This is a genomic window from Hydrogenophaga sp., assembly GCF_036675665.1.
Taxonomy (GTDB): Bacteria; Pseudomonadota; Gammaproteobacteria; order Burkholderiales; family Burkholderiaceae_C; genus Hydrogenophaga.
Window position 1 is genome coordinate 1 of record NZ_JAKFEO010000058.1, and the last position, 41,245, is coordinate 41,245.

Sequence of the window (41,245 nt, forward strand, 5' to 3'; positions counted from 1 at the left end):
GGCCTTGGCCATGGCCAGGATCTCGTGGCAGGGCACCATCACGCCCATGTTCACCACCTCGTAGTTGTTGCACTGGAGCACGACGGTGACGATGTTCTTGCCGATGTCGTGCACGTCGCCCTTCACCGTGGCGATCACGATCTTGCCTTTGGGCTTCACGTCTTCGCCGGCCGCCACCTGGGCCAGCTTCTCGGCCTCGATGTAGGGCAGCAGGTGCGCCACGGCCTGCTTCATCACGCGCGCGCTCTTCACCACCTGCGGCAAAAACATCTTGCCCTGGCCAAACAGGTCGCCGACCACGTTCATGCCGTCCATCAGCGGGCCTTCGATCACGTTGAGCGGACGGCCACCACCGGCCTCGATCTCGCGCCACATTTCTTCGGTGTCTTCGGTGATGAAGTCGTTCATGCCGCGCACCAGCGCATGGCTCAGGCGCTCGCGGATCGGCAGCGCGCGCCACTCGTTCTTCTTGCTGTCGTCCTTGGCCGCGCCCTTGGCGTTTTCCGCCACGTCCACCAGGCGCTCGCCGGCGTCAGCCCTGCGGTTGAGCACCACGTCTTCCACGCGTTCGCGCAGCTCGGGTTCGAGCTCGTCGTACACGCCCACCATGCCGGCGTTGACGATGCCCATGTCCATGCCGGCCTTGATCGCGTGGTACAGGAACACGGTGTGGATGGCCTCGCGCACCGGGTCGTTGCCACGGAAGCTGAACGACACGTTGGACACACCGCCGCTGACCTTGGCGCCGGGCAGGTGCTGCTTGATCCAGCGCGTGGCGTTGATGAAGTCGACCGCGTAGTTGTTGTGTTCCTCGATGCCGGTGGCGATGGCGAAGATGTTGGGGTCGAAGATGATGTCTTCGGGCGGGAAGCCGACCTCGTCCACCAGGATGCGGTAGGCGCGCTCGCAGATCTCGACCTTGCGTTCGTAGGTGTCGGCCTGGCCTTTTTCGTCAAACGCCATCACCACCGCAGCCGCGCCGTAGCGCTTGACCAGCCGGGCCTGGCGCTTGAACTCGTCCACGCCCTCTTTCATGCTGATGGAGTTGACGACGCCCTTGCCCTGCACGCAGCGCAGGCCGGCCTCGATCACCTCCCACTTGGAGCTGTCCACCATCACCGGCACGCGCGCGATGTCGGGTTCGCCGGCGATCAGGTTGAGGAACTTCACCATGGCGGCCTTGCTGTCGAGCATGGCCTCGTCCATGTTCACGTCGATGATCTGCGCGCCGTTTTCCACCTGCTGGCGCGCCACGGCCAGCGCCTGCTCGTACTCGCCGTTCAGGATCATGCGGGCGAAGGCCTTGGAGCCGGTGACGTTGGTGCGTTCGCCGACGTTCACGAAGAGGCTGTCAGGCCCGATGCGCAGCGGCTCCAGGCCGGAGAGCACCATGGGCGGAACGGAAACGGAAGGGGAGAGAGATTCGGACATGCGGCTCACCAAGGCAGTTTTGCAGACAACAGACTGGTGAGCGCCGTTTTGGGCCTGTTCATGCCCACTCAAGCCTGACGCACGGTGGGGGCTGAGATCAGCCCGCCGGCGCTGCAACGCTCCTTGAGAAGCCGCGATTTTAGCCCTTCGCTCAGTCTCGCGCTCACCCGGGGAGCGCGAGCAACTGCGCCAGGGCCCGTGGCAGCTCGGCCTGCGTGTTGCAAGGCCGCACACTTCCACGGCCCAGCACCGATGCCATCGCGCCGACCTCGCCGGGCTCGAACACCAGGGCGCGCACCGCCACGCCCAGGGCCGCCGCCTCGCGCGCGGCGCGCTGCAGGTCGGCCGGCAGGTAGGCCGGGTCGTGCACATCCACGTCGTGCGGCTCGCCGTCGGTCAGCAGCAGCACCACGCGCCGCCAACCCGGATGGCGCCGCGCGTCCTGCATGCTGAGGTGCAGCGCGTGGCGCAGGGCCGTGCCCAGGCGCGTGGAGCCCGCGCCACGCAGGCGTGCAAGGGTGGGCAAGGCCTCGTCCCAGTGCTGCAGGCAGGGCATCTCGATGCGGTGGCGGCCCTGGCTGGAGAAGGCCCACAGGCCACAGCGGTGGCCCAGCTTCTGCAGCGCGAGCGAAGCGGTGGCGGCGGTGCGCTGGATGCGCGCGAGCACCTCGCCTTCGCGCTCGCCCGCCCGCGCGGTGGACGCCGAAGCGTCCAGCAGAAGCAGCACGGCCAGCGGCGGCATCGGACGATGGTTGCGGCGGTGGATGCGCGGGTCGGGCGTTCGCTGGCGGCGCAGGTCGAGCGCACTGTCGACCAGCGCGGCCGGGTGCAACTCGTCGCCCTCGATCGCGCGAGCGCTGCCGCGTCGCAAGGCACCGCCAATACCCGCCAGACGCCGCGCGAGGCGACGCTGGCCTGACGCCAGCGCACCGGGCGCCCAGGCGGGCGGCCCCGAGGGCGGTGCGCCGGCATACACGCTGCACCAGCGCGGCCGGTAGCGGCCGATGCGGTGGTCCCACTCGGCATGCACCGCGTCGGGCCCGGTGTGCGCGGCTTGTGATGACGCACCGGGTTCCTCATCGGTCGGTGGCAAGGCGTCAGCCTGCAGCGGCACGTCGGACGGCGGCAGCGAATCGTCGGGCACCCACAGGTGGGTGTTGTCGTCGCGGTAGCGCGCGTGCACGGCGTAGGTGCGCGCGTTGAAGGGCAGGCGCATCTGGCCGATGTCGTGGCCCAGCACCGATGCCGCACGGCGCACCTGATCGGGTGTCTTCAGCGCCAGCGAGCGCCCGTCGGGCTCGAAGAACAGGCGGCGCACGCGCGCCACCCAGGCGTGCGGGTCGTCGCGCGTGGGGTCGAGCAGCTGGGCGGAGAGCCGCGCGAGCAGGTCGTCAAAGCCCGCACCGCGCAGCGCTGCCGCATCGGCATGGAATGGCCACCACACGGCCCGCAGGCCGGGCAATTCCTGCAACGCCAGCCATTCCACGCGGGCGTCTTCCAGCACGCCGAGCAGTGCCTGTTGCACCGGCTTGAGCCCGGCGCGGGTTTGCGGCTCGCCGCCAAAGCGCAGGTGCGCTGCCGCGTGGGCCGCCATGGCCAGAGGCAGGTCGCCTTGTGGCCCGACGCCGGCCGGCAGGTGCAGCACGGGATCAATCACGGCATCCAGCGTGAGCACGGTGCGGGCACCGGTGCGCGGCTCGCCGGCCTGCACGGTGGTCTGCACCCCCCGGCCCCACAAGGCCCGCGCCACGCGACGAACCTGGCTGGCGGTGTCCACGGCGTCAGAAGCTCGCGCGCACCAGCGAGCGCAGCGCGGCGCCCACGTCGGGGTCGTCGCTGAGCGGCTCGGCGATGGCCTGCAAGGCGGCATCAAATGGCGAGAGCCCGGCGCGCGCCAGCAGCGCGGCGTGCACCAGCATGCGGGTGGAGGCGCCCTCACTCAGGCCCTCGTCGCGCAGGCGCCGGGTGCGGATGGCGAGTTGCACCAGCTGCCCGGCCAGTTCGGGTGTGGCCAGGCCTTCGCGCACCACGATGTCGGCCTCCACGGGTGGATCGGGGTAGTCGAAACCCAGCGCCACGAAACGCTGGCGCGTGGAAGGCTTCATCTCCCGGTGCAGCCCCTGGTAGCCGGGGTTGTAGCTCACGATGAGCTGGAAGTTGCGGTGGGCGTGCAGCAGCTCGCCGTGGCGCTCCAGCGAGAGCACGCGCCGCGTGTCGGCCAGGGGGTGCAGCAACACGGTCGTGTCCGCGCGCGCCTCCATGAATTCGTCCAGGTAACACAGGCCGCCGTGGCGCACCGCCAGGGCCAGCGGGCCGTCCATCCAGTGCGTGCCCTGAGCATCGAGCAACCAGCGCCCGGCCAGGTCGCCCGCGCTCAGGTCTTCGTGGCAGGCCACCGTGATCAGGGGCAGCTTCAGGCGCCAGGCCATGTGCTCCACGAAGCGTGTCTTGCCGCAGCCGGTGGGCCCTTTGAGCAACACCGGCAGGCGCGCGGTGCGCGCGGCGTCGAAGGCCGCGATCTCGTGGCCCACCGGTTGGTAGAAGGGCTCCTCCGTGAGGCGCCAGTCGGCCAACGGGTCCACGTTCAGCGGTGGCCCGCGGTGGACGGATTCGGTATGCCTTCGATCGGGCATTCCTCGGTGCCCACCATGGGTCGCGTGATCGCCTCCACCGCCTTCTGCGTGCCCTCGGGGTCGTTGACCCAGCGTGCGTAGAAGTCGTAGGGGCAGGCGGCGGCGCCCTTGTCGCCCTCGCGCGAATTGATCATGCCGGTGTAGCCGCGGTGCAGCAGCTTGAACAAATGGTTCTCGCTCTGCGCGTTCTTGCGGAAGTCGCGGATCAGGCTGGTGGAGAGCGCGGCGTATTGAATGCCGTAGTCTTCCTCGCCGCATTCGCCCAGCGTGCGGCCGTCGAAACCGATGAGGGCGCTGTGGCCGAAGTAGCTGTACACGCCGTCAAAGCCCGAGGCATTGGCCACCGCCACATAGGTGTTGTTGGCCCAGGCCATGGCTTTCGCCATGAGCACCTGCTGGTCCTTCGCGGGGTACATGTAGCCCTGGCAGCGCACGATGAGTTCGGCGCCCTTCATGGCGCAGTCGCGCCAGATCTCGGGGTAGTTGCCGTCGTCGCAGATGATCAGGCTGATCTTCAGGCCCTTGGGGCCTTCGCTCACGTAGGTGCAGTTGCCCGGGTACCAGCCTTCGATGGGCACCCACGGCATGATCTTGCGGTACTTCTGCACGATCTCGCCCTGGTCGTTCATCAGGATCAGCGTGTTGTACGGCGCCTTGTACGGGTGCTCCTCGTGCTGCTCGCCGGTGAGCGAGAACACGCCCCACACCTTGGCCTTGCGGCAGGCCTCGGCAAAGATCTCGGTCTCGGCGCCGGGCACCGTGGCCGCCGTGTCGTACATCTCCTTCGCGTCGTACATGATGCCGTGCGTGCTGTACTCGGGAAAGATCACCAGGTCCATGCCCGGCAGGCCCGACTTCATGCCCACGATCATGTCGGCGATCTTGCGCGCGTTGTCCAGCACCTCGGCCTTGGTGTGCAGCCGCGGCATCTTGTAATTGACGACAGCGACACCGACGGTGTCCTTGCTGCTTGAAATATCGCCGTGCATCATGGCAGTACAACCTCGCTGTGGGAAATGGATGGGATGGCGGCCATTGTGGAAGTGGCCCCGGACATGGCGTATACGTCAATTGACGTAGCCGGTGGCGGCGTCAGAATGCGCTCCACAAGAGGAGACATCCATCATGCGAACCGCGAACTCGATGCTGGCGAGCGCGCTCCTGCTGGCGGCCGTGGCAGCCGAGACGCACGCTTCCCTGGACGGTCACCCGTCGGTGACCCAGTACCTGACGAACGACGCGCCTTTTGTCGTCTTCGGTGTGACGCCCACCAGCCTGCTCACCACCTCGGTCAGCATCACGCTCACCTTCATCGCCACCGACCCGTTGGACCAGGTCAGCGTGTTTCCGTTTGTGCGGAATGCCTCCGGTGGCCCGGCGCACTTGCGAGCCCACGTGAGCTGTGGTCCCAGGGATGCGGGGTCGTGGAACTGCCTCATCCCCGTGACCGCCCTGTTGCAAGACCTGCATGAAAGCGATGGTGAGCTCGGCTTGCGCATCGAGGCCCACGGCGATCTGCGCCAGCGAGGCCACCACAGCACCGTGATCGTCACCTTGCCGGTGCGGCGCGTGCCCGTTGCAGCCCGCCGGTGAGCGCTGGCCGCGGGCGCTCAGTGGCTGATCATCCAGGGGCGTTTTGATGGAAACGCCTTCGCGCCGTTGGGCGCCGTCACCGTCGCCTTGCTGCGCCCGGTGCCGCAGCAGCCGCAACCCGGCGGGTGTTTCAGGCGCGCGTAGTCGCCCGAGCGCTTGGGCTCGTGGCGCGCGCGTTCGTTGACGCCCATGGCGCTGCGCGTGCCGCTGTCCATGAGCGCCAGGCGCGGCGCGGTGACGAACACGCGCGCTGATGCAGCACCGCAGTCCGGGCAGGCGGCCGGCTCGTTGCGTTCGCTCAAGGAACGGAACGCATCGAAGCCACCGCAGGACGGGCAGTCGTAGTCGTAGGTGGGCATCGCAAACTCACAGGTCCGGCGACAGCGGCATCACCACCGAACCGTCCAGGTGCTTGATCGGGCCGCTCGCATTGGGGTTGATGTCGAAGTCGAAGATCTGCGTCGGCAGCCAGAGCGTGGCGCAGGCGTTGGGCACATCCACCACGCCGCTGATGTGACCCTGCACCGGAGCCGTGCCGAGGATGGAATAGGCCTGCGCGCCCGAGTAGCCGAACTTCTTCAGGTACTCGATGGCGTTCAGGCAGGCCTGGCGGTAGGCCACGTTCACGTCCAGGTAGTACTGCTTGCCGCTCTCGTCGACGCTGATGCCTTCGAAGATCACGTAGTCGTTGTAGGTGGGCGTGATCGGGCTGGGCTTGAAGATCGGGTTCTTGATGCCGTACTTGGCCATGCCGCCCTTGATCAGCGTGACCTTCATGTGCACCCAGCCGGCCATCTCGATGGCGCCGCAGAAGGTGATCTCGCCATCGCCCTGGCTGAAGTGCAGGTCGCCCACCGAGAGGCCAGCGCCTTCCACGTACACCGGGAAGAACACCTTGGCGCCGCGCGACAGATCCTTGATGTCGCAGTTGCCGCCGTGTTCGCGCGGTGGCACGGTGCGCGCGCCCTCGGCCGCGGCCTTGTCGCGCGCGGCGCCGGTCATCTTGCCCATGTGGGCGGTGCCCGCGAACGGCGGGTTGGCCAGGCCGCTGGTGGCCGGGTCGGAATCGATCAGCGCCTGCTCGCGCGTGTTCCACATCTCGAGCATCTTGGGGTCGGGCAGGCAGCCGATCAGGCCGGGGTGGATCAGACCGGCGTACTTCACGCCGGGCACGTGGCGCGAGCTGGTGAACATGCCGTGGAAGTCCCAGATGGACTTCTGCGCCTGCGGGAAATGTTCGGTGAGGAAACCGCCACCGTTCTTCTTGCTGAAGAAGCCGTTGAAGCCCCACAGGCTGTCGTCCTTGGCGCCGATGTCGAGCAGGTCCACCACCAGCAGGTCACCGGGCTCGGCACCCTTCACGCCCACCGGGCCGCTCAGGTAGTGCACCGTGCTCAGGTCGATGTCGCGCACGTCGTCGGCGCTGTCGTTGTTCTTGATGAAGCCACCGGTCCAGTCGAAGGTCTCCAGGATGAACTCGTCACCCGGCTTGACCCAGCAGGCCATGGGGATGTCGGGGTGCCAGCGGTTGTGGATGTTCTCGTTTTCCAGCGGCGACTTGGTGAGATCGACCTTGATCAGCGTTTCGGCCATGTTGCTTGCTCCTTGTTGGTGGACAGATGAAATGGGTCAGACGGAGAGGTAGGACTTGATGTGCTGCAGGTCGGTGTCGCCGCGCTCGGTCTCGTGCACCAGGCGGCCGCCTTCGATGACGAACAGGCGGTCGGCGACGTCCATGGCGAACGAGAGCACCTGCTCGGAGACCACGATGGTGATCTTGCGCATCTTGCGGATCTCGTTGAGCGCCTTGGCGATGTCCTTGATGATGGAAGGCTGGATGCCTTCGGTGGGCTCGTCGAGCAGCAGCACCTTGGGGTCGGTGACGAGCGCGCGCGCAATGGCGAGCTGCTGTTGCTGGCCGCCCGAGAGGTTGCCGCCCTTGCGCCGGCGCATGTCCCACAGCACCGGGAACAGCGCGTAGATCTCGGCGGGAATGGCCTTGTCTTTCGCGTTCTCCAGCCCGGTCTGGATGTTCTCTTCCACCGTGAGCGTGGGGAAAATCATGCGGCCCTGCGGCACGTAGGCGATGCCCTTGGCCACGCGCTGGAAGCTCTCCATCTGCGAGACCTCCTGGCCGGCAATGGAGATGTGCCCGGTCTTCACCGGCAGGATGCCGATCAGGCTCTTGAACAGCGTGGTCTTGCCCATGCCGTTGCGGCCCATGATGGCCACGCACTCGTTCTCGCGCGTCTCGAACGAGATGCCGTGCAGCGCCTGGCTCTGGCCATAGGCGACGACGAGGTCCTTGACTTTCAGCATGGTGGTTCCTTCAGTGGCCGAGGTACACGTCGATGACTTTTGGGTCCGCTTGGACTTGATCCATGGGCCCTTCGGCCAGGATCTTTCCCTGGTGCATCACGGTGACCTTGTGCGCGATCTTCTTGACGAAGTCCATGTCGTGTTCGATCACGATCACGGCGCGGTTCTGGCAGATGCGCTGCAGCAGTTCGGCGGTCAGGTCGCGTTCGCGCGCGCTCATGCCGGCGATGGGTTCGTCCAGCATCAGCAGTTCGGGCTCCTGCATCAGCAACATGCCGATCTCCAGCCACTGCTTCTGGCCGTGCGAGAGCAGGCCGGCTTCGGTTTCGAGCTTGTCGCCCAGGCCGATGTCTTCGGCCACCGCCTTCACACGCGCCTGGATCTCGTCGGTGGCGGTGAAGGCCAGTGCACCCCAGACCGAACGGCCCGAGGGGAACGACACCTCCAGGTTCTGGAACACCGAGAGGTTCTCGTAGATCGAGGGCGTCTGGAACTTGCGGCCTATCCCCAGGCGCACGCGCTTGTGCTCCGGCACCTGGATGATTTCTTCGTTCTTGAACTTGATGCTGCCGGCGCTGGCCTTGGTCTTGCCGCAGATCAGATCCAGCAGCGTGGTCTTGCCCGCGCCGTTGGGGCCGATGATCACGCGCAGCTCGTTCCTGTCGATGTAGAGCGTGAGGGCGTCGATGGCCTTGAAGCCGTCGAAGGAGACGGTGAGGTCTTCCACGGAGAGGGCGAAGTCGGTGTTGCTCATCTTGTTCTCCGTTGGCTCAGACGCCCTGGCCGCGGGTGCCCTCGGGCAACTTCACGTCGCTCGTGGCAGGCGTGGCGGCTCTCGCCATCGGTGCGTGCGGTGGTGGCGAGGGTGGCTGGGGTCGCGCGGCCGAGGCTGCGCGCAGGGCCGACTGGCGGCCCTTCCACCACGGCACGATGCGTTCCTCCCACACACCGGCCAGGCCCATGGGGAAGGCCATGACCACGCCGATGAAGAGACCCGCCATCAGGAACAGCCAGAGGTCGGGGAAGCTCTCGGAGAAGAAGGTCTTGCCGGCGTTGACGAGCAGCGTGCCGTAGACCGCGCCCACCAGGCTCATGCGCCCACCCACGGCGGCGTAGATCACCATCTCGATCGAGGGCACGATGCCCACGAAGCTCGGCGACATGAAGCCCACCTGCAGCGTGAACAGCGCGCCACCGATGCCCGAGAGCGCGGCCGCCAGGCAGAACACGAAGATGCGGAAGTCGGCCACGTCGTAGCCCGAGAAGCGCACGCGGTCTTCCTTGTCGCGCATGGCCAGCAGCAGCGTGCCGAGCTTGCTGGTCTGGATCCAGCGGCACACCACCATGGAGAGCACCAGCATGCCCACGCACACGTAGTACAGGATGTACTTGGCGCTGTCGGTGCGCGTGTCCCAGCCCAGCACGGTCTTCAGGTCGGTCATGCCGTTCACACCACCGGTGAAGCCCTGCTGGCCGATGATGAGCACGGTGAGGATCAGCGCCACCGCCTGCGTGATGATGGCGAAGTACACACCGCCCACACGGCGCTTGAACATGGCGAAGCTCACGATCCAGGCCAGCAGCGTGGGCACCACGATGATGGCGGCCAGCGCAAACGGCAGGCTCTTGAACGGCACCCAGAACGCCGGCAACTCGGTGATCTGGTTCCAGTCCATGAAGTCGGGGATGCCGGGGGTGGACTGGATTTTGGTGGTCTCGGGGTCGGAGGCTTCCAGCTTCAAGAACATGGCCATGGCGTAACCACCGAGGCCGAAGAACACACCCTGCCCCAGGCTCAGCACGCCACCGTAGCCCCACAGCATCACGAGGCCGATGGCGACAAACGCGTAGGTGAGGTACTTGCCCACCAGGTTGAGGCGGAAGATGTCGAGCGAGAGCGGCAGCACCACGGCCAGCAACACCGTCAGCAGCACCAGGCTGGCGAGCTGGTAGCGGGCAATCCAGGCTTTCAAGGCGTTCATGAACGTACTCCGGGAGTCAAAAAATTCAACGACGCACTTTGGATGCGAACAAGCCCTGTGGGCGCACCATCAGGATCACCACGATCAGCGAGAGCGTGAGCATCTTGGCCATGGAGCCGGCCATGAAGAACTCGGTGATGGACTGCGTCTGCGCGATGCCGAAGGCCGAGACCACGGTGCCCAGCAGGCTGGCCGCGCCGCCGAAGGTGACGACCAGGAAGGCGTCGACGATGTAGAGCGAGCCCGAGGTGGGGCCGGTGGAGCCGATGGTGGTGAAGGCCGCGCCGGCGATGCCCGCGATGCCGCAGCCGATGGCGAAGGTCAGGCGGTCGGTCTTCCTGGTGTCGATGCCGGTGGCGTTGGCCATCACGCGGTTGCTCACCGTGGCCCGCACGCGCAGGCCCCAGCGGCTCTTGTGCAGCGCGATCAGCACGCCGCAGGTGACGACCGCCGTGAGCGCCAGCACGAACATGCCGTTGATGGGAATGTCCAGGCCCTCGGCCGGTGCCCAGGAGCCCAGCAGCCAGTCGGGCAGCGTGGGGCTCACTTCTTTCGGGCCGATGAAGGTGCGGAAGCACTGCTGCATCGCCAGGCTGATGCCCCAGGTGGCGAGCAGGGTGTCGAGCGGGCGCTTGTAGAGGTGGCGGATCAGCGCCCATTCAACGAACCAGCCGGCCGCGAAGGCAAACAGGAAGGCGGCCACGATGGCGAAGGGAAAGTACGCGGCCACGGCACCGGGACTGATGGAGTTCGCGAGCGTGGAGCCGAGGTAGATGGTGTAGGCGCCGATGGTCATGAACTCACCGTGCGCCATGTTGATCACGCCCATCTGCCCGAAGATGATGGCCAGGCCCAGCCCCATGAGCAGCAGCACGGCGAACAGGCTCAGGCCGGCGAAGCCCTGCATCAGGCCGATGTTGAGCAGGTCGTTGAAACTCATCGCGTTCTCCAGTGAAGGTTCGTCCAGAACGCCACGGATCCGGCTCTGCCGGTCCGTAGGCGTTGCCCCCTTGAGGGGGTCACGGCGCGAATGCGCCGTGGCGGGGATGGGTCACTGATAACCCTTGGGGAACGGATCGGGCTTGATCAGGTCCGGTGACTCCGACACCACCTTGAACGTTGCGTCCGGCATGCCCATGGCGATGCGCGACTTGCTCCACAGGTGGTGGTTGGCGTCCAGCTTCACGTAGCCCTCGGGTGCGGTCTTGAGCTCGATGCCGGTGCGCGAAGCGGCCACCACCTTGTCCACGTCGAAGCTCTTGGCCTTCTCGACCGCGGCCTTCCACAACCAGGGGCCGAGGTAACCGGCCTGGGTCACGTCGCCGATCACGGCGTCCTTGCCGTACTTGGCCTTGAACGCGGCGACGAACTTCTTGTTGTTCTCGTTGTCGAGCGACTGGAAGTACTTCATCGACGAGTAGAAGCCCTGGAAGTTTTCACCGCCCACGCCGGTCATCTCGTCCTCGGTCACCGACAGCGTGACCAGCAGCTGCTTGTCGCCGGTGATGCCGGCGGCCTTGAGCGCCTTGTAGAAGGCCACGTTGGAGCCACCGACCACGGCGGCGAAGATGCAGTCGGGCTTCTGCAGCTTGATCTTGTTCATCAGCGAGCCGAAGTTGGTGCTGCCCAGCGGGTAGTACTCCTCGCCGACGACCTTGCCCTTCTGGAAGTTCTCGATGTGCTTGCGCGCGATCTTCATCGAGGTGCGCGGCCAGATGTAGTCGGAGCCGATCAGGAAGAAGCTCTTGGCCTTCTTCTCTTTCTGCGCCCAGTCCAGGCTGTACAGAATCTGCTGCGTGGCTTCCTGGCCGGTGTAGATCACGTTCTTGGACTGCTCCAGGCCTTCGTAGAAGGTGGGGTAGTACAGCAGGCCGTTTTCCTTCTCGAACACCGGCAGCACGGCCTTGCGCGAGGCCGAGGTCCAGCAGCCGAACACGGCGGCGCAGCGGTCGTTGATCAGCAGCTTCTTCGATTTTTCCGCGAAGGTCGGCCAGTCGGAGGCACCGTCTTCCTTGATCACCTTGATCTTGCGGCCCAGGATGCCGCCCATCGCGTTGATCTCGTCGATGGCGAGCTGCTCGGCCTGGATCGAGCCGGTTTCCGAAATCGCCATGGTGCCGGTGGACGAGTGCAGCTGACCCACGGTGACTTCGGTGTCGGTGATGGCCAGCTTGGTCGTGTTGACCGAGGCGGTGGGCTGGCCGAAGCTCCAGGTGGGCAGGCCCACCAGGCCGGCGGCACCCAGCATCTGCAGCACGCGGCGGCGGCTGGCTTCCGGGGTTTCAAGAGAGACGGCGTTCGGATCGGAGAGGTGCTTCATGGGTGGACTCCTGGGACGGTTGGGACAGTGAAACCGGCGGTGTGCCGACTGGGGTGAAGACTAGGGACAGCACCGTAGGGCGCCCATACGTCAAATAACGTAGAGCGTCTGTCTGGTGGCCGGGGACGGTTCTTGCTAGCGTCCATGGCATGTCCTCACCCGAGCCCGCCACGCCCGTCGCCACGCAAAAAATCTTCCGGTTCCGCCGGGAATACAACTCGTGGGTGGCCGACGAGACCATGGAGGACTACGCCCTGCGCTACACGCCGCGCAGCTTTCGCAAGTGGAGCGAGTGGCGCGTGGCCAACACCGCGTTCGGCTCGCTGTCCTTCCTGGCGCTGGAGGCCATCGGTGGCGCGATCGCGGTGAACTACGGCTTCGGCAACGCCATGTGGGCGATCCTGGTGGTGGGGTTGATCATTTTTTTCACCGGCCTGCCCATCGCCTACTACGCCGCGCGCTACGGGCTGGACATGGACCTGCTGACCCGGGGTGCGGGCTTCGGCTACCTGGGCTCGACCATCACCTCGCTGATCTACGCGGTGTTCACCTTCATCTTCTTCGCCATCGAGGCGGTGATCATGGCGCTGGCCCTGCAGATGGCGACCGACTGGCCGCTGGCCTGGTGTTACCTGATCTCGGCGGTGGTGATCATCCCGCTGGTCATCCGCGGCATCACCCTCATTTCGAAGCTGCAGGCCTGGACGCAGCCGCTGTGGCTGTTCCTGCTGCTGCTGCCCTTCGTGTGGATCGCGGTCTCCCAGCCCCAGCTCTACCGCGACTTCTCCAGCCTCACCGGCATCCGCTCGGGCAGCAACAATTTCCAGCCGCTGATGTTCGGCGCGGCGGCGGCGGTGATCTTCTCGCTGGTGGTGCAGATCGGCGAGCAGGTGGACTTCTTGCGCTTCATGCCCGAGCGCAAGCGCGAGAACCGCTGGCGCTGGTGGACCGCGGTGCTGATCACCGGGCCGGGCTGGATCGGCATGGGCATGCTCAAGATGGCCGGCGGCGCTTTTCTCGCGTTCGCGGCGATGCAGTTCGAGGTCGCGCCCGAGCGCACCACCGAGCCCACGCAGATGTTCCTGGCCGGCTTCACCGCGGCGGTGGGCCACCCCGGCCTGGCGGTGGTGATGACGGTGGTGTTCGTGATCATTTCGCAGATCAAGATCAACGTGACCAACGCCTACGCGGGGTCACTGGCCTGGTCCAACTTCTTCGCACGCGTGACGCACAGCCACCCGGGCCGCGTGGTCTGGCTGGTGTTCAACGTGGCGATTGCCACCCTGCTCATGCTGCTGGGCGTGTTCGCCGGCATCGAGAAGGTGCTGGGCGTCTACAGCAACGTGGCCATTGCCTGGGTCGGCGCGCTGGTGGCCGATCTCATCATCAACAAGCCGCTGGGCCTGAGCCCGAAAGGCATCGAGTTCCGCCGCGCCTACCTGTACGACTTCAACCCGGTGGGCATGGGCTCGATGATCGTCGCGGCGCTGGTGGCCAGCCTGGCCTACGCCGGCGTCATGGGCGAGGTGGCGGCGGCGTTTTCGCCCTTCATCGCGCTCGGCCTGGCGCTGGTGCTCTCGCCCCTGATCGCCTGGGCCACCCAGGGCCGCTACTACCTGGCGCGCACGCCCTCCACCGAATGGAAGCCCGGCGAAGCGGTGCGCTGCGCGGTGTGCGAGAACCAGTTCGAGAGCGAGGACATGGCGAGCTGCCCGGCCTACCGCGCACCCATCTGCTCGCTGTGCTGCTCGCTCGAATCGCGCTGCCACGACCGCTGCAAGACCAACTCGCGCGCCATCGACCAGGTGCGCGCGGCGCTCGCCGCGGTGCTGCCGCAGGGCGTGATGGTGCGGGTCAACTTCCGCGCCGGGCAGTTCCTCGGGGTGTGGCTGTCCATCAGCGCGGTCATGGCCTTCCTGATCGGCATGGTCTACGTGCAGGAAAGCCTGCACGCCCCGACCGAGGTGCTGCAGCTGCCCTTCCTCAAGATCTACGCCTTCCTGGTGCTGTTCGCCGCGGTGTGCTCGTGGTGGGTGGTGCTCACCACCGACAGCCGGCGCATGGCGCAGGACGAGTCCGAGCGGCAGACGCAGCTGCTGATGCTGGAGATCGACGCCCACCAGCGCACCGACGCCGAGCTGCAGTCCGCGCGCGACCGTGCCGAGGCCGCGAGCCAGGCCAAGACGCGCTACGTGGCCGGCATGACGCACGAGCTGCGCACGCCGCTCACCAGCATCCTGGGTTACGCGCAGATCCTGCTGAAGAACAGCGACATCTCGGTCTGGGTGCGCGAGACCATCGCCACCATGCAGCGCAGCGGCCAGCACATGCACGCGCTGATCGATGGCTCGCTCGACCTCGCGCGCATCGAGGCCGGGCGCCTGAAGCTCGACCCGGTGCCGCTGCCGCTGGGCCAGCTGCTCGAAGACGTGGAACGCATGATCCGCCCGCAGGCCGAGTCCAAGGGCCTGCGCTTCGTGGTGCAGCAAGAGGGCGAGTTGCCGGCCTGGGTGCGCGCCGACGCCAAACGCCTGCGGCAGATCCTGATCAACCTGCTGAGCAACGCGGTGCGCTTCACCGACCAGGGCGACGTGACGCTCAAGCTCGACTTCCGCCAGCAGGTCGCGCGCATCGACGTGATCGACACCGGCATCGGCATCGCCGCGCAAGACCAGACGCGCATCTTCCTGCCGTTCGAGCGCGGCAGCGCCGGGCGGCGCGCGCTGGACACCGGCACCGGCCTGGGCCTGACCATCACCCACCTGCTCACCGACATGATGGGCGGCGAACTGCTGCTCAAGAGCCGGCCCGGCCAGGGCAGCACCTTTTCGTTGCGGTTGTACCTGCCGCCCATTCCGTCAGACCCACTGCACCCGCTGCCGATCCCGTCCACGCTGCGCGCGGTCACCGGTTACCTGGGGCCACGCCGCACGCTGCTCGTGGTGGACGACCAGCCACTGCACCGCCAGCTGCTCGCCAGCCTTCTGGTGCCGCTGGGCTTCGTGGTGCGCGAGGCGGCCAGCGGCCTGGAGTGCCTGGAGATCATCGAACAGCACGCGCCCGACCTGCTGCTGCTGGACCTCACCATGGACGGGCTCGATGGCTGGCAGACCGCCGAGGCCGTGCGCAAGCTGCTGCCTGCCGCGCGCCTCCCCATCGTGTTCGTCTCGGCCAACCTGTTCGACAACCGGCCCGAAGAACTGACCGCGCTGGACTGCCAGGGCTTCGTGGCCAAACCCATGATGGAGTCGGAACTGCTGGACGCGCTCAAGAGCGCGCTCGCGCTGGAGTGGGTGACCGAGCAGGCGCCGGCCACCACGCCGGTGAGCTTCGTGCGCCACCGCATCACCGGCCTGCCGCTGCCCGACGACCTGCGCGAAGAACTGCAGCGCCTGGCGCGCCAGGGCCAGGCCGCCGCGCTGCGCCAGCGCCTGTGGCAGGCCCAAACCGCCGAACCCGCGCACGCCGCCACACTGGCGCTGCTGCAGTCCTGCGCGGACCGGTTCGACTTTCAAACCCTGATCGAGTACCTCAGGGACACCGCGGAGCTCACGGAAGAAGAAGATGACATCAACACCTGACCCAGTGGCCACGCCACCTCTGGTCACACAGCCCGTGATCCTGGTGGTGGACGACGCCGTGGACACCCTGCGCATGCTGGGCGACGCGCTGGTGGCCGAGGGCTATGTGGTGCTCGCCGCGCGCGACGCCGAAGAGGCCCTCGAACGCTTTGAAGTGGCCGTGCCCGACGGCGTGCTGCTCGACGCGGTGATGCCCGGCATGGACGGCTTCACCTTCTGCGAACACATCAAGGCCACGCCGGCCTGGTCGCACGTGCCCATCGTCTTCATGACCGGCCTCTCGGAGAGCGAGCAGATCCTGCGCGGCTTTGCCTGCGGCGGCGTGGACTACGTGGTCAAACCGCTGCGCATTCCCGAGGTGATGGCGCGGCTGGCCACGCATGTGCGCAACGCGCGCGTGACGCGTCTGGCGCAGGAAGCCGTGGACGTGGCCGGCATGGGCACCGTGGTGCTGGACACGCAGGGCCGCATGGCCTGGCGCTCACCGCAGGCCACCGCCTGGCTCGCGCTCGCTTTCGGCACGGACGCCACGGCGGGCAAGCGCGCCAGCGAATGGCTGGGCGCGGCACTCAGCGACAGCGAGACCACGCGCGACCTCGGGCGCCAGGGCCGCCTGCTGGCGCGCAACATGGGCCAGGGCAACCTGGGCGAGTCGATGCTGCTGCTCACGCTCACGCCCGACAGCGCTGCCGCGCAGCGCCTGCGCGACATCGCGCTCACGCCGCGCGAGACCGAGGTGCTGTCGTGGCTGGCCAAGGGCAAGACCAACCGCGACATCGCCGACATCCTGGGCATGAGCCACCGCACGGTGAACAAACACCTGGAGCATGTGTTCGAGAAACTGGGCGTGGAGACGCGGTCGGCGGCGGCGGCGATCGCCGGGCGCCTGCTGCCTCAGGACTGACAAAGCACCGCTCCGGCGCGATGTTTGCTTGGCTCTTGTCCATGGCCCCGCACCGCACCGACCCCGACCTCGACCACACCGGCACCGACTGGCACGCCCAGGAGCTGCTGCTCATGCGCGAGGTGATGAAGCTGGTGGGCCGCAGCCTGGCGCCGGCCTTCGTGTTGCGCGAGATGCTGCACCTGATGAGCGAGCTGCTCGGCCTGAACCGGGGGCGCATGGTGCTGGCCGACGACGTGCCGCACGAGGCTGAGCGCACGGCCTCCATCCGCCACGCCTACGGCCTCACCGCCGGCCAGGTGGCCAGCGGCGTGTACCGCTGGGGCGAGGGCATCACCGGGCGGGTGCTGCAGACCGGCCTGCCGGCGATCGTGCAAGACGTGGACGCCGAGCCACTCTTCCTCTTTCGCTGCGTGCCACGCAGCCAGCTGCCGCCGCAGACCGTGGCCTTCATCGCGCTGCCCATCGAGGTGAACGGCGCCACCATCGGCGTGCTGGCCTGCCACCGCATCCGCAGCCGCCAGCGCCACCTGAACGACGACCTGGCCGTGCTGCGCATCCTCGCCACCCTGGCTGGCCAGTTGCTGCAGCTGGAGCAGCTGGTGGCCGAGGAAACCCGCCAGCTCGAAGAGCGCAACGCCGCCCTGGCGCGCGCGCTCGACACCAGCACCGCGCGCTACGGGCTCATTGGCCGCTCGCCCGCGCTGCTGCAGGCCCTGGGCGAGCTGGAACGCGTGTCGCAGTCGCAGGCCACGGTGCTGCTGCTGGGCGAGTCGGGCACAGGCAAGGAGCTGTTTGCCCGCGCCGTGCACCTGGCCAGCGGCCGGCATGACCAGCCTTTCATCAAAGTGAACTGCTCGGCGATCCCCGACACCTTGTTCGAGTCCGAGCTGTTCGGCTACGAGCGCGGCGCCTTCACCGGGGCCAACACCGCGCGCGCGGGCTGGTTCGAGCAGGCCAACGGCGGCACCATCTTTCTGGACGAGATCGGCGAGCTGCCGCTGGCCATGCAAAGCAAGCTGCTGCGCACGCTGCAAGAGGGCACGCTGGTGCGCCTGGGCGGCACGCGCGAGCTGAAGGTGAACATTCGCCTGGTGGCCGCGACCAACCGGGACCTGGCGCGCGAGGTGCAGGCCGGGCGGTTCCGGCAAGACCTGTATTACCGGCTCAACGTGATCCCGATCCGCCTGCCCAGCCTGCGCGAGCGGCGCGAAGACATCCGCGCGCTCGCGCTGCATTTCGTGAACCGCGCCAACCAGGCGCACGAGCGCAACGTGCACCTGGCGCCCGAGGCCATGGCGCGGCTGGAAACGCACGACTGGCCCGGCAACATCCGCGAACTGGGCAACCTGATCGAGCGGCTGGTGCTGCTCACCGACCACACCCGCGTGACCGCCGTGGCGCTGGAGCGCTTCATGCCCGAATCACTGACACCGCTGCCCACCGCCGAACCCCCACCCGGCCGGCCCCTGCCCGCCGGCACCGTGCGCGAATACCTGAGCGCCCGTTCACACAGCCCGCAGGCCCTGCAAGACGCCCTGCTGCGCCACCAAGGCAACCAGACCCAGGCCGCCCAAAGCCTGGGGCTCACGCTGCGGCAGTTCAGCTACCGGCTGCGCAAGGCGGGGCTGCGATGAAGGGTGGGGTTGAAGCGTTCAACTGAAAGCCGGCGTAACGGATGTGTGACAGCATCGACGCCATTGACCAAGACTTGCGAGAAGCCACCATGAAAACCATCGACGAAATGCTGAACCTGGCATTGCTGACCACCGACGAGCACCAGCAGATCAGCAGCTGGATTGCGCAGGCCGACACGCCCGACGAGATCTTGAAGATGCCGCCGTTGCTGTGGCGGGCGGTGGAGCGGGCGAGTGCGGTGATGGGGATTGATGAGGACTTGTTGCGGCCGCCTGCGCTGGATGCTGACGACGTGGCTTTCCGATAGGCCGAGAGCCTAACAAGTGGCGTGCTGACCAAATGGCCAAGGCGGATGGGGCGAGCATGTCGTGCATCGGCCATAAGCCGGCCGCTGAGGCGGGCGATCAGGCGCACGTTCTAGGCAAGAAGGTGGAGGGCAAAGCGGCCGCGCCAAGAAGTGCCTTCCAGGCCACCACTCTGCACAGGTCATAGATAGCGAGTAGCGCAAAACATTGGACCTTGAAGTCCAACGCCCGACACTCGGAAGCTTCATGCCTAGAAAGTTAGATGGCGGCCGCTACGGGTGGCTTCAAGACAAAGGTGGATACGGCCAGCGTGGAGAGTAGGTCGTACACATACACTGTGTCCACGCCATGAGCCGCTGCAGCGTCAGGAAGATAAATCTTCTTCTTGGTGTCTGGATTGCTTTTTTCTTGGGTCGCAATGCCATAACCGTGCTCTTTTGCTACGGCAATGAGGAATGCGTCCGCCGTGGTCGCCTTGGCAAACTGCGCTTGGGCAGCTGCGTTGTACTTTGACGAGTGAGCCCACTGCATGATGTTGCTGTAGTGCTTCATCACTGCGACATTCTGCGCGTCGTCAAGAAAGAACGTCGGAGGGAGTGCCTTGGCCCAGCCATATGCCGGGTCGTCTTTGGGACCGGCAGCCAGTTCGCTCAACACTTTGCGACAGCTGTATACGTGTCCTCTCGCATGAGCCGACTGCATCCAATCCCAGAACCCTCCGCAAAAATCGAAGCGGTAGTACATGTTCTTGGCTTGGATGAAAACGTTAGCGTCAATAAGGTACTTTTTTTCTGTCATCAGCCACGCCTCGCGAGTTCAACCACAGACCTCGGAGATGCGTTGAGCAGTCCGCCTGCGTCACGAAGCATCAAGTCACCAGCCATCGCTCGAGCGACGACGGCTTTTGTTAACCGTTTGCTGTTCCGGATCAGAATATTTGCGAAACCATCACCACCGCTCGTCGTCCGGTTTGCAGCCTTGCGGCTAGCTTCTGCTGCCGCACCGTACTGTGCTGCCGTTATCAATCCGAACTCCAAAGCCCGCCGCGCGATCACAAGCTGACTGACCCGGAAACGACGACTAAGGACAATAAAATGTGATGCATCGAGCGCCGACCAAGCAGCCAGGAACTCAGCATGAGGTGTGAGAACCTCTGCAGCGATGCGATTGCATAAAGTCTCAACGCTTGCATCTGATACTGTCATTGTCGAGGCCGATACATTGGACACGCCGCTATGGCCAAGCCAGATGTGAGCAGCCTCATGTATCAGTGTGAAAACCCACGCGGTCGGCCAATCGGCCCCATTGACGAAGATGGCCGGAGCAAGACTATCGACGATGGCGAAACCTCGAAATTCCGAAGCCGAGAGTGGTCTGCGTGTGTTCGACTTAACGACACCGTTTTTGAATACAAGGACTCCTGATGCTTCGAGTCGCCCGACAAGTAAGCTGTAGAAAGCTTCTGGTGTGGCCGAATTTCGACGGTCGTTCCGCGTCAACGAAAGAGTCTCCGTGATCTCCTTCGCGACAATAGGCACGAGCTCAGGGTCCGAACGATCTGCGTAACGACCTACAAAGGCTGGTCCTTCGGATTCGCCATCCTGCAGGTAGTCCGCGAACCACTCCTGTTTTCGAAGAACATCACTAAGGGTTTCATAAAAGTCCTCAGACAACGGCTCGGCATCTTTGAGTTGTCGCAAGTCTGGCAGCTGCGGCCTATCTATCGTTGGCGGCGCCTCCAAGAACAAGAAGCCAAAAGGAATCCGAGATATCGATGCAATCTTTTCGATCTGAGTGGGTGTTACTTTGCCCTGAAGTACCGCTTCAGTTTTAGAGGGCGGCGCGACCTTCCCAGCAAGCTCAGTAAGAGAAAGACCTACCTTGTTTGCCGCCCATTCAAGGACGTCTGGGGACAAGGTTAGGGTGGCCATCTTCCCAATGTAACAGCCCCTCTTACATTGCGGTTCGGGGGAAGCACTAGTGCCCCCGCATGAGGGTCGAACGGACCGTAAGCCTAGGCTCCCTTGTGGGACAGATGGACTCACGGATGCTCCGAATCTTTGCTTACCGTGGAGGCTCTAGCCCTGGTCGCCGCGGTGTCTCGGGACGCAACTAAGACGCGCCCTGCTGACTCTTCGCTGTTTGACTGCACCAATCGCCAGCGGATCGGTGACGACGGTTTGCCATCGCTGCTGTGCAGATGTTCGGCCAGGAGTCACCACATCGCCTCGCAGCCGAAAGCCTGGGATGGACCTCTCGCGCTCTAAATTCCGACCACTCAATCGAAAAGAACTCGCACACCAACACTGTGTCGACATTGTGTCGACACAGTGGCGCATCCAGCCGTCGCCGGCAGCCTGCGCATTTCCGCGACCAACCCCAATAAACCCAACAAATTCAACGCCCTCCACGCGTTGACCCGCATGCCCGCCCACTTGGCACGTTGGTTGCGCTAGAGACCTCAGGCAATCCCGCCTGCCGCCACTTCCGCGAGGTCTCCATGAGCATTGACGCCACCCTGATCGCCCCCGCCCAGCTTGCTGCGCTGCAGTCGTCCGAACCCGTCGTGGTCATCGACACGCGCGACGCGGACACCTTTTCCGCTGGTCACATTCCCGGTGCCGTGAACCTGCGTGAAGTGTTCACGTATCTGGCCACCTCCACGCCCGAAGGCCTGCAGGCGCTGAAAGCAACCTTCGCTGATGCCCTCGGTGCGGCCGGTCTCTCGGGCAAGGAAACGGCGGTGTTCTACGAAGACGCGATGAACAGCGGCTACGGCCAGTCGTGCCGTGGCTACTACCTGCTCACCTGGCTGGGCTACCCCAAGATCAAGGTGCTCAACGGTGGCTTCAGCGCCTGGAAAGCGGCCGGCATGCCGGTCTCCACCACGGCGGCCACGCCCACGCCCGCCACCTTCCCGAGCGACCTGCCCACGGCCGACGTGATGCTCACGCAGGACGATGTGAAGGCCGCGCTGGGCACCGACACGGTGTTGCTCGACGTGCGCGACATCGACGAGTGGATCGGTGAATCGTCATCGCCCTACGGCAAAGACTTCGCGCCCCGCAAGGGCCGCCTGCCCGGCGCCAAGTGGCTGGAGTGGTACCGCTTCATGAAGCCTTCGGCGCAAGGCCCGGTGTTCAAGTCGCCCGACGAGGTGAAGGCCGAGTGCGCCACCGCCGGCATCACCACCGACGACACCATCTACCTCTACTGCTTCAAGGGCGCGCGCGCGTCCAACACCTTCCTGGCGCTCAAGCAGGCCGGCTTCAGCGACGTGCGCATGTACTTCGGCTCGTGGAACGAGTGGTCGCGCGACGAGAGCCTGCCGATCGAGACCGGTCTGCCGCTGGTGAAGTCCAGCAAAAAACCCGTGCTGGCCATGGCGGCCTGAGCCTTCCTCCTTCTTCCTTTTTCCCCGACCCTGAAACCCTGGAGACACCATGTCCGCTACCGACACGCTTGAGCCTGTGAACACCGTCAAGGCCTACCTGCGCCCCATCGACAGCGAGGGCCTCGCGGCCTTTGCCGCCAAGGGCAAAGCCAACCCCGCCAGCCGCGGCACCAACAAGGTCCACACCGTGATGGAGGGGCAGTACCGCTCGCTCTCCACCGTGGGCAACCACACGCCGGTGGTGGTGGACGAGCCGCTGCACCTGTTTGGCGAAGACACGGCACCGGCACCCGGCGAGATCGTGCTCTCGGGCCTGGGCGGGTGTCTGGCGGTGGGCATCACGGCGGTGGCCACCTGGAAGGGCGTGAAGCTGAGCAAGCTGGAGGTGTTCCTTGAAGGCGACATCGGCAACCCCGCCGCGTGGGGCGCCGGTGGCGCGCTGGAGAAGCTGCCGGCCGAGATGGGTTTTCAGGCGATCCGCGTGAAGGTGGTGGTGGAGGGCGACGCGCCGCGCGAGGTGCTCGACGAGATCGTGCAGCACGCCAATTTCTATTCGCCGGTGGCCAACAGCATGCGCAACCCGATTCCAATGACCATCGGACTGGCAGACGCATGAACCCCCACGACCTGCCCCCCGAGCTGACCCACGAAACATCGGCCTCCGCGCTGCTGGCCGCGGTGCGCGAGGTGGCGCAGGGCCCGTTGGCGGCGGTGGTCGAGTCCATCGACCGCAGCGGCTACTACCCGCGCGCCGAGCTGCAGCAGCTCGCCGCGCTGGGTGCCATGAGCGCGCACCTCGATGGCGAGGCCGGCCCGGGCGATTTCGGTCTGGCGATCCGCGCCATGGCCGAGGCCTCGCGCGTGTGCGGCGCCACCGGCTTCATGATGTGGTGCCAGGCGGTGTGTGGTCTGTACATGCAGCAGTCGGGCAACCCCGCGCTGAATGGCGAGGCGCTGATGGCGCACGTGCGCGGCGACTCGCTGGGCGGCACGGCCTTGTCCAACCCCATGAAGAGCTACGCGCAGATCGAGAGCCTGCTGCTCAAGGCCACGCCGGTGGAGGGCGGCTACATCGTCAACGGCTCGCTGCCCTGGGTGAGCAACCTCGGGCCGGGCCACAGCTGCGGCGCGATTGCCGCGGTGGTGCATGGCGACGAGCCCATCGGCCGCGAGGTGATGTTTCTGCTGCGCTGCGGCGCGCCCGGCGTGGAGCTGCGCGAATGCCCGAGCTTCTCGGCCATGGAAGGCACGGGCACCTACGCGCTGCGCCTCAAAGACCATTTCATTGGCGCTGACGACGTGATCGCCGACGCCGCCAAACCGTTCATTGCCCGCATCCGTGCGGCCTTCGTCATGCTCCAGTGCGGCATGGCGGTGGGCGTGACGCAGGGCGCCATCGACTCCATCTGGGAAGTGGAGGCGCAGCTGGGCCATGTGAACCAGTTTCTGGAAGACCGGCCCGACGCGCTGCAGGCCGAGCTGGACGCGCTCACCGAGCGCGTGATGAAGCTGGCCGAAACGCCCTACGACCCATCGGTGGAATTTTTCATCGACGTGCTGGACGCGCGCGCGCACGGCGCCGAGTTGAGTCTGCGCGCGGCGCAGTCGGCCCTGCTGCACCAGGGCGCGCGCGGTTACCTCATGAGCTCGGCCGTGCAGCGTCGTGTGCGCGAGTCGCACTTCGTGGCCATCGTCACGCCCGCCATCAAACACCTGCGCAAGGAAATCGCGCGCCTGTCTGCCGAGGTGATGCCGGCATGAACGCCTCTTTGAACACGATCGCCGCGGCGGTGCAGGCCCTCGCACCCTGGCAGCAGTACATCTGCGACGCCTGCGGCTACATCTACAACGAAGCCGACGGCGACCCCGACGGTGGCCTGCCGCCCGGCACGCGCTACGCCGACATCCCCGACGACTGGGCCTGCCCGCTGTGCGGCGTGACCAAGGCCGACTTCACGCCCTGGACACCGCCCAGCCTGGACGCGCTGCGCGCCAACATCCAGGGCAGCGCCCCGGTGGCCACGCGCGGTGCGGCGGGTGTGGTCATCGTTGGCGCCGGGCGCGCCGGCTGGCAGATGGCCGAAGCCCTGCGCACGCTCGATGCCGACCTGCCCATCACCATGGTCACGGCCTGCGCCGGTGACGTGTACGACAAGCCCATGCTGTCGATCGCCATGGCGCGCAGCACGGCGCCGGACCAGCTGGTGAAGGAAAGCGGCGCGGCAGCCGCTGCGCGCCTGAACGTGCGCCTGCTCGGCCACACCCACGCCGTGCGCATCTGCGCCGACACGCAGCAGCTGCGCACCACGCGCGGCGTGCTGCGCTTTGATCGGCTCGTGCTGGCCCACGGCGCGCAGGCCTACCTGCCGGCCGCGCTGCCGGCGGCGCTGTGCTGGCGCATCAACCACCTGGCGGCCTATCAAAAGCTGCGCGCGGCTTTGGGACAGGTTGACGAGACAGGACCAAAAGACGTGACCATCGTCGGTGCCGGCCTGATCGGCAGCGAACTCGCCAACGACCTCGCCCTCGGCGGCCACCGCATCACCCTGCTCGACGTGCAGGCCGAACCGCTGGCGCGCTGGAGCGCCGAGGGCGCGGGCGGCCAACTGCTCGACGCCTGGAAAGACCTGGCCATCCGCTTCGTGGGCGGTGTGCAGGTGGCGCAGCTGGAGCAGTTGGCCGGCCGCTACCGCATCACCACCACCTGCGGCCAGCGCTTCGCCGCCGACCAGGTGATCGCCGCCGCCGGCCTGGCCACACCGCCGCGCCTGGCGCAGAGCGCCCAACTGACATGGGACAACGGCATCGCGGTGGACCCGGTGAACCTGAAGACCAGCAACGAACACATCCACGCCATGGGCGACTGCATCGCCATCAACGGCCAACCGAGCAGATTCATCGAACCCATCGCGCGGCAGGCCCGCGCGATCGCGGCCGACATTTGCGGTGCGGCCCCTGCGCCCTACGAGCCGCGCGCGGCGGTGGTGCGGGTCAAGACGACGTCACGGCCGTTGACGCTGCACTGAGCCTCGCGCTCAGCCCTTGCGCTCGGCGTGCACCTGCGCCAACGCCAGGATGACCTCGCGCACCAGCTTGCGCTGCGGCGCCGGCAGGCCCAGGAAGGCGTCGAAGACCTCGCGTTCCTGGTAGCTCACGCCTTCGTCCCACCGTTTGCGGCTCTCCTGCACCCGGTGGCGCACGGACTGGCCAAAGCGCAGCACCTCGGGCTCCACCCGCAGGATCTCGGCCAGCACCAGCAGCTTGTCCTGCGCCGGGATCGCCTCGCCACGCAACCAGCGTGACACCGCCTGGAACGACACCGACCGTCCCCAGTAATGGGCGTTGAACAGGTTCAGCAGCACGCCGGGACGGGGCTCCAGTCCGGCGGCGGCCATGGCATCGCGCAGCCGCTGGGCGAATTCGAGCTTGTGTTCCATGCACCGAACGCTAGTTTTCGGCCGCGTTCCGAATCAACATCGTGTTGTATGCTGAATTCACTTGTTGATTCAATGGCTCACCCAAAACCACAACTTCAAGGAGGACAACATGAACCCAGCTGTGTCGCAGCGCCTCACGCCCACCACCGCTGCGCTGTTGCAGTGGTGGTTTGACCCACCGAGCACGCAGGCCCGGGGCGGGCTTGGTTTTCACGAGGAGCAGCGCCGCGCCATTCTGGCCACGATCACGGCGCACGAGGCGCTGGAGGGCGACGCGCCACCGCACGAGCGGCCGGTGCACCGCGTGGCGCTGACCATCGGCATCGACCAGACGCGGGTCATGCTCGCCCTGCTGATCTGGCAACTGCTCAACCGCACCGATGCACTCGCGGCCGGCCATGACGACCCCCGTTTCACCAACCGCTTTCTTGCCGTGGCCCACCACGCCCGCGCCCGCGACCACCTGCTCGGCACCTTCTGTGGCCTGCCGGTGCCGGGTGGCCTTGGCGCGCGCGACTTCGGCACATCCGGCCTGGTGCGGCTGGCCGAACTGCTCATCCCCGCCAGCCGCCGCGACGAGGTCTATGGCTTCGTGTGTGCCCACGTGTGCAGCGGCGCGCAGTTCGTGCACCGACCGGCGCACGGCGGTGTGATCGCCATCACCGACGGCCGCCTGGAGGCGCTGGAGTGTCTGGCGCGCCTGCCGCGTGTGATGGTGTTCGACGACGAAACGCGCCCGCCGCTCTGGGCCCCCAGCAACAGCGACGTGACCAGCCCGGCGTGGCGACAGCACCTGCGCCGCATCGCCTCGGCGCGCGACGAGCTCTGCGCGCAGGTGGTGTTTGCGCAGCACCGGCCCGGCGAAGGCCCGCCCCTCGGCAGGCCTTGAGCGCCCTCAGGCGCTGGCGCCCTGCGCCCGCAGGGGAATCACCCGCCGGGCGGGTTTCTCTGCCCGCGCGCGCAGCTGCCCGCAGCCGCCCTCCACGTCCTGCCCGGCCGATTGCCGCAGCTTGGTGAGGATGCCGCGGCGGTGCAGGCGGCGGGCGATGGACGCCGCCTGTTCCCAGCTCGGGCGCCGGTAGGGCAGGTCGTCCACGGTGTTGTACGGGATCATGTTGAGGATGGCGTATTTGCCGTGCAGCAGGCGCACCAGCCCTTCGATTTCGTCGTCGCCGTCGTTGATGCCTTCGAGCAACGTCCACTGGTATTGGATCGGATACCCGGTGGCGCGTGCATAACGCTCGCCAGCGTCCACCAGTTCGTCGGGCGTCATGCGCGGGGCGCGCGGCAGCAGTTGTTCGCGCAACGCGGCTTTGGTGGTGTGCAGCGAGAGCGCCAGCGCGGGTTTCACACGCGCCAGCGGCAGCGCCTCGAACACGCGCGGATCGCCCACGGTGGAGAACACCAGCTGCTTGTGCCCGATGTTGCCGACGGTGCCGAGCAGGTCGATGGCTTCCATCACGTTGTCCAGGTTGTGCGCCGGCTCGCCCATGCCCATGAACACCACCTTCTTCACCGGCCGCAAACCGCGCGCCAGCGCCACCTGCGCCACGATCTCGGCGCTGCCCACCTGCCGGACCAGGCCGCCCTGGCCGGTCATGCAGAACACGCAACCCACCGCGCAACCGACTTGTGTGGACACGCACAGGCCGTCGCGCGGCAACAGCACGCTCTCCACCGTCTGGCCATCGGCCAGCGCCACCAGCAGTCGTGCCGAGCCGTCTTCGGCCGGGTGTTGCGATTGCAGCCGCGCCAGACCGGCGAGCTCATCGGCCAGCGTGGGCAGGGCCGCCACCAGCGTGGCCGGCAGGAAGTGCGCGAGTTCGCGCCGTCCGCTGTCCTGCGGCAAGGCATGCGACCACAGGCGCAGCACGCGCTGTGCGTGGCGTGGGTTGGCGCCCAGGGCTTGCAGGCGTTGGCGGAGGTGTTCGATGCGCATGACCGGGCAAGCTTAGCGCCAGCGACCGGCACTTTGCGCGAAGCAGAGGGTTCGGCGCGAAAGTGTCGTCGTCCCCTTCCTCTCGGGCGGGATGTGGACGCCAGGCCCGCTTCTGCCGCGCAGACTCCGAGGGCATGTCTCAGAACGGCGAGTCGGGGAAGTAGTACTTCGACGCGTTGTCCTTGGTGATCAGCACCGAGGGAATGGTGGTGGTGGGGGGCATCGCGGTGCCCTTCACGCGCGACTCGGCCGTGAGATTCATGGCGTCGGCGATCATGCTGGGCGAGTAGGTCACGTCGGCGGTGACGATCGGGTCTCCATCCATCACCTTCTTGATGTAGTCCTTGGAACCCGCTCCGCCCAGCACCAGCTTCACGTCGGTGCGCTTGGCCTGGGTGATGGCGCGCTGCACCCCCACCGCCATGTCGTCGTCGGAAGCCCACACGGCATCGATCTGCTTGAAGCGGGTCAGGTAGTCCTGCATCACCTTGAAGGCGTCGTCGCGGTTCCAGTTGCCGTGCTTGGCGTCCAGCACCTTGATGTTCGGGTGGTTTTTCATCACGGCGTTGAACGCGTCGACACGCTGGTTGTCGATGACGGTCGGGATGCCGCGCAGCACCACCACGTTGCCCTTGCCACCCATGGCCTTGGCCATGTACTCGCCGGCCACCTTGCCGAAGCCCGGGTTGTCACCGGCCACGTACGCGTTTTGGGCGGTCGGGTCGGTGAGACCCCGGTCGACCACCGTCACGAACACGCCCTTGCTCTTGACCTGACCCACAGGCTTGGTGAGCGGCGCGGATTCGAATGGCAGGATCACCAGCGTGTCGATCTTGTTGACGGTTTGCAGATCCTGCACCTGGTTGGCCTGCTCGGCAGCGGATCCGGCGGTCTTCACGATCACCGAAGAGCCGGGGTACTGCTTCTCCAGCTCGGCCTTGGTGCGGTTGGCCCAATAGACCACGCCACCGGTCCAGCCGTGCGTGGCGGCAGGAATCGACACACCCATCACCATCTTGTTCTGGGCGAAGGCGGGCGCGGTGACCAGGGTGGCGATGGCCAGCGAGAGGGCAGAAAAAAGGCGTCTGTTCATGAATGTCTCCTTGCTAGGTTCTAGAGGCAGGAAATGGCTCGCCGGCCCGGGGGCTGCGCCGCCGGAAGGTCATCGTCGCCCTCTTTGGAGGAAGGCCACGACGATGATCACGAAACCCTGGACCGCCGCGTTCAGGTACACGCTGATGATGCTGGTGAGATTGAGGATGTTGCCGATGACGGAGAGCAGCACCGCACCGACCACGGTGCCCACGATGCGACCCTGGCCGCCCTTGAGCGCGGTGCCGCCCACGATCACGGCGGCGATGGCTTCGAGCTCCCAGAGCAGGCCGGTGGAAGGCGATGCCGAGCCCAGGCGCGGCACGTAGAGCAAGGTGGCGATGCCCACGCAGATGCCCAGCAGCATGTAGGTGAGGATCTTGATCCGGTCCACCGCCACGGCGGCGTAGCGCGCCACCTGTTCGTTGGAGCCGATGGCCTGCACGTAGCGGCCGTAGCGCGTGCGGTTGAGCAGGAGCGCACCGGCCAGCGCCACGGCGAGGAATACCCAGATCGGGATCGGGATGCCCAGCCAGGCGCCGTAGTAGACCGGGCCGTAGGTGTCACCGAGTTCGTTGTCGAGCGTGAGCGCGCCGCCGTTGGAGAAGTAGGTGAGGTAGGCGCGGAAGATGCCGAGCGTGCCCAGCGTGACGATGAAGGGCTCGATGCGTCCTTTGGTGATGAGCACACCGTGCGCCAGGCCAAAGGCCGCGCCCAGGATCAGCGCGATCGCCATGCCCACCAGCACGGCGGCCACCGGGCTGCCCACCAGCGGCGCGACCCAGTTCATCACCATGATCATGCAGCCGGCAACGAGCGCGGCCATCGACCCCACCGAGAGGTCGATGCCACCGGAAATGATGACGAAGCACATGCCCACCGCGATGATGCCGATGAAAGCGGTGCGGGTGAGCACGTTCATCGCGTTGTCCCAGGTCGCGAAGTCGGGGTTGAGCAGTGTGCCGGTGATGCACAGCAGCACCAGGCCGACGATGGGGCCGGCATCGCGCAGGTGCTGGCGCAGGGGCTTGCCGCCGCGCCGCGGGATGGCTTCCTTGTCGGCGGCGCGGGCGGGGTCTTGCATGGTGTCAGTGAGTGCCGGTGGCATGGGCGATGAGCTCCTCTTCGGTCAGGTGGTCGGCGTCCAGGGTGGCCTGCACGGCCCCCGCGCGCATCACGACCACGCGGTGGCACAGGCCGATCAGCTCCATCAGTTCGGAGGAGATGACGACCACACCGCGGCCTTCGGCCGCGAGGCGCTGCACCAGGAAATAGATGTCGCGCTTGGCGCCCACGTCCACGCCGCGCGTGGGTTCGTCGAGCACCACCACGCGCGGGTCGGGTTGCAGCACCTTGGCCATGGCCAGCTTCTGCTGGTTGCCGCCGGAGAGGGAGCCCGCGGGGGCGTCGAGCGAGCCGGTGCGGATGCCGAACTCGGCCACGGCCTTCTCCAGCGCGCGGCGCTCGGAACGGGGATCGAGCATGGGCCTGGCGTGGCGGTCCAGGTCCATGAGCGTGAGGTTCTCCTGCAGCGACATGCGGATGTGCAGGCCACAGCCCTTGCGGTCTTCGCTGAGGTAGGTCAGGCCCTCGTGTGCGGCTTCGCGCGGGTTGCGGAAACTCACGGCGCGGCCTGCCAACAGCACGTCGCCGCCGCTGCGGGGCCGCAGGCCCAGCAGGCCCTCGAACAACTCGGTGCGACCCGCGCCCACGAGCCCCGCGAAGCCCAGGATTTCGCCCGGGCGCACATCGAAGCTCACGTTCTTCGCCCAGCCCGGCACGGTCATGTTCTTCACCGAGAGCAGAGGTTCTCCGGGCGGCGGCGCCACGCGCGGGGGAAACATGTCGGAGAGTTCGCGGCCCACCATCAGGTTGGCCATCTGGTGGCGCGTGTGTTCGGCCGTGGGGCCGCGCGCCACGAAGCGGCCGTCGCGCATCACCACGATCTCGTCGGTCACGCGTTCCACCTCGTCGAGCTTGTGCGAGATGTAGACCACGGTCACGCCCTGGGCACGCAGCTGTGCGATCAACGCAAACAGCCGCTGCGTCTCCGACGGCGTGAGCGTGGCGGTGGGCTCGTCCATCACCAGCAGGCGCGCGTGGCGCGAGAGCGCCTTGGCGATCTCCACCAGCTGCTTCTCCGCCACGATGAGGTCGCGCGCCCGGGTGTCGGGGTCGATGTGCAGGCCCACCTGCTGCAGCACGTCGCGCGCGGCACTGCGCATGCCGGCTTCGTCGAGCAGCCAGCCTTTGCGCCGCTCGCGACCCAGGAAGATGTTCTGCGCCACCGTGAGGTCGTCGGCCAGGTTGAATTCCTGGTGGATCAGCACGATGCCGGCCTCCTCGGCCTCGCGCGAGCTGGCGAAATGCCGCACCACGCCGTCCACTTCCAGGCTGCCGCCGGACAGCGACTCGTAACCCGAGAGGATCTTCATCAGGGTGGACTTGCCCGCACCGTTCTCGCCCAGCAGGCCCACCATGCGCCCGGGCGCGAGCTCGAAGCTCACGCCGTGCAGCACGCGCACCGGTCCGAAGTCCTTGACGACTTCATTGAAGCGCACGCGAAGGCTCACGCCACCACCTCCACCCACTGGCCACCTTGCGACGACGAGCGCACCGCGGCTTCGATGAAGGCCATGCCGTGCACGCCGTCCTCGATGGTGGGGAACACGACGTCGGGCGGGGGTGCCGAGCCGTTGCGCGCGGCGCGCAGGGCTTGCGCGATCTCGGCGTAGACCGTGGCGAAGCCTTCCAGGTAGCCCTCGGGGTGGCCCGACGGCAGGCGCGTCACGCGCGCGGCATCGGCGTTCGCCGCGCCGGTGCCGCGCGAGATGATCTGCGTGGGCTGGCCGAAAGGCGACCAGTGCAGCTGGTTCGGATGCTCCTGCCGCCATTCGAGCCCGCCCTGGTCGCCGTAGATGCGCAGCCGCAGGCCGTTCTCGTTGCCGGGCGCGACCTGGCTGGCCCACAGCATGCCGCGCGCGCCGCCGTTGAAACGCAGCATCACCTGCACGTTGTCGTCCAGCACGCGGCCGGGCACGAAGGCGCTGAGCTCGGCGCAGAGCGATTGCGTCTGCAGACCGCTCACGAACGCGGCGAGCTGGTAAGCATGCGTGCCGATGTCGCCGATGCAGCCACCCGCGCCAGCGCGGGCCGGGTCGGTGCGCCAGGCGGCCTGCTTCTGGCCGCTGGACTCCAGCGGTTCGGTGAGCCAGTCCTGCGCGTATTCCACCTGCACCACGCGGATCTCGCCCAGCGCACCGTCGCGCACCAGGCGGCGCGCGTGCCGCACCATGGGGTAGCCGCTGTAGTTGTAGGTCACGGCCAGCAGCAGGCCTTTCGAGCGGGCGAGTTCGCGCAGGCGCTGCGCCTCGGCCAGCGTGGTGGTCACCGGCTTGTCGCAGATGACGTGGATGCCGGCTTCCAGAAACGCCTGGGCGGCGGGCGCGTGCTGGTCGTTGGGCGTGACGATGGACACCGCCTCGATGCCGTCGGCGCCGCGCGCGGCTTCTTCGCGCGCCATGGTGCGGAAATCCGGGTACGCGCGCGCCAGGCCCAGTGCCTGCGCCGAGCGCAGGGCTTTCTCGGGCGTGGACGAGAGCGCGCCGGCGACCAGCTCGTAGTGGTCGTCCAGCCGCGCGGCGATGCGGTGCACCGCACCGATGAACGCGCCTTCACCGCCGCCCACCATGCCCAGGCGGATGCGGCGGCCTGCGCCTTCAGCAGCGGAGCCGGCTTCGATCGTCATTTCGCGGCCTCCTGCAGCCCGAGCATGCGGCGCAGTTGCGCGGGATCGGTGTCACCACCGGCGAAGTCGTCGAAAGCCTTTTCGGTGACGCGGATGATGTGGCGGCGGATGAACTCCGCGCCTTCGGCCGCACCGGCCTCGGGGTGCTTGAGGCAGCACTCCCATTCCAGCACCGCCCAGCTGTCGTAGTTGTACTGCGCCATCTTGGAGAAGATGGCGCCGAAATCCACCTGCCCGTCGCCCAGCGAACGGAAGCGACCGGCGCGCTGCACCCAGGGCTGGTAGCCGGAGTACACACCCTGGCGGCCGGTGGGGCGGAACTCGGCGTCCTTGATGTGCAGGGCCTTGATGCGCTCGTGGTAGATGTCGATGAACTCCAGGTAGTCGAGCTGCTGCAGCAGGAAGTGCGACGGGTCGTAGTTGATGCAGCAGCGCGGGTGGTTGTTCACACGCTCCAGGAACATCTCGAAGGTGGTGCCGTCGAACAGGTCCTCGCCCGGGTGCAGTTCGAAGCAGACGTTGCAGTCGGCGTCTTCGAAGGCGTCGAAGATCGGCTTCCAGCGCTTGGCGAGTTCGTCGAACGCGGCGTCGATCAAACCGGCCGGGCGTTGCGGCCAGGGGTAGAGAAACGGCCAGGCCAGTGCGCCGGGAAAGCTCACGTTGCTCTTGAGGCCCAGGCGATGCGAGGCCTTGGCCGAGAGCTTCATCTGCTCCACCGCCCAGGCCTGTCGTGCCTTGGGGTTCTTGCGCACGGCCTCGGGCGCGAAGCCGTCGAAGGCTTCGTCGTAGGCCGGGTGCACGGCCACCAGTTGCCCTTGGAGGTGCGTGCCGAGCTCGGTGATCGCGACGCCGTTCTCGCGCGCCACGCCGGCGATCTCGTCGCAATAGGTCTGCGACTCAGCGGCCTTCTCCATGTCGAAGATGCGCTTGTCCCACGAGGGTATCTGCACGCCCTTGAAGCCCAGGCCGCCGGCCCATGTCGTGATGGACGCCCACGAATCGAACGGTGCGGTGTCGCTGGCGAACTGCGCGAGGTAGATGCCGGGGCCTTGGATGTTGGTGGCCATGTCGTTGTCTCCTTGCCTTGTGTGTTGGTGTTCAGAGGTAGCTGTTGACCAGGTGCTCCAGCCGCTCCTGCTGGCCCGAACGCGGCTGCGGTTCGATGCCTTCGGCTTCCACCTCGCGGGCCAGCGCGTCCAGCGAACGTTCGCCGTTCAAGATGGCGCGGCCGCGCGGCGTGTCCCAACCCTGGTAGCGGCTCTCCACATGGCGCTGCAGCGCGCCGTCCTGGATCATCTTTTCGGCCACCAGCAGGGCGCGTGCGCAGAGGTCCATGGCGGTGGCGTGGGCCCACACCAGGTCGTCGGGGTCGATGGACTGGCGGCGCAGCTTGGCGTCGAAGTTCAGCCCGCCCTGGCCGATGCCGCCGGCCTTGAGCACCTCGTACATCGTCAGCGCGACCTGCGGCAGGTTGTTGGGGAACTGGTCGGTGTCCCAGCCCAGCATTTCGTCGCCCCGGTTCATGTCGAGCGAGCCGAAGATGCCGAGTGCACCGGCGAGTGCGATCTCGTGCTCGAAAGTGTGGCCGGCCAGCAGCGCGTGGTTCTGCTCCAGGTTGACCTTGACCTCGTTCTCCAGACCGTGTGCCTTCAGGAAACCGTAGACCGTGCCCACGTCGTAGTCGTACTGGTGCTTGGTGGGTTCGGCCGGCTTGGGCTCGATCAGGATCTGGCCGGTGAAGCCGATCTTGTGCTTGTGCTCGACCACCAGGTTGAGGAAGCGGCCGAGCTGCGCGAGTTCGCGCTTGAGGTCGGTGTTGAGCAGGGTTTCGTAGCCTTCGCGACCACCCCAGAGCACGTAGTTGTGGCCTTGCAGGCGGTGCGTCATCTCCAGCACGTTCTTGACCTGCGCAGCGGCGTAGGCGAACACCTCGGGATCGGGGTTGGTGGCCGCACCCGCCATGTAGCGCCGGTTGCTGAACAGGTTGGCCGTGCCCCAGAGCAGCTTCACGCCGGTCTCGTCCATCTTGCGTTCGAGCACGCCCTCGATGCGCTTGAGGTGTTCGTTCGATTCGCGCAGCGTGGCGCCTTCGGGAGCCACATCACGGTCGTGGAAGGTGAAGAAGGGCGAGTCGATCAGGCGGAACAGATCGAAGGCCACGTCGGCCTTGTGGATCGCCTGCGCCATCGGGTCGCCGGCCGCGTGCCAGGGCCGCATGAAGCTCGAGTCGCCGAAGGGATCGGTGCCGCCCCACCCGAAGCTGTGCCAGTAGCAGGTGGCAAAGCGGAGCTGGTCTTCCATGCGCTTGCCCAGCACCAGGCGGTTCTTGTCGTAGTACTGGTAGGCCAGGGGTTCGGATTCGGTGGGTTTGAAGCCCTCGCCCCGAAAGGCAATGGGCTGGCGCAAGCTGAAGCAGGCCTTGCGCTGGGCAGTGGCCACGGGCTGGGGTGCGAGGGTCTGTGTCATGGTGGAAGGCGTCTGGTGCGGTGAAGGGAAGGGCTCATGCGGGCATGGCCGTGGGGATGATCTGCAGCGGAGCGGCCACCTGCCGGGCCAGGCCATAGAGCGCCTGCCAGCGGCCATGGGCCTCGTCGTAGCGTGCGGCGCGTTCGCGGTTGGGTTCGAAGCTGCGCAGCCGGCGCGGTTTGCCGAATTCACGGCCACCACCGGCGGCCGCGCGTGCGAGCCGCGCGGCGCCCAGGGCGCAGCCGTGTTCGCCGCCTTCGATCTGGTGCAGCGGCATGTCCAGCACATCCGCCAGCACCTGGCTCCAGCGAGCGGAGCGTGTGCCACCGCCCAGAAGATCGGCCTCGGTCAGTTGCGTGCCGGCGGTGGCCAGCGCATCGCGCGCATCGCGAAAGGCAAAGGACACACCTTCGAGCACCGCCTGCGTCATGTCGGGCCGTTCGGTGTCGGCCGAGAGCTGCAGGAAGCCGCCGCGCACGGTGCTGTCGTTGTGCGGCGTGCGGTCGCCATTCAGGTAGGGCAGGAACCAGCAGGGAGCGGGCCCGGGGTCGGCGTGGTCGAGTTCGTCGAGCAAGCTCGCTTCGTTCTGCCCGGTCGTGCGGGCCCACCAGGCCAGAGACGCGGCGGCCGAGAGCTGCACGCCCATCTGGTGCCACAGCCCGGGCAGGGCGTGGCAGAACGCATGCACGCCGTGGCTGGCGGCGGGCGCAAAGCCGGCGGTGGTGGCCCAGAGCACGCCCGACGTGCCCAGCGACACGAAGGCATCACCCGCCTGCACCGCACCCACGCCCACGGCACCGGCGGCGTTGTCGCCCGCGCCGCCTGCGATCACCGGCGCCTGATCGAAACCCCAGCGGCGCACCCACTCGGCACGCAACTGGCCCGCCGGCTCGGTGCCTTCCACCAGGCGCGGCATCTGCGCTTCGGACAGACCGCAAGCCGCCAGCAGCAGCGGCGACCAGCGGCGCGCAGCCACGTCGAGCCAGAGCGTGCCGGACGCATCGGACATGTCTTCGATGAATTCGCCGCCGAGCTTCCAGCGCAGCCAGGCCTTGGGCAGCAGCACGCGCGCGATGCGCGAGAAGTTTTCTGGCTCGTGCTCGCGCACCCACAGCAGCTTGGGCGCGGTGAAGCCGGCCATGGCGGGGTTGCCGGTGAGCCGGCGCAGATTCAGGGCCGGCGCTTCGAGCTCGGCGCACTGCGCGCCGCTGCGCGAGTCGTTCCAGAGGATGCAGGGGCGGATGACTTCGTGGTCGGCGTCGAGCAACGTGGCGCCGTGCATCTGGCCCGACAGGCCGATGCCGCGCACGGCGGCAAGAGCGCGCGGGTGCGCGGCAGCGAGTTCATCCAGGCAACGCTCGGTGGCGCGCCACCAGTCCTCGGGGTTCTGCTCGGACCAGCCCGGCTGCGGCCGCTGCACGCCCAGCGGCGCCGTGGCGGTGGCCAGCAGGGTGTCGCCATCCAGCAGCAAGGCCTTCACACCGGAGGTGCCCAGATCCAGGCCGAGGGTGATCATGGCAGGTTGTCCTTCAGGTAGATGTCGATGCGGATGCGTTCCTGGTCCGCAATCACCGGCTCCTGTGACCACTGGGCGAGCGCCACGCGCAGGGCCGAGCGGATCTCGTGGCCGGCGTCCTGGTTGATCACCGCGTCCATCGTGCCGTTGAGCAACTCCGCGCGCGACACGGCGGTGAGCTCGTGGCCGACGAACACGGTGTTCTGGTCGCGCCCCGCGCCGCGCAGCGCCTGGCAGATGCCGGCATTGCCCGCGCCCACGCTGTAGATGGCGGCCAGCTCGGGGTGGTCGGCCAGCAACTGGACGGCGAGGGACTGGTTGCGCCCCGCGTCGTCCTGCCCTTCGAGCGGCGGCAACACGGTGAGGTGCGGGTGCTCCTGGGCCATCACCTGGTTGAAGCCGAAATAGCGCTCGGCGTGGTCGCGCAGCGAGAGGCTGCCCAGGATGATGGCCACCTGCGCCTTGCGCGGGCCGACGAAGCGGCCGATGAGCGTGGCGGCCGTGCGGCCAGCGGCTGTGTTGTCGATGCCCACGTAGTGCTGACGCGTGGAAGAGGGCACGTCGGACACCAGCGTGATCACCACCGTGCCGGCCTGCGTGAGCTGGTCGATGGCCGAGCGCACCACCGGGTGATCGAGCGCCATCACCACCACCGCATCGCGCTGGCCTTCCTGCGCGAGCAGGGCCTTGGCCAGCTCGCCCGGGTTGAACACGTTGACGGAGAGCACCTCGGAATGGATGCGCTGGTCGCGCATCCATTCGGCATTGGCCTCGATCTGTTCGCCCAGCAGATCCACAAACCGGTTGCTGCCCGCCGGCAGCAGAAACACCACGCGGCGAAGACGGGCACGCGCCAGCTTGGCGGCCGAAGGATCGGGCCGGTAACCCAGCCGGCGCACCGCGGCATTGACCCGCGCCACCGTGGCTTCGCGCACCCCGGGCCGCTTGTTCACCACCCGGTCCGCCGTCGCCAGGCTGACCTGCGCGTCCAGCGCCACGTCTTCCAGCGTGGCACGTGCCTTGAGGGGGTTTCGGGCTTCCATGGCAGCATTCTGAGGTGCGTACCTCAGAAATTTGCTAGGTGTTTTCACCGAGTATGGCGATGGATTGAGGTTCGTTACTCGAACCGGTGAAATGGGTTTGGCGATGCCCGACGACCCAACCCAGCTGCCTGGGGCAAGGCGGTCTTCAGCGCTCGAAGAGCGCCGCCAACGCCGGTCCTGCCTCGTCGATGAAATGCCGCAACTTCGCCGGCACGAAACGCTGGCCCGGGTAGACGAGGTGGATCGGATCGGTGCGCGCGTACCAGCCCGGCAGCAGCGGCACCAGTTGGCCGTGATCGACCTCGCGACGACACACGTAGTCGGGCAGCAGGGCCACGCCCTGGGCGTCGAGCGCGAGCTGGCGAATGAGCCGCATGTCGTTGGCGGCGAAGGCGCAGCGCAGCGGCACCTGCGCGCGGGTCTTGCCGCGCGTGAGCGTCCAGCTGTCGCGCCCGAGCGGGCTGAAGCACAGCGTGGCGTGTTGCGTGAGGTCCTTCGGCACGCGCAGCGCGGGCGCGCGGGCCAGGTAGTCGGGGTGGGCAAAGGGCGCCCAGCGGGCCTGGCCGATCTGGCGCGCCACCAGGCTGGAGTCGGCCAGTTCGCCGGCGCGCAGCGCGAGGTCCAGCCCCTGCGCGACCAGATCCAGCCGCGCGTCGGAAAACACCAGCTCGACGGCCACGCCGGGGTGGCGCGCGCGGTAGCCGCTGAGGATGCCGAGCAGTTGCTCGTCACCCATGTCGATCGGCAGCGTGATGCGCAGCAGGCCCTGGGCCTCGTGCTTGCCGGCGTCGAGCTGCGCCTCGGCCTGCAGGATGTCCTCCAGCCCGCGCGCGGCCTGCTGCAGGTAGGCCTGGCCCGCTTCGGTCAGGTGCAGGCGGCGTGTCGTGCGCTGCAGCAGCGTGACGCCCAGGCGCTTTTCCAGCCGCGACACGCGCACGCTCAGGGTGGACGTGGGCATGCCCAGCAGCCGCGCCGCCGCACTGAAGCCACCGGCCTGCGCCACGCGCACGAACACCAGGGTGTCGTTGAGATCGGGGTTCTGCGGGTGCAAGGGATTGTTCATCTCATTGAAAAATGATTTGTGATCTTACCGACTTATCACGCGCGCGCGAGCCCGGTAAAGTGGGCGTTCACAAGGAGAACACCCCCCATGAAAACCGTTTCTTTCATCCAGCGCAGCGCCGGCGGCCATTGGGTCGGCGACGGCTTTCCGGTGCGCAGCATGTTTTCGTACAACGACCGGCCCGAGCGCTTCTCGCCCTTCCTCATGCTCGACTACGGCGGCCCGACCCGCTTCGAGCCCACCACGAAGCAGCGGGGCGTGGGCCAGCACCCGCACCGCGGCTTCGAGACGGTGACCATCGTCTACGACGGCGAGGTCTCGCACCGCGACTCCAGTGGTGGCGGCGGCACCATCGGCCCCGGCGAGGTGCAATGGATGACGGCCGCCAGCGGCATCGTGCACGAGGAGTACCACGGTGAACGCTTCGCGAAGTCCGGCGGGCCGTTCGAGATGGTGCAGCTGTGGGTGAACCTGCCGGCGCGCGACAAGATGGCCGCGCCCGGCTACCAGGGCATCACGCGCGAGCAGATTCCCGAGGTGGCTTTGCCCGACGGTGCCGGCACGGCGCGCATCATCGCGGGCGAACTGCTCGGTGCGAAAGGCCCGGCCCACACCTTCACGCCCATGCAGGTGTGGGACCTGCGCCTGAAGGCCGGCCACACGGTGACCCTGCCGGCCGCGGCAGGCCACACCACGGCGCCACTGGTGCTGCGCGGTCGGCTGCGCCTGGCCAATGGCCAGGAGGTGGTGGCAGCGAATCTGCCCGTGTTTTCGCGTGAAGGCGAGGACGTGGCGCTGGAGGTGCTGGAAGACAGCACCGTGCTCTGGCTCGCCGGTGAACCGATCGACGAGCCGGTGGTGGGCTATGGTCCGTTCGTGATGAACACGGAGGCCGAGATCCAGCAGGCCTTCACCGACTTTCAAAGTGGCCGCATGGGCCGTATTCCAGCGACCGCCTGAACAGGAGAACACGATGTTGGAGATGGTGATCACCGCCCGCGCGGCCGACCTGGGCCACGGCCTGAAAGTGCAACGCGTGCTGCCCTACGCCAAACGCCGCATGGTCGGCCCGTGGATCTTCGTGGACCACGCCGGGCCGGTGACGCTCGCGCCCGAAGACACGCGCGCCGCCGACGTGCGCCCGCACCCGCACATCGGCTTGTCCACCGTGAGCTACCTGCTCAGCGGCCAGGTGTTGCACCAGGACAGCCTGGGCGTGCACCAGCTCATCAACCCCGGCGACGTGAACTGGATGACGGCCGGGCGCGGCATCACACACTCCGAGCGGTTCACGCACCCGGACTCGTTCGCCGGCGGTGGGCTGGAACTCATGCAGCTGTGGGTGGCCTTGCCCGAAAAGGACGAAGAGACCGAACCGGCCTTCACCCACTACCCCGCCGCCGACCTGCCGGTGCGCGATGAAGGCGGCGTGTGGATGCGCCTGATCGCAGGCGAGGCCTACGGCATGAAGAGCCCCGTGAAGACGCACTCACCCCTCTTCTACCTGCACACCGAGTGGCAGGCCGGCGCGAGCCTGGCGCTGCCGGGCGGCCACAGCGAGCAGGCGGTGTACGTGGCGCGCGGTGAGATCGAACACGCCGGCGAGACCTATGAGCCCGGCCAGCTGCTGGTGTTCGGCGACGACGCCGACGCGGTGATCACCGCACGCTTGAGGAGCACGCTCATGGTCTTCGGCGGCGAGCCGCTGGGCGAGCGCCATGTGTTCTGGAACTTCGTGTCCTCGCGCAAGGAGCGCATCGAACAGGCGAAGGCCGACTGGGCAGCTGGCCGCATTCCGCTGCCGCCGGAAGACAACCAGGAATGGATTCCGCTGCCTGGGTAGGCCGACTGCATTTCGACGAAGCTTGGTATATTCTTACCATTCATCGATCGATAGATCAGGAGCCAGACATGTCTGCCACCGCCACCCTCTCCAGCAAATTCCAGATCTCCATTCCCAAGGCCGTTCGCGACGAACTGCACTGGGAGGCCGGCCAGGAGTTCGTGTTCATTCCCAAGGACAAGGGCGTGCTGGTGATGCCAGTGCCCGAACTGAAGCAACTCGCCGGCATCGCCAAAGGCGCAAGCACGGCGGGGTACCGGGATCGCAAGGACCGCTACTGATGGCGGCGCCCTTGCGCGTGGTCGACACCTCGGCCTGGATCGAATGGCTGATCGCCTCGCCGGTCGGCAAGAAGCTCGCCAAGGAGATTCCCGAGAAGGACCTGTGCGTCGTGCCGACCATCGTGCAGCTTGAGCTGTCCAAATGGTTGTGGCGCGAACTCGGTGAATCGCAGGCCGATCAGGTGATCGCCTACACGATGAAGTGCCAGGTCACACCCCTGGACACTGCCACCGCGCTGCTGGCCGCCGATCTGCACCGCCAGCACAAGCTGGCCACGGCCGACGCCATCGTGTACGCCACGGCCGTGCAGAAGGGCGCCGAACTGCTCACCTGTGACGCCCACTTCGAAGGACTGCCCGGCGTGATCCTGGTTCCCAGGTCGCCAGTGCGTTGACTCGCTGGCCTACACCCCGAGATAGCGCCCCGGGCGGTGGTTCAAGGTGAGGATGGCGCCGATGGCCACGGCGCCCACCACCGACTGCAACACACGCTCGGGCGGCACCACTGCAAACGCCGTGAGCACCACCAGCACGTCCACCGCCATCTGGATGTGGCCTGCCCGCATGCCGCGGGTTTGCTGCAGCCACTGCGCCACGATGTTCACGCCGCCCACGCTGGCCTGATGGCGCAGCAGGGCGAGCAGACCGAAGCCGATGAGGAATCCGCCGAGCACCGAGGCCACCCAGGGGTTGAGCAGCTCGAAACGCACCACCCGC

The 41,245-nt window shown here is 67.0% G+C and carries 39 protein-coding genes and 1 riboswitch; of the genes, 14 read left to right on the forward strand and 25 right to left on the reverse strand.

The window, feature by feature from the left end; genetic code table 11:
- From V6M63_RS18135 to V6M63_RS18150, 4 genes are all read right to left on the reverse strand, one after another.
- Positions 1–1,431, reverse strand: a 1,431-nt coding sequence (locus tag V6M63_RS18135; RefSeq protein WP_332744091.1) for a dihydropteroate synthase, incomplete at its 3' end; no start/stop codon positions are given.
- A 31-nt stretch (positions 1,432–1,462) separates the two neighbouring features.
- Positions 1,463–1,562: riboswitch (S-adenosyl-L-homocysteine riboswitch) on the reverse strand.
- Between the two features lie 32 nt (positions 1,563–1,594).
- Complete coding sequence (locus tag V6M63_RS18140; RefSeq protein ID WP_332744093.1) at positions 1,595–3,208, reverse strand: nitric oxide reductase activation protein NorD; 1,614 nt, start codon at positions 3,206–3,208, stop codon at positions 1,595–1,597.
- 4 nt (positions 3,209–3,212) lie between these two features.
- Positions 3,213–4,064 (reverse strand): CbbQ/NirQ/NorQ/GpvN family protein, encoded by an 852-nt coding sequence (locus tag V6M63_RS18145; protein WP_332744095.1) that lies wholly within the window; start codon positions 4,062–4,064, stop codon positions 3,213–3,215.
- Positions 4,016–5,056: an aliphatic amidase gene (locus V6M63_RS18150; protein WP_332744097.1), complete on the reverse strand. Its 1,041-nt coding sequence runs from the start codon at positions 5,054–5,056 to the stop codon at positions 4,016–4,018. The genes V6M63_RS18145 and V6M63_RS18150 overlap by 49 nt, the downstream gene beginning before the upstream one ends.
- Positions 5,057–5,189: 133 nt before the next feature.
- On the opposite strand from V6M63_RS18150, the gene V6M63_RS18155 reads away from it, so the two are divergent.
- Positions 5,190–5,657, forward strand: coding sequence for a hypothetical protein (locus V6M63_RS18155; RefSeq protein WP_332744099.1), 468 nt, complete (start codon positions 5,190–5,192; stop codon positions 5,655–5,657).
- A 17-nt stretch (positions 5,658–5,674) separates the two neighbouring features.
- Here V6M63_RS18155 and V6M63_RS18160 read toward each other — a convergent pair whose 3' ends face one another.
- The 7 genes from V6M63_RS18160 to urtA form a co-directional block, all read right to left on the reverse strand.
- Positions 5,675–6,016: an FmdB family zinc ribbon protein gene (locus V6M63_RS18160; protein WP_332744101.1), complete on the reverse strand. Its 342-nt coding sequence runs from the start codon at positions 6,014–6,016 to the stop codon at positions 5,675–5,677.
- Between the two features lie 7 nt (positions 6,017–6,023).
- The gene (gene fmdA, locus V6M63_RS18165) at positions 6,024–7,250 is read right to left on the reverse strand and encodes a formamidase (RefSeq protein WP_332744103.1); all 1,227 of its coding nucleotides are present in this window, start codon (positions 7,248–7,250) and stop codon (positions 6,024–6,026) included.
- 36 nt (positions 7,251–7,286) lie between these two features.
- Positions 7,287–7,976, reverse strand: a complete 690-nt coding sequence (urtE, locus tag V6M63_RS18170) for an urea ABC transporter ATP-binding subunit UrtE (RefSeq protein WP_332744105.1) — start codon at positions 7,974–7,976, stop codon at positions 7,287–7,289.
- A 10-nt stretch (positions 7,977–7,986) separates the two neighbouring features.
- Positions 7,987–8,730, reverse strand: a complete 744-nt coding sequence (gene urtD / locus V6M63_RS18175; protein WP_332744107.1) for an urea ABC transporter ATP-binding protein UrtD — start codon at positions 8,728–8,730, stop codon at positions 7,987–7,989.
- 16 nt (positions 8,731–8,746) lie between these two features.
- Complete coding sequence (gene urtC, locus V6M63_RS18180) at positions 8,747–9,958, reverse strand: urea ABC transporter permease subunit UrtC (protein ID WP_332744109.1); 1,212 nt, start codon at positions 9,956–9,958, stop codon at positions 8,747–8,749.
- 25 nt (positions 9,959–9,983) lie between these two features.
- Positions 9,984–10,898, reverse strand: a complete 915-nt coding sequence (gene urtB / locus V6M63_RS18185) for an urea ABC transporter permease subunit UrtB (RefSeq protein WP_332744111.1) — start codon at positions 10,896–10,898, stop codon at positions 9,984–9,986.
- A gap of 111 nt (positions 10,899–11,009) precedes the next feature.
- Positions 11,010–12,278: an urea ABC transporter substrate-binding protein gene (gene urtA / locus V6M63_RS18190; protein ID WP_332744113.1), complete on the reverse strand. Its 1,269-nt coding sequence runs from the start codon at positions 12,276–12,278 to the stop codon at positions 11,010–11,012.
- A gap of 149 nt (positions 12,279–12,427) precedes the next feature.
- Here urtA and V6M63_RS18195 point away from each other — a divergent pair, with 149 nt between their 5' ends.
- From V6M63_RS18195 to V6M63_RS18210, 4 genes are all read left to right on the forward strand, one after another.
- A complete protein-coding gene (locus V6M63_RS18195) occupies positions 12,428–15,859 on the forward strand; it encodes a hybrid sensor histidine kinase/response regulator (protein WP_332744115.1) in 3,432 nt (1,143 codons plus the stop codon).
- Complete coding sequence (locus tag V6M63_RS18200) at positions 15,843–16,763, forward strand: DNA-binding response regulator (protein WP_332744117.1); 921 nt, start codon at positions 15,843–15,845, stop codon at positions 16,761–16,763. The genes V6M63_RS18195 and V6M63_RS18200 overlap by 17 nt, the downstream gene beginning before the upstream one ends.
- A gap of 41 nt (positions 16,764–16,804) precedes the next feature.
- Positions 16,805–18,400 carry a sigma 54-interacting transcriptional regulator gene (locus V6M63_RS18205; protein ID WP_332744119.1) on the forward strand — a complete coding sequence of 532 codons (1,596 nt, stop codon included), beginning with the start codon at positions 16,805–16,807 and terminating at the stop codon, positions 18,398–18,400.
- 89 nt (positions 18,401–18,489) lie between these two features.
- Positions 18,490–18,708, forward strand: a complete 219-nt coding sequence (locus V6M63_RS18210; protein WP_332744120.1) for a hypothetical protein — start codon at positions 18,490–18,492, stop codon at positions 18,706–18,708.
- A gap of 256 nt (positions 18,709–18,964) precedes the next feature.
- Here the strand turns inward: V6M63_RS18210 and V6M63_RS18215 are convergent, their stop codons facing one another.
- Both V6M63_RS18215 and V6M63_RS18220 read right to left on the reverse strand, forming a co-directional pair.
- On the reverse strand, positions 18,965–19,504 hold the full coding sequence (locus V6M63_RS18215) for a DUF4411 family protein (RefSeq protein WP_332744122.1): 540 nt from the start codon (positions 19,502–19,504) through the stop codon (positions 18,965–18,967).
- On the reverse strand, positions 19,504–20,637 hold the full coding sequence (locus V6M63_RS18220; RefSeq protein ID WP_332744123.1) for an ImmA/IrrE family metallo-endopeptidase: 1,134 nt from the start codon (positions 20,635–20,637) through the stop codon (positions 19,504–19,506). The genes V6M63_RS18215 and V6M63_RS18220 overlap by 1 nt, the downstream gene beginning before the upstream one ends.
- 569 nt (positions 20,638–21,206) lie before the next feature.
- Here V6M63_RS18220 and V6M63_RS18225 point away from each other — a divergent pair.
- From V6M63_RS18225 to V6M63_RS18240, 4 genes are read left to right on the forward strand one after another with little or no spacing between them, the layout of a single operon-like run.
- A complete protein-coding gene (locus V6M63_RS18225) occupies positions 21,207–22,100 on the forward strand; it encodes a sulfurtransferase (RefSeq protein ID WP_332744124.1) in 894 nt (297 codons plus the stop codon).
- Positions 22,101–22,149: 49 nt separating this feature from the next.
- On the forward strand, positions 22,150–22,716 hold the full coding sequence (locus tag V6M63_RS18230; protein WP_332744126.1) for an OsmC family protein: 567 nt from the start codon (positions 22,150–22,152) through the stop codon (positions 22,714–22,716).
- Positions 22,713–23,861, forward strand: coding sequence for an acyl-CoA dehydrogenase family protein (locus tag V6M63_RS18235; protein ID WP_332744128.1), 1,149 nt, complete (start codon positions 22,713–22,715; stop codon positions 23,859–23,861). The genes V6M63_RS18230 and V6M63_RS18235 overlap by 4 nt, the downstream gene beginning before the upstream one ends.
- Positions 23,858–25,126 carry an FAD-dependent oxidoreductase gene (locus tag V6M63_RS18240; protein WP_332744130.1) on the forward strand — a complete coding sequence of 423 codons (1,269 nt, stop codon included), beginning with the start codon at positions 23,858–23,860 and terminating at the stop codon, positions 25,124–25,126. Before V6M63_RS18235 ends, V6M63_RS18240 begins: the two co-directional genes overlap by 4 nt.
- Positions 25,127–25,135: 9 nt before the next feature.
- On the opposite strand, the gene V6M63_RS18245 is transcribed toward V6M63_RS18240, so the two are convergent.
- Positions 25,136–25,537, reverse strand: a complete 402-nt coding sequence (locus V6M63_RS18245) for a helix-turn-helix domain-containing protein (protein WP_332744132.1) — start codon at positions 25,535–25,537, stop codon at positions 25,136–25,138.
- A 109-nt stretch (positions 25,538–25,646) separates the two neighbouring features.
- On the opposite strand from V6M63_RS18245, the gene V6M63_RS18250 reads away from it, so the two are divergent.
- Positions 25,647–26,426 (forward strand): hypothetical protein, encoded by a 780-nt coding sequence (locus V6M63_RS18250; RefSeq protein ID WP_332744134.1) that lies wholly within the window; start codon positions 25,647–25,649, stop codon positions 26,424–26,426.
- A gap of 6 nt (positions 26,427–26,432) precedes the next feature.
- Here V6M63_RS18250 and V6M63_RS18255 read toward each other — a convergent pair whose 3' ends face one another.
- From V6M63_RS18255 to V6M63_RS18300, 10 genes are all read right to left on the reverse strand, one after another.
- Positions 26,433–27,476, reverse strand: a complete 1,044-nt coding sequence (locus V6M63_RS18255; protein ID WP_332744135.1) for an RNA methyltransferase — start codon at positions 27,474–27,476, stop codon at positions 26,433–26,435.
- A gap of 139 nt (positions 27,477–27,615) precedes the next feature.
- Positions 27,616–28,569, reverse strand: a complete 954-nt coding sequence (locus tag V6M63_RS18260) for an ABC transporter substrate-binding protein (RefSeq protein ID WP_332744137.1) — start codon at positions 28,567–28,569, stop codon at positions 27,616–27,618.
- Positions 28,570–28,638: 69 nt separating this feature from the next.
- The gene (locus tag V6M63_RS18265) at positions 28,639–29,652 is read right to left on the reverse strand and encodes an ABC transporter permease (RefSeq protein WP_332744139.1); all 1,014 of its coding nucleotides are present in this window, start codon (positions 29,650–29,652) and stop codon (positions 28,639–28,641) included.
- A 4-nt stretch (positions 29,653–29,656) separates the two neighbouring features.
- Positions 29,657–31,141, reverse strand: coding sequence for a sugar ABC transporter ATP-binding protein (locus V6M63_RS18270; protein ID WP_332744141.1), 1,485 nt, complete (start codon positions 31,139–31,141; stop codon positions 29,657–29,659).
- Positions 31,138–32,316, reverse strand: a complete 1,179-nt coding sequence (locus tag V6M63_RS18275; protein ID WP_332744142.1) for a Gfo/Idh/MocA family protein — start codon at positions 32,314–32,316, stop codon at positions 31,138–31,140. Before V6M63_RS18275 ends, V6M63_RS18270 begins: the two co-directional genes overlap by 4 nt.
- Positions 32,313–33,383, reverse strand: a complete 1,071-nt coding sequence (locus tag V6M63_RS18280; protein WP_332744143.1) for a sugar phosphate isomerase/epimerase family protein — start codon at positions 33,381–33,383, stop codon at positions 32,313–32,315. The genes V6M63_RS18275 and V6M63_RS18280 overlap by 4 nt, the downstream gene beginning before the upstream one ends.
- Before the next feature lie 31 nt (positions 33,384–33,414).
- Positions 33,415–34,782 carry a xylose isomerase gene (xylA, locus tag V6M63_RS18285; protein ID WP_332744145.1) on the reverse strand — a complete coding sequence of 456 codons (1,368 nt, stop codon included), beginning with the start codon at positions 34,780–34,782 and terminating at the stop codon, positions 33,415–33,417.
- Between the two features lie 34 nt (positions 34,783–34,816).
- Entirely contained in the window at positions 34,817–36,298 is a 1,482-nt protein-coding gene (gene xylB / locus V6M63_RS18290) for a xylulokinase (protein WP_332744147.1), read from the reverse strand.
- Complete coding sequence (locus V6M63_RS18295) at positions 36,295–37,341, reverse strand: LacI family DNA-binding transcriptional regulator (protein WP_332744149.1); 1,047 nt, start codon at positions 37,339–37,341, stop codon at positions 36,295–36,297. The genes xylB and V6M63_RS18295 overlap by 4 nt, the downstream gene beginning before the upstream one ends.
- 145 nt (positions 37,342–37,486) lie before the next feature.
- Positions 37,487–38,404, reverse strand: a complete 918-nt coding sequence (locus tag V6M63_RS18300; protein ID WP_332744151.1) for a LysR family transcriptional regulator — start codon at positions 38,402–38,404, stop codon at positions 37,487–37,489.
- Positions 38,405–38,491: 87 nt separating this feature from the next.
- On the opposite strand from V6M63_RS18300, the gene V6M63_RS18305 reads away from it, so the two are divergent.
- From V6M63_RS18305 to V6M63_RS18320, 4 genes are all read left to right on the forward strand, one after another.
- The gene (locus tag V6M63_RS18305) at positions 38,492–39,364 is read left to right on the forward strand and encodes a pirin family protein (protein WP_332744152.1); all 873 of its coding nucleotides are present in this window, start codon (positions 38,492–38,494) and stop codon (positions 39,362–39,364) included.
- 13 nt (positions 39,365–39,377) lie between these two features.
- Complete coding sequence (locus tag V6M63_RS18310; protein WP_332744154.1) at positions 39,378–40,247, forward strand: pirin family protein; 870 nt, start codon at positions 39,378–39,380, stop codon at positions 40,245–40,247.
- A gap of 68 nt (positions 40,248–40,315) precedes the next feature.
- Positions 40,316–40,528, forward strand: a complete 213-nt coding sequence (locus tag V6M63_RS18315; RefSeq protein ID WP_332744156.1) for an AbrB/MazE/SpoVT family DNA-binding domain-containing protein — start codon at positions 40,316–40,318, stop codon at positions 40,526–40,528.
- Positions 40,528–40,923 (forward strand): type II toxin-antitoxin system VapC family toxin, encoded by a 396-nt coding sequence (locus V6M63_RS18320; RefSeq protein WP_332744158.1) that lies wholly within the window; start codon positions 40,528–40,530, stop codon positions 40,921–40,923. Before V6M63_RS18315 ends, V6M63_RS18320 begins: the two co-directional genes overlap by 1 nt.
- Before the next feature lie 9 nt (positions 40,924–40,932).
- Here the strand turns inward: V6M63_RS18320 and V6M63_RS18325 are convergent.
- A partial coding sequence (locus V6M63_RS18325; RefSeq protein ID WP_332744159.1) for a YitT family protein occupies positions 40,933–41,245 on the reverse strand: 313 nt, incomplete at its 5' end.

Coding starts and splice junctions, on each gene's coding strand:
- V6M63_RS18145 (WP_332744095.1), bottom strand. CDS start 4,064: ATGCCCGATCGAAGGCATACCGAATCCGTCCACCGCGGGCCACCGCTG.
- V6M63_RS18150 (WP_332744097.1), bottom strand. CDS start 5,056: ATGATGCACGGCGATATTTCAAGCAGCAAGGACACCGTCGGTGTCGCT.
- V6M63_RS18155 (WP_332744099.1), top strand. CDS start 5,190: ATGCGAACCGCGAACTCGATGCTGGCGAGCGCGCTCCTGCTGGCGGCC.
- V6M63_RS18160 (WP_332744101.1), bottom strand. CDS start 6,016: ATGCCCACCTACGACTACGACTGCCCGTCCTGCGGTGGCTTCGATGCG.
- fmdA (WP_332744103.1), bottom strand. CDS start 7,250: ATGGCCGAAACGCTGATCAAGGTCGATCTCACCAAGTCGCCGCTGGAA.
- urtE (WP_332744105.1), bottom strand. CDS start 7,976: ATGCTGAAAGTCAAGGACCTCGTCGTCGCCTATGGCCAGAGCCAGGCG.
- urtD (WP_332744107.1), bottom strand. CDS start 8,730: ATGAGCAACACCGACTTCGCCCTCTCCGTGGAAGACCTCACCGTCTCC.
- urtC (WP_332744109.1), bottom strand. CDS start 9,958: ATGAACGCCTTGAAAGCCTGGATTGCCCGCTACCAGCTCGCCAGCCTG.
- urtB (WP_332744111.1), bottom strand. CDS start 10,898: ATGAGTTTCAACGACCTGCTCAACATCGGCCTGATGCAGGGCTTCGCC.
- urtA (WP_332744113.1), bottom strand. CDS start 12,278: ATGAAGCACCTCTCCGATCCGAACGCCGTCTCTCTTGAAACCCCGGAA.
- V6M63_RS18195 (WP_332744115.1), top strand. CDS start 12,428: ATGTCCTCACCCGAGCCCGCCACGCCCGTCGCCACGCAAAAAATCTTC.
- V6M63_RS18200 (WP_332744117.1), top strand. CDS start 15,843: ATGACATCAACACCTGACCCAGTGGCCACGCCACCTCTGGTCACACAG.
- V6M63_RS18205 (WP_332744119.1), top strand. CDS start 16,805: ATGGCCCCGCACCGCACCGACCCCGACCTCGACCACACCGGCACCGAC.
- V6M63_RS18210 (WP_332744120.1), top strand. CDS start 18,490: ATGAAAACCATCGACGAAATGCTGAACCTGGCATTGCTGACCACCGAC.
- V6M63_RS18215 (WP_332744122.1), bottom strand. CDS start 19,504: ATGACAGAAAAAAAGTACCTTATTGACGCTAACGTTTTCATCCAAGCC.
- V6M63_RS18220 (WP_332744123.1), bottom strand. CDS start 20,637: ATGGCCACCCTAACCTTGTCCCCAGACGTCCTTGAATGGGCGGCAAAC.
- V6M63_RS18225 (WP_332744124.1), top strand. CDS start 21,207: ATGAGCATTGACGCCACCCTGATCGCCCCCGCCCAGCTTGCTGCGCTG.
- V6M63_RS18230 (WP_332744126.1), top strand. CDS start 22,150: ATGTCCGCTACCGACACGCTTGAGCCTGTGAACACCGTCAAGGCCTAC.
- V6M63_RS18235 (WP_332744128.1), top strand. CDS start 22,713: ATGAACCCCCACGACCTGCCCCCCGAGCTGACCCACGAAACATCGGCC.
- V6M63_RS18240 (WP_332744130.1), top strand. CDS start 23,858: ATGAACGCCTCTTTGAACACGATCGCCGCGGCGGTGCAGGCCCTCGCA.
- V6M63_RS18245 (WP_332744132.1), bottom strand. CDS start 25,537: ATGGAACACAAGCTCGAATTCGCCCAGCGGCTGCGCGATGCCATGGCC.
- V6M63_RS18250 (WP_332744134.1), top strand. CDS start 25,647: ATGAACCCAGCTGTGTCGCAGCGCCTCACGCCCACCACCGCTGCGCTG.
- V6M63_RS18255 (WP_332744135.1), bottom strand. CDS start 27,476: ATGCGCATCGAACACCTCCGCCAACGCCTGCAAGCCCTGGGCGCCAAC.
- V6M63_RS18260 (WP_332744137.1), bottom strand. CDS start 28,569: ATGAACAGACGCCTTTTTTCTGCCCTCTCGCTGGCCATCGCCACCCTG.
- V6M63_RS18265 (WP_332744139.1), bottom strand. CDS start 29,652: ATGCAAGACCCCGCCCGCGCCGCCGACAAGGAAGCCATCCCGCGGCGC.
- V6M63_RS18275 (WP_332744142.1), bottom strand. CDS start 32,316: ATGACGATCGAAGCCGGCTCCGCTGCTGAAGGCGCAGGCCGCCGCATC.
- V6M63_RS18280 (WP_332744143.1), bottom strand. CDS start 33,383: ATGGCCACCAACATCCAAGGCCCCGGCATCTACCTCGCGCAGTTCGCC.
- xylA (WP_332744145.1), bottom strand. CDS start 34,782: ATGACACAGACCCTCGCACCCCAGCCCGTGGCCACTGCCCAGCGCAAG.
- xylB (WP_332744147.1), bottom strand. CDS start 36,298: ATGATCACCCTCGGCCTGGATCTGGGCACCTCCGGTGTGAAGGCCTTG.
- V6M63_RS18295 (WP_332744149.1), bottom strand. CDS start 37,341: ATGGAAGCCCGAAACCCCCTCAAGGCACGTGCCACGCTGGAAGACGTG.
- V6M63_RS18300 (WP_332744151.1), bottom strand. CDS start 38,404: ATGAACAATCCCTTGCACCCGCAGAACCCCGATCTCAACGACACCCTG.
- V6M63_RS18305 (WP_332744152.1), top strand. CDS start 38,492: ATGAAAACCGTTTCTTTCATCCAGCGCAGCGCCGGCGGCCATTGGGTC.
- V6M63_RS18310 (WP_332744154.1), top strand. CDS start 39,378: ATGTTGGAGATGGTGATCACCGCCCGCGCGGCCGACCTGGGCCACGGC.
- V6M63_RS18315 (WP_332744156.1), top strand. CDS start 40,316: ATGTCTGCCACCGCCACCCTCTCCAGCAAATTCCAGATCTCCATTCCC.
- V6M63_RS18320 (WP_332744158.1), top strand. CDS start 40,528: ATGGCGGCGCCCTTGCGCGTGGTCGACACCTCGGCCTGGATCGAATGG.